We start from the raw sequence: 53,530 nt of genomic DNA, 5'->3' as shown, positions 1-53,530 counted from the left end.
CCAAAGCCGCCCCCTTCGTGCTCGGCCAGAAAGCTCAACCAGCCGGACACGTCGTGGCCATAGGCGGTGATCGTGTTTTCCGAGGCGGATTTGAGCGCGCGCTCGTGGTCAAGCCATTGCGCCAGCGTGTCGCGCATCCCCTCTGTGAGTTTGAGGCTCATCCCAACCAGCGACGCATCATTTTTTCGAACACGCCGGAGAAGAACTGGAGCAAATCCGTGCCCTGAGTCGGGCGGAACATATGCGGGTCTTCCGAGCCGAAGACCAGAAGGCCGGGCAGACGGCCGGGGCCGAAATCCAGCTGCATGAGGGCTTCGGAATGGATGAAGTTCTCCGTGTCGCCATAGATCACGTTGGTCTCGGGAGCGACCTGACGCAGGGTGATCGGACGCGCGGGAATATTGCGGCCTGCGGTGATATAGGTTTCGATGAACCCCGGCTCTGCGGTGATTAGCACATCGCCCAGCTTTTTGAGCGCGGGGTCTTCGTCCTCGACCTTGGTTTCCAGCAAGAGCCGGACCGCATCAAGGCGCAGGGTTTGCGCGATGTCGCCGGAGAGCGCGGTGAGAAATTCGGTGAATTCTGTCGGCTCCAGAAGCTGCAACACGGCGCGGTGAATCTGGTTGGTGCCTGCGAGGTTCTCATAGGCGGCAGCGATCACGCTGCGGTGCGTGTCTTCGAGTCGGTCCAGCCGGTCTTCGAGCCGTTCCATCGCCAGACCGCGCAGATCGACGACATTGGCGGCGGCAACGCCGGTGTTGCGTTCATTGGCGGCGATCAGCGCACGCATCACGTCCTGATCATCCAGAACCATACCCGGATCGGAGATGATCTTTTCACGCAGGTCTTCTGCCAAGGGCGAAATCGCCCGGGGGAGTTGGGTGCTCATGAGGCCTCATACTTTACTCGATCCGCCGGTTTTCCGGTCGTTGATCCCACTATGCCCGAAAACGGGCGACAGGTGCAAATATTTGTGAGGCTTTCCGCGCAGTATCGGCGAAATCACGGCCACGCATGAAAAATCCCCCGAACCTGAGGCGCGGGGGAGTTTCCGAAAGTTTGAAAAAACGTCGATCAGACGATTTTGATTCCGGCGTCTTCGGCGTCTTTCACGAATTGCGCCAGACCTTTGTCCGTCAGCACATGGTTGGCCATGGCTTTGATGACGGCAGGCGGCGCGGTGGCCACGTCTGCACCGATCTTGGCACATTCGGACATGTGGTTCGCGGTGCGGATGGAAGCGGCGAGGATTTCGGTTTCGAAACCGTAGTTGTCATAGATCGTGCGGATGTCTTCGATCAGTTCCAGCCCGTCGATGTTGATGTCATCAAGACGACCGATGAAGGGCGAGATATAGGTCGCACCGGCTTTGGCCGCCAAAAGCGCCTGATTGGCCGAGAAACACAGCGTGACGTTGATCTTGTGACCTTCGCCGGAAAGCGTTTTGCAGGCCTTGAGGCCATCAAGGGTCAGCGGCAGCTTGATCACGACATTGGAGGCGATCTTGGCCAGTTTGCGGCCCTCTGTAACCATGTTGTCATAGTCCAGAGCCACAACCTCGGCGGAAACCGGACCGCCGACGATGTCACAGATTTCCTTGGTCACTTCGAGAATATCACGGCCGGATTTCTTGATCAGCGACGGGTTGGTGGTGACCCCGTCAACAAACCCCAGATCGTTCAACTCACGGATTGCCTCGACATCAGCGGTATCGACAAAGAATTTCATGGGCGCTTCTCCTTTCGCCTGCGTTCCTGCGGACTCTTAATCCATGTGAGCGCCTATAGAAAGGGGGTCTGGTTTGCTTCGCGCAAAAGCCCTATCACAGCATCATGGACGAGGCAGAGTTTTACCCCGAAGGCAGATTGGTCGCCGTGCTGACCTGTGAGCCGCTCGACCGGACGCTGGATTACAAAGCGCCCGCAGGCGGGGTTGCGCGCGGGGCTTTTGTCGAAGTGCCGCTTGGCCCGCGCAAGGTGCTGGGCTGTGTCTGGGGCAACGGGATTGGCGGGTTTGATCTGTCGAAAGCGCGTGCAATTTCCACGGTGCTTGATCTTGTCCCTATGCGCGAGGAGATGCGGCTGTTTCTTGAGAAAGTGGCGGCTTATACGCTGACCCCCATGCCTGCCATGCTGCGGCTGGCAACCCGTGCGCCGGGGCTGATGAACCCGCCGGGGATGCGCAAGGTCTACCGGCGTGGCGAAGGTCGCCCGCCACGGGAAACCGAAGCGCGTCAAAAGGTGCTTGATGCCTTGGAGGAATATGGCGGGCTGTCGTTCACGCTCAAGGAACTGGCCGATCTTGCGGGTGTGACATCTTCGGTGGTGAAGGGGCTTTTGCCCTCCGGTGTCATTATCGAAGAGGACACGCCGCGCGATTTGCCCTATCGCCGTCTTGATGCGGATGCGCCGGGAAAGGCGCTGACCGAGGCGCAGACCAACGCGGCTAAAGCCCTGCGCGAGGCGGTGGCTTCCGAGCGCTATTCTACCACGCTTTTGAAAGGTGTGACCGGTTCGGGCAAGACGGAAGTCTATCTTGAAGCGGTGGCGGAATGTCTCAAACATGGGCGTCAGGCTTTGGTGCTTTTGCCGGAGATCGCGCTCACCGCCGAGTTTCTCACCCGTTTTGAAGAACGCTTTGGCGCACGCCCTGCCGAATGGCACTCCGGTGTCACGATGACCGAACGCCGCCGCGTCTGGAAGATGGGGGGCGAAGGCGGGGCGCAGGTGGTTATCGGAGCGCGATCTGCGCTTTTCCTGCCGTTTCGCAACCTTGGCCTGATCGTGGTCGATGAGGAACATGACACCTCCTACAAGCAAGAGGACGGGGTGCTGTATAATGCCCGCGACATGGCGGTGCTGCGTGCTTCCCTGTGTTCCGCCTCTGTGGTGCTGGCTTCGGCCACGCCGTCTCTGGAAAGCTGGGCGAATGTCGAGGCAGGCAAATACAAGCGCCTTGATCTTGAAAGCCGTTACGGCCCTGCGGTGATGCCCGATATGTATGCGCTTGATCTGCGTGGCGAGAAGATGCCCTCGACCCGGTTCATTTCGGACGCGCTTGCGGCGGCTGTGAAGAAACGGATGGGGCTGGGTGAACAGAGCCTGTTGTTCCTGAACCGGCGCGGCTTTGCGCCTGTCACAATCTGTCGGGCCTGCGGGTATCAGATCACCTGTGACCATTGCGATGCGCGGATGGTCGAACACCGCTTTCTCAAGCGTCTGATGTGCCACCAATGCGGCGAGACCAAACCGATGCCGGAAGCCTGTCCCTCCTGTGGGGTTGAGGGGCGTCTGGCCCCTGTCGGCCCCGGTGTGGAACGACTGGCCGAAGAGGTGACGGAGCGGTTTCCCGAGGCGAAATGTGCAGTCCTGTCCTCGGACCTGTTTGCCTCTGCGCGGGCCTTGAAAGAGCAGATCCGCCAGATCGCGGAGGGCGACACGGACATCATCATCGGCACGCAGCTTGTCGCCAAAGGGCACAATTTCCCGAACCTCACTCTGGTGGGGGTGATCGACGCCGATCTGGGGCTGCAAGGTTCCGATCTTCGTGCGGCGGAGCGGACCTTCCAGTTGATGCGTCAGGTGGCCGGTCGCGCGGGACGCGCGGCGAAAAAAGGCGTGGCTCTGCTGCAGACCTATCAGCCCGAGCATCCGGTGATCCGTGCCATTCTGGCGGGTGACGAGGAAGGGTTCTGGCGTGCCGAGGCAGCCGAGCGGAAAATGGCGGGGGTGCCGCCTTACGGGCGCATGGCGGGGATCATCCTGTCGGGGCCTGATCTCGCCGTGGTGACGGATGTCGCCAATCACCTTGCGCGGGTGGCGGGCCCCTTGCAGCGCGTCGGGGCGCAATTGTTCGGCCCTGCGCCTGCGCCGATTGCGCGGGTGCGCGGGCGGCATCGCATCCGGCTTCTGGTCAAGGCGGAGAAAGGCGCTCCGCTACAGGCGGCTTTGTCCGACTGGGTCGCGCAGGTGAAGCTGCCTAACGCGGTCCGGCTCCAGATCGACATTGATCCGCAGTCTTTTTGGTAGGGGCCTGCTGCTGCCGTCAACCGAAGGCTTTCGGATAGGTCAATGTGCGGGTTTTGCCTTTGGCCGGTCCTGCAATCAGCGTGTGATCCAGCGGGTAGGGAGAGGTGAAATCCTCTGTGACAGGGGCAAAGCCGCAGCGGGTGTAAAACGCCGGATCGCCCAGAACCACCACGGTCTGACCGGACATCTCCGCCCACTGGCTGATCATGCCCACCAGCCGCCGCCCGAAGCCCCGCGCTTGCAGGTCGGGACGGATAGCGACCGGCTCAAGGCAGAGCCAGCCTTTGGGCGAGACCATTGTGGACAGTGCGGCATAGCCGATCACTTCGCCCGCCATCGGCAGGACCATTTCCCCTGCAATGGCGCGGGATTTGCGCAGGGTCTCGACAAGCCGCGCCTCGTCCTTTTGCCCGAAGGCTGCATCAAGCAGGGCGGAGACGGCAGGCTCTTCGCCGCGTTTCATCTCGCGCATGAAGTCGGGGGTTTTGAGCGCATCTGTATTGAGCATGGGATCTCCAAAGAAAAGGGGCGCGAAATTCGCACCCCTTGAAAACATATCCTGAGCGGAAGGTCTTCAGACTTTCAGGTTCGGGATGATCTGTTTCTTGCGGGACATGACACCGGGCAGAACCACTTTGTCGCCTTCGACTGTGACGCCAAAGGATTTTTCGGCCACGGTTTTGCACAGATCGTTCGGGATGAAGAAAGTGGCTTCTTCGTTCAGAATGTCCACGACGAACAACAGCACCTGATCAACACCGTCTTCGGCTTCGACAGCTTTGAAGCTCTCCATAAGCGACGCCTGACGGTCGAGCACCAGTTTCGGCGCTGTGGTCTCAAGCACGGAAATGCGGAATTTGGTGCCGTCGATCTCGTATTCCTTGCTGTCCATGCGGATCAGCTCGGCGTCAGAGAATGCGGAAATGTCGGATTTGGCTTCGAACATCTCGGCGGCATATTGGCCAAGATCGAGGTTCAGCTCTGCGGCCAGTTTCTCGGCCAGTGCCTTGTCCACATCGGTGGTGGTCGGCGAGCGGAATTCCAGCGTGTCCGAGAGGATGCAGGACAGCATCGCGCCTTTGATATTGTCGGGCATCTTGTCGGCATCGTCACCCATCAGGTCATACATAATGGTGGCGGTGCAGGCCAGCGGGCGGATGGTGATGTCGATCGGGCCTTTGGTCTCCAGCCCGCCCACCAGTTTGTGGTGGTCAATGATCGCGGTCACATTGGCGGAGTTGATCGCCTCGGGCAGTTCCGCAGGGTTGTTGGTGTCGACGATGACGACATCCTGATCTTCGGCGACTTCGGAAATGATCTCGGGTTTCTCGAAACCCCATTTCTCGATCACGAAGGCGGCTTCGGTGTTCGGTTCGCCCAGAAGAACGGCTTTGGCGTCAACGCCTTTGACCTCGTTGAGATACCATGCCCAGATGAGCGGGGAGCCGGTGGAATCGGTGTCGGGGGATTTATGGCCGAAAACTAGCGTGGTCATATGGGATATGTCCTTCGAGAATGATCGTTTTGCGGGCCTTATAGGCAGTGCGGCATGGCTTGTCACGCCTTGCGAGCGCTCACGGCTTGCCTGTATCACAGGTGTTATGAAACCGATCCGCGAAACCGACCTCTATCTTCCCGTCAAAGCGCATTTCGAGGCCTTGGGTTTCGACGTGAAAGCGGAGGTGCGCGATGCCGATGTGGTGGCGGTGAAAGACGGGGTGCCGGTGATTGTGGAGTTGAAAACGGGGTTCACGCTTCAACTCTTGCAACAAGGTGTCACGCGTCAGGCCATGTCCGATCAGGTCTATCTCGCCGTGCCGCGTTGGAAGGGCAGGGCTGCGTGGCGGATGTTCAAAGGCAACCTCGGGCTTTGCAAGCGGTTGGGGCTGGGGGTGTTGTCGGTCAATGTGGCAGAGGGCACGGTGCAGGTGCATCACGAACCGCGCCCGTTTACTCCGCGTAAGAACAAGGCAAAGACCGAGAAGCTCTTGGCCGAATTCCACAGGCGCGAAGGGGATCCGAACCTTGGCGGCTCAAAGGCCGGAGGGCGGGTGACGGCCTACCGGCAGGATGCGGAAAAATGCCGCGCCTATCTGCGCGCGCATGGCCCGTCGAAAGGCGCGGTCGTGGCGCGGGAGACGGGCGTGGCAAATGCCACCCGCCTCATGCGCGACAACCATTACGGATGGTTCGAGAAGGTGGAAACCGGCATTTATGCCGCCCTGCCGGAGAGTTAGTCACCTGTCTGCATGATATTGGACAGTTTCGGCGACAGGGGGAACAGGTCGGCTTGCAGGGCGTGATAGATGTCAGGCTTGCCGATGAACTGGTGGTCTGTATGCGCACCGTTTGCGTCGATCTCCGGATACCAGCCGCCCGTCTTGCGGTCGATGAAGGAGGTCTCCGCAAATGACCAGAGGCGGCGATACCAGCCTTCGTCGGAGGCGCGGTGTTCGAGCTTGATCAGCGCGGCAAAGACCCCGATGGCTTCGGCCACGGGCCACCAGTAGCGCGCGGTCTCGCTGGGTTTGCCGTTGTAGTCGACGGTGTAGATGATCCCGCCGGAGGTACTTTCCCACCCGTCCGCCAGAGCGCGTTCCACCAAGCTGCGTGCCAGAGCCGGTGCGTCGTCATCCTTGCGGCCCGACAGGTCCCAGTATTGCAGAAGCAGTCGCGCCAGTTCAAAGGAATGCCCCGGTGTTGTGCCTGAAGGCCGGAACATCGGGTCGCCGGAATAGTTGTGATCCACCGCCCAGTCTTTCGTGTAATGCTCGGGAATACGGAAATCGTTTGCGGCGGCTTTCTGACGGACAAAGAAATCCAGAATTCGGCCCGCCATGTCCAGATAGAGCGTGTCTCCGGTCGCCTCGAAGGCGGTCAGAAGCGCTTCGGTGGCGTGCATATTGGCGTTGAAACCGCGATAGGTCGAGAAGGGCGTCCAGTCCCGATTGGCTTCATCCGCAAAGAGGCCTGCGTCGTCTTCCCAGAATCGCTCCAGCAGCACAGAGGTGATGTCGTCCAGCAGCGGTCGCGCGTCGGGATGTCCGGCTTGCATGGCGCTGGCAGCGGCCAGAAGGACAAAGGCATGACCATAGGCGAGCTTTTGATCGTTGCAGATTTCGCCATGGCGGAGCGACCACAAATAGCCTCCATGCACAGGATCGCGGTGGGCCTTTGTGATGAATTTCAGCCCGTGATCAATCATCTGTTCGCAATCGTCAAAGCCGAACAGGGCACCGAGCGCATAGGAATGCACCATGCGCGTGGTGGCGAAAAGCTCTTGCGGCAGGTCACGAAGCGGCGCGCCATCTGCGTCCAGTTGATAGAACCCGCCCTCGGGGCGAAAGCTCTTGCGGAAAAAGTCGAGCTGGCGTCCGGCATCCGCGCGCAGCCCGCTGCGGTGCTCCTGCGTGTCGATCCAGAATGCGGCAGGATCATCAGGGCCAATGACAGAGGCATCATGCGCAATGGTATCACTCATCTTGAGGTCCCTTTTCGATTTTCTGGACAAACTGAAGGTCTTCGGCTTTCGCCCCTTCGAGGCGTTGAATGAGATAGGCGGCCATCAATTCGCCTGCAGCGGCAATATCTTCGAAGACACTGGGGATTTTGGGTCGGACGAAATCAAAGGCGCCGGAGGTTTGCTTGGTCGTAATGAAAACGTCTTTGCCGGGTTTGAGGCCGATGTCGTCAAGCGCCGCCAGCGTTGCGAGCGCGGAGGTGTCTCCGGGCAGGATCAGCCCGTCGGGCGGGGCACTTTCGGTAAAGCGGGTCTTGATGGCGGTTGCGATGTCTTCCGGCGGGCTGTCGAGAGTGACCGAAGAGATGTTTTCATAGGACGCGCCGGTTTCACGCACAGCGGCCATAAAGCCCTGTTTGAGGTGGTGGTGAAAGGTCAGATGCTCTTGCGGCAGCAGGATCATCAGCTTGTCCGCCCCCGCCGCGACAAGCCTGTGAACGGATTGATAGGCGAAGCCGTAATTGTCGAAGTCAACAAACGGATGCGGGGTCGCAAGCTCCGTGCGGCCATGGGAGACAAACGGAAAGTCGTTTTCGATCAGATGCCTGATCCGGATGTCATTCGGTTCGGTCCGTGACAGCAGGATGCCATCGGCCAGACCGTTCTGAACGATCCGCCGCACAGTCGCATCCGCCGCCTCGGTGTCGAATGTGGGCATCACGACGAGGTGGTAGTGTGAATGACCAAGCGCGGTGAAAATACCACGGACAAGAGAGTTGCCAAAGCCAAGGATTTCTTCGTGGGCGGGCAGGACCAGACTGATGACATTCGTGCGCCCTGTGCGCAGCCTTTGGGCAGCCCGATCCGGCACATAACCCAAGGCATTGGCGGTGTCGGTCACGAGCTTGCGGGTTTCCAGTGCAATGAGAGGATCGCCGGAGAGGGCACGCGATACGGTTGCAACAGAAAGACCGAGTTTCTGCGCAATGCTGCGCTGTGTCGGGCGTCTGTTTTTGGGTTGCTTTAGCACGGGTTGCGTCCTCGTTTGGTCACGCGATTTGATACGTTATAAGCGCCATAATCAACTGTATTTTTCGGCCTACATTCTGATATGGAGTTATATTCAATTGAAATAAAATGATTTTCGCAAAAAATAAAGCTGAACATACTTCTTGACAGACTGGCGTAGTTAAACGTTATAAATTTTAAAGTGAATTTTGGGAGGATTCTATGAAACTTACGAAACTTATGGCGACAGCTGCCATTGGCGCTGTGCTTGCGGGCGCATCTTCGGCTGAAGATGTTGAGGTTCTGCATTGGTGGACCAGTGGCGGCGAAGCGGCTGCGCTTAACGTTCTGAAAGAGGATCTCGCGGCACAGGGTATCGGCTGGGTCGATATGCCAGTGGCTGGCGGCGGCGGTGAGGCGGCTATGACCACTCTACGTGCGCGTGTCACGGCAGGCGATGCGCCGACGGCTGTTCAGATGCTCGGTTTCGATATTAAGGACTGGGCCGCTGAGGGCGTGTTGGGCAACCTGAACGAGGTTGCCGAAGTTGAAGGCTGGGATGCGGTTGTACCGGAGGCGCTCCAGTTCTTTTCCAAATATGACGGCAACTGGATCGCGGCCCCTGTGAACGTGCATTCGACCAATTGGGTCTGGATGAACAAATCCGTTCTGGACGCGACAGGTCTGGGTGAGCCGACAAGCTGGGAAGAGTTCATCGCGGTGCTTGATGCGATGAAGGCCAACGGCGTGACGCCTTTGGCGCATGGTGGTCAGGCGTGGCAGGACGGAACCTTGTTCGATGCGGTTGTGCTCGGACTGGGCGATGACTTCTACAAATCCGCCTTGATCGATCTCGATCCGGATGCACTGGGCGGCGACAAGATGGTGGAAGCCTTCGAACGTATGGCGGTCCTGCGCAGCTATGTGGACGACAATTTCTCGGGCCGCGACTGGAACCTTGCCTCTGCAATGGTCATCAACGGTGAGGCTGGTGCGCAGATGATGGGCGACTGGGCCAAGGGCGAATTCCTGCGGGCCGATCAGGTGCCGGGCGAGGACTTCGTCTGTATCCGTTTCCCTGGCACGCAGGGAGCTGTCACATTCAACTCCGACCAGTTCGTGATGTTTGATGTGGGCGAGAACACCACGGCGCAATATGCGATGGCAAAAGCGGTCATGGACCCTGTGTTCCAGTCGGCTTTCAATGTCGTGAAGGGCTCTGTTCCGGCGCGGACGGATGTGCCGAACACAGACTTTGACGATTGCGGAAAAAAAGGCATGGCGGATCTGGCCGATGCATCGGCCAACGGGCGCCTCTTTGGCTCGATGGCGCATGGTCACTCTGTTCCGGCGGCTGTGAAAAACGCGATCTATGATGTCGTCACAGCGCATTTCAACGGTGAGTTTGATGCGCAAACAGCGGCTGAAGAACTGGTCAACGCTGTCGAATCTACCCTGTAACCTTCTGATGCGCGGGCGATCTGTCCGCGCATTTTTTCCGGCAGGCCGCTTTGTATTTGCCGGATGCCGCGGGGCGTTCACCTCTCATCCCATGCTCATGAACGGGGAATTTTCGAGTGACGGATCAGGATCTTAAAAGCCGGTTGCAGAACTGGATACCAAAGCTGGTGCTTTCGCCATCCCTCGCGCTGACCTTGGTGTTTGTTTACGGCTTCATTCTCTTCACCGTGTATCTGAGTTTCACCAACTCGCGGATGCTGCCCAACACCGATTTCGTGGGGTTTGCCAATTACGAGCGCCTTTGGGGGCTGCGGGCGTGGTGGGTTGCCATCAAGAATCTGGCTGTTTTCTCTTCGCTCTATATCGTGATTTGCATCGGCATTGGCCTGATGCTGGCGATTTTTCTGGATCAGAAAATCCGTGGCGAAGGGATGTTGCGTCCGATTTACCTTTATCCAATGGCGTTGTCGTTCATCGTGACGGGCACCGCATGGAAGTGGTTTCTCGACCCCGGTATCGGGCTGGAAAACACCATGCATATGTGGGGTTGGGAGAGCTTTGAATTCCGTTGGATCAAGGACCGGAACTATGCCATTTATACCGTTGTTCTTGCCGCTGTGTGGCAGACGAGCGGTTTTGTCATGGCGATGTTCCTTGCCGGATTGCGTGGCATCGACAATGAAATCCTCAAGGCCGCCCAGATCGACGGGGCGTCGAACTGGAACCTCTACCGGCGTATTGTGATCCCGCTTTTGCGACCGGCCTTTCTGTCCGCCTTCGTGATCCTGTCGCATCTTGCGGTCAAATCCTATGACCTTGTGATTGCATTGACAGGCGGCGGGCCGGGACGAGCGACGGAGCTTCCGGCGACGTTCATGTATTCCTACACATTCACGCGGAACCAGATGGGCACCGGTGCCGCCAGTGCGGTTATCATGCTGATGACGATTGCGGCGATCATGACGCCCTATCTCTATTCCGAACTGAAGGAGAAGCGCTGATGTCCGCCGCTGCTCAGGAGAATGCCGTTAAAACGGGGCGTGTCTACCGTGTGCTCATCTATCTGGTGTTGCTGCTCTTTGCGCTTTTCTATCTCTTGCCGCTGTTCGTGATGCTCACCAACTCGGTCAAGCCGCTCGACGAGATCACCGGCGGCAACATGTTGGCCCTGCCGCAGAAATGGACGATCGAGCCGTGGTTCAAGGCATGGTCCACCGCCCAGATCGGGGTCGAGCCGACGGGTTTACGCCCGTATTTCATCAACTCCCTTCTGATGGTTGTGCCTGCGGTGGCGATCACGACCGTTCTGGGGGCGCTCAATGGCTATGTGCTAACCAAATGGCGGTTTCGCGGGGATACGATCCTGTTCGGGCTGATGCTGTTTTCCTGCTTCATTCCGTTCCAGATCGTTCTGATCCCTATGGCGGCGGTTCTAGGCAAGCTGGGCCTCGCTGGTTCAATTCCCGGACTGATCTTGGTGCATGTGGTCTACGGGGTCGGGTTCTCGACGCTCTATTACCGGAACTACTATGCCGCCTTTCCGACCGAACTGGTGCGGGCCGCGATGATTGACGGGGCGGGGTTCTTCCGGATTTTCTGGCGCATCCTGCTGCCGGTTTCCGGTCCGATCACTGTGGTCTCGGTCATCTGGCTGTTCACCAACATCTGGAACGACTTCCTGTTCGGTTCCTCTTTCGGCGGCACATCGCAGCCGGTGACGGTGGCGCTCAACAACCTCGTTCAATCTTCGCAAGGCGTCAAAGAATATAACGTGCATTTCGCTGCCGCGATCTTTGCCGCTCTTCCAACGCTTCTCGTTTACATCGTCGCTGGCCGGTATTTCGTCCGCGGCTTGATGGCAGGCTCAGTCAAAGGTTAAGAAAATGGGTTTTCTCGACATCAAGAACGTCACGAAATCTTACGGCTCGGTCGAGGTTTTGCATAAGGTGGACATCAGTGCGGAGGAGGGAGAATTCCTCGTGCTGGTCGGGCCTTCGGGCTGTGGCAAGTCGACCTTGCTCAACATGATTGCGGGGCTTGAGGACATCACGAGCGGCGACATTTCGATCAATGGTCGCGTCGTCAACGGGGTGCATCCGTCCAAACGCAACATCGCGATGGTGTTCCAAAGCTATGCACTCTACCCGAATATGACGGTTGGTCAGAACATGACCTTCGGTCTTGAGATGCACGGTGTGCCCAAGCCGGAGCGCGAGCGGGCGTTGCGTGATGTGGCCAAGCTGTTGCAGATCGACAATCTTCTGGACCGCAAGCCGGGGCAATTGTCCGGTGGTCAGCGTCAGCGGGTCGCGATGGGCCGCGCGCTTGTCCGTGAGCCGGATGTCTTTTTGTTCGACGAGCCTCTGTCGAATCTGGATGCAAAGCTGCGGGTCGACATGCGCACGGAGATCAAGAAGCTCCATGCAAAGCTCAAGACCACCATCGTCTATGTGACCCACGACCAAATCGAGGCCCTGACGCTTTCCACCCGCATTGCGGTGATGAATGGCGGATATGTCCAGCAGCTTGGCACGCCGAAAGAGATTTACGACACGCCGGCCAATATCTTTGTAGCGACTTTCATGGGCAGCCCCGCGATGAACATTGTTCCGGCCAAAGTGGTGCTGCGCGACGGTCTGCCTTATGCCGAACTGACCAATGCGAAGGGCGAGAGCGTGTTCTTGAAATTCAGCCAGCCCAATCTGGCCGAATGGGAGGGCAGGGATATTCTTCTGGGACTGCGGCCCGAGGCCATCACGGACATGGATGGGGCGGACAGGACATCCGAGAATATCGAGGTGTTGCACAATATGGTCGAGGTGACGGAACCTGCGGGCTCGGACACTTTTGTGACCACGACGTTTGGCGGCAAGGACGTGATCGCACGGCTTCGGGCGGACACCGATGTGCATGCGGGGCAGCCTTTTGACTTTGCCATTAATATGGAAAAGGCAGTCGCCTTTGATCCGGCGACGGAAGCGCGTATCGCAGCGGGGTGATGCCTGTTATTTCGCGAAAGGGTAGGCAGGTTGGGCGATTGTCCGGCCTTGCTTCCTGTCTTTGATGCTCCGTCCCGAGTGGCCCGTGTCAGGCCGTTTTCAGCTGGCTTTCACCCCATTGCTTTGAAGTGCGGACTTTCTTCAGTCTCCCCCATTGACTCACATCAACCTCCTTCCTAACTATGCATCGTTGTCACTCGCTAGAGGTGAGTGCTAACGACTGATTTTACCGCCCTCCGCCATGCAATGTGGTGTGGGGCCCGAAACTGAAACTTTGAGCGAAGGAGCCTCGAAGATGGCATTCAAACCGCTGCACGACCGTGTTCTGGTCGAACGTGTTGAGAGCGACGAAAAGACCGCTGGCGGTCTCATCATCCCCGATAGCGCGAAAGAAAAGCCTGCCGAAGGCAAAATCGTCGCCGTTGGCGAAGGTGCCCGCAAAGACAGCGGCGAGCTGATCGCACCTTCCGTTAAAGAAGGCGACGTTGTTCTCTTTGGCAAATGGTCCGGCACGGAAGTGACCGTGGACGGCAAAGAGCTTCTCATCATGAAAGAGTCGGACATCCTCGGCATCATCTCCTGATCGCCTGAGACCGACCCCTCAATATTATTTTACGGAGTGAACAATGGCTAAAGAAGTCAAGTTTGACGTCGACGCACGCAATCGCATGCTCAAAGGCGTGAACATCCTCGCCGACGCAGTGAAGGTGACCCTCGGTCCGAAAGGCCGCAACGTGGTTCTCGACAAATCCTTCGGCGCACCGCGCATCACCAAAGACGGTGTGTCCGTGGCCAAAGAGATCGAGCTCGAAGACAAGTTCGAAAACATGGGCGCCCAAATGGTGAAGGAAGTTGCTTCCCGCACCAATGACGAAGCTGGCGACGGCACCACCACCGCCACCGTTCTGGCACAGTCCATCATCAAAGAAGGCCTCAAGCAGGTTGCTGCCGGTCTGAACCCGATGGATCTGAAGCGCGGGATCGATCTTGCGACTGCGAATGTCGTGGAAGCGATCAAAGCGGCATCCCGTCCGGTGAACGACTCTGCCGAAGTGGCTCAGGTCGGCACCATCTCTGCCAACGGCGAAGCTGAAATCGGTCGTCAGATCGCCGACGCGATGCAGAAAGTCGGCAACGACGGTGTGATCACTGTTGAAGAAAACAAAGGCATGGAAACCGAGACCACCGTGGTCGAAGGCATGCAGTTCGACCGTGGCTACCTGTCCCCGTATTTCGTGACCAACGCCGACAAGATGCTCGCAGAACTCGATGACTGCATCGTGCTTCTGCACGAGAAAAAGCTCTCCTCGCTTCAGCCGATGGTTCCGCTTCTTGAGCAAGTTATCCAGTCGCAAAAACCGCTTCTCATCATCGCTGAAGATGTTGAAGGCGAAGCGCTGGCAACTCTCGTGGTCAACAAACTGCGCGGCGGTCTGAAAATCGCAGCTGTCAAAGCACCGGGCTTCGGTGATCGTCGTAAAGCCATGCTGCAAGACATTGCGATCCTCACCGGCGGTCAGGTGATCTCCGAAGATCTCGGCATGAAGCTCGAAAATGTCACTATGGACATGCTCGGCTCCGCCAAGAAAATCACCATCTCCAAAGACGAAACCACCATCGTCGACGGTGCTGGCGAGAAAGCGGAAATCGAAGCTCGCGTGGCTCAGATCCGCACCCAGATCGAAGAAACCACCTCTGACTACGACCGTGAAAAACTGCAAGAACGCGTTGCGAAACTTGCTGGCGGTGTGGCTGTCATCCGCGTTGGCGGCATGACCGAAGTGGAAGTGAAAGAGCGCAAAGATCGTGTGGATGATGCTCTCAACGCAACCCGCGCTGCTGTTCAAGAAGGCATCGTTGTGGGTGGCGGTGTGGCCCTCGTTCAGGCTGGTAAAGGCCTCGAAGGTCTCAAAGGCGCCAATGCCGATCAGGACGCTGGTATTCACATCGTGAAGAAAGCCATCGAAGCTCCGCTGCGTCAGATTGCTGAAAACGCAGGCGTCGACGGCGCTGTTGTGGCTGGCAAAATCCGCGAGTCCGACGATCTGGCCTTTGGCTTCAACGCTCAAACCGAAGAATATGGCGACATGTTCGCTTTCGGTGTGATCGATCCGGCCAAAGTGACCCGCACGGCTCTGGAAGACGCTGCGTCCATCGCAGGTCTGCTGATCACGACCGAAGCTATGGTTGCTGACAAACCGTCCAAAGACGGCGCTGGCGCTGGTGGCGGCATGCCCGACATGGGCGGCATGGGCGGCATGGGCGGCATGATGTAAGCATCTCGCAAGAGATGTGATCAAGCCAACCGGCTCACATTTAAAGGGTCGCCTATGGGCGGCCCTTTTCCTTTGGGAGCGGCATGAGTTTCTTTAGGGCTGCAAAAGCGGCCTAACACGCTCAGGAATAGGACTAAAAATCTGTATTGCCTTTTTCCTCTCCGTTGGCAGCATTTCGCACTTGCGAAGAATTTATACTCCTGCAAGGTAAGTCGTAGCCACGTCGAAGAGTGAGACAATGCAATTAAGAGCCCTGACCCCCGATGACGACCTCGCCATTTCAGTCCTCTTGGACAGCACCTTCGGAAATTCGGAGATGTTCCGGCTGGCTAAATGCCTCCGAGACGAGGATGCGGTTGCGATGGAGCGTGTCGCCTGTGAAGACGGGACGATAGTCGGCTATATCTGCTGTGCGCGTATGGTGGAGCCGGAGGATTGGTGGACCTTGTCGATCCTTGCCGTCTCACCCAGCTACCACAAACGCGGCATGGGGCGGGAATTGGTCACACGCGGCATGAACCATGCCAAGCGAGAAGGGGCCAAGGCGGTCGTCGTTGTGGGCGATCCCAACTATTTCTCGCGTGTCGGATTTTCCCAGTTGGCCGCGTCCAATCTTGAAACAACGGTCATGCCGGAGCATACCTTGCTCTATCCCATTGCGCCGGGGACTGGGATGTCGTCGCACAAGCTGGTGTATCCCGACGCCTATGCGACATTCATCGAGGAACAATCCTCTTCGTGAGGAGCGTGTGAGGTGGTTGCGGCTTATGCCGCGCCCGTGATTTTGTTGACGTGCCCCATTTTGCGACCGGGTTTCACATCAGCTTTGCCATAGAGGTGGATGGCGACAGAGCCGTCCTTGGCGAACTCCGGTATCCGCTCCACATCGTCACCAATCAGGTTCAGCATTTCGACATTTGAATGCCGTTTGCCGTCCCCCAAGGGCCAGCCGACCACAGCGCGGATGTGCTGCTCGAACTGGTCGATCACACAGCCGTTTTGCGTCCAGTGGCCGGAATTGTGCACGCGGGGCGCGATTTCGTTGACCACCAAACCGGCTGATGTGACGAAAAGCTCGACCCCCATAACCCCGACATAATCCAGTGCGTTCAATATCTTGGCGGCCAGAAGAACGGCATCGGTGCGTTGCGCAGGGCTGAGGCGGGCTGGGACGGTGGTGGTGTGCAAAATGCCGGATTTGTGCACGTTTTCCCCCGGGTCGAAACAGGAGATGTCTCCTGCCTGACCGCGTGCGGCAATGACTGATACCTCGTGGCTGAAATCCACGAAGCCTTCGAGAATAGCGGGGGCGCCTGCCATGTCCGCGAGCGCCTGATCTGCGTCGTCCGGTGCCATGATGCGGGCCTGTCCCTTGCCATCATAGCCGAAGCGGCGGGTCTTGAGGATCGCCGGTGCGTTGATCTCTGTCAGCGCGGCGTCCAGTTCCGCTGCGGTCTCGACCGCCGCGAAGGGAGCGACCTGAAGGCCCAGATCTGCAAGAAACGTCTTTTCTGTCACGCGATCCTGCGACACAGCCAGCGCGCGCCGGTTCGGGCGGATCGGCACGATGGATTCGATGAGATCAAGCGCCGAGGTCGGCACGTTTTCGAATTCATAGGTCACCACATCAACGCTTTCGGCAAAGGCGCGCAATGCGGCCTCGTCCTCATAGGCGGCGGTGGTTACACGCTCGGCCACATGGCCTGCGGGCGGGTTGGCCCCCGGCTCGAAAATATGGGTCTTGAACCCGAGGCGGGAGGCCGCGACAGAGAGCATCCGGCCAAGCTGACCGCCACCCAGAATACCAATGGTCGCACCGGAAGGGAGAATATCAGTCATCTGTCGGCTCATCCGGAATAGAGGCAGAAAGGGCTTCGCGCCATGCGTCAAGCCGTTCGGCAAGGGCCGGATCTGAGGTGGCAAGGATGCCTGCGGCCATCAAGCCGGCATTGGCCGCGCCCGCTTCGCCAATCGCCATCGTGGCGACGGGAAAGCCTTTGGGCATTTGCACAATGGAATAAAGACTGTCGACGCCGGAAAGCGCGCGGGTCTGGACCGGAACGCCGATTACCGGCACACGGGTCTTCGAGGACATCATCCCCGGAAGATGCGCGGCACCACCTGCGCCTGCGATGATGACCTTGAGCCCGCGTCCTGCGGCCTCCTTGCCATAGCTCCACAGCCGGTCCGGTGTGCGATGGGCGGAGACGATTTTCGCCTCATAGGCCACGCCCAGTTCATCCAGAATTTCTGCTGCGCGTTTCATGGTGGGCCAGTCCGACTGGCTGCCCATGATGATGCCGACCTCGACGTTCATATGGCCTATCTCCCGGGAAAATGTCGCTTTGCCGACTTATAGCCGATGCCCGGGGTTTCGCAATGTTTAGGCGATAATATCAGGGGTGATCTGGTCTTCTATGACCGCAATCCGGTCTTTGATGGCCAGTTTTTGTTTTTTCATCCGCTGCAAGCGCAACGCATCAAGATGCCCGGTCTCCTGCATCGCGTCGATCGCAGCATCAAGATCGCTGTGCTCGCGTTTGAGCATCTCCAGTTTGACCTTGAGCACTTCCAGGTGATTCATCCGGTTGGACACGTTCATCGCGTTGTCTCTATATGTTGTTTCGGCGACAGCTTCCTTCAGTTTAGCCCCAAATGCGCAAAACTCAAAGCGTTCTGAGAGGCTCTTGAAGCTTCGCGTCAAACTTCCCATATTTTCTACAGAAGGGTTGCCGCATTCGGGACCCGCGAAACAGGCACAGTCGCTTCTGAGAAAGGACGTGGTGATGACGAAAGTGAGCTTTGGGGCCCATCCGTTTCTGCTGGGCTTTGACCAGTTGGAGCGTTTGGTAGAGCGCACGGCGAAATCAGACGCCGGCGGCTATCCCCCATATAATATCGAGCAATCTTCCGCGAACGAATACCGGATCACTCTGGCCGTGGCTGGGTTTTCCGAAGCCGATCTCGCGATCACGCTTGAAGACCGTCAACTGGTCGTGCGTGGACGTCTACCCGAGGACTCAGAGGAGCGCGTGTTCCTGCATCGCGGTATTGCCGGACGGCAATTCCAGCGCTCTTTTGTGCTGGCCGACGGGGTCGAAGTACATGGCGCGTCCATGGAGAACGGGTTGCTGCATATCGACCTGACACGGGCGGAGCCGGAAACCGTCGTGCAAACCATTCAAATCAGGAAGGGATAAGTCATGAATACGCGTTATCCGAAAGCGCCCTTTTCAGACGATGCTCAAACGGTCAGAATCGCTTATGTGCGTCCCATCGCCGTGTCCGATCTGCCGAAAGAAGTGCAAGCACAGGCTGAAGGGCTTGAGAAAATCTACTCGCTCAACGATGCAGAAGGCACGCAACTGGCACTTGTGGCGAACCGGCCCTTGGCCTTTGCGCTCGCGCGCGAACACGATTTCGCGCCGGTGAACGTCCACTAGTATTTGCTTTCACAGCAGGCTCGTAACGCCGAGCCGGTTTGATCTGAGTGTCAGATGAGATGAAAAAGCCCCGAATTATCGGGGCTTTTTGCGTTTCGTTTACTCTTGTGCGGCCAGCCAGTGTTCCGCATCCAGCGCCGCCATACAGCCCATGCCCGCAGAGGTGACCGCTTGGCGATATTTGTGGTCGGTCAAATCGCCCGCCGCGAAAATGCCGGGGATGGAGGTTTCTGTCGTGCCCGGTTTGACGGAGACATAGCCGCCGTTGTGCATCTCCAGCTTGTCCTTGACCAATTCGTTGGCAGGGGCATGGCCGATGGCGATGAAAACACCTTTGGCAGGAATGTCGGTGATCTCGCCGGTTTTGACGTTTTTCGCCTTAACGCCGTTGACCCCTTTCATCGGGGCTTCGTCGCCGTAAACCTCAACCAGTTCGTGATCCCATAGCGGATGGATCTTTTCGTTTTTCATCAACCGATCGATCAGGATTTTCTCCGCCCGCAATTCGTTGCGACGGTGGATGAGCGTCACTTTGGAGGCGAAATTGGTGAGGAAAAGCGCTTCTTCAACGGCGGTATTCCCTCCGCCCACGACGACGATTTCCTGACCGCGATAGAAGAACCCGTCGCAGGTCGCACAGGCGGAGACGCCAAAGCCTTTGAACGCTTCTTCCGTTTCCAACCCGAGCCATTTCGCCCGCGCACCGGTTGCGAGGATCACCGCATCCGCCGTGTAGATCGTGCCGCTGTCGCCTTTGGCCACGAAAGGGCGGCTGTCGGTATCAAGCTCGACGATCAGGTCGGAGACAATCTCCGTGCCCATCGCTTCGGCATGATCCTGCATCTTCACCATCAACTCGGGGCCTTGAACCTCGGTGAAGCCGGGGAAGTTTTCAACCTCTGTGGTGGTGGTCAACTGTCCGCCCGGTTCCATGCCTTGCACGAGAATCGGGGATAGCATCGCGCGTGCTGCATAAATCCCCGCTGTGTAACCGGCCGGGCCAGAGCCGATGATGAGAACTTTCGTGTGTTTCGTGTCCGCCATGTCGGGACCTCATTCTTTACATGTTGTCTTTGCTGTTGACTTGGATATAGACAGCCGGCCCACGCATATCAAACCCTGACTGGCGCACAGCAGAGGTGAAAAAATGGGCAGGTATGCGCGGGCTGCGTAGAGAGTGCGCGGAATGCTCTTGAAACTTTCTTGCCAAAATGAGAAAGAATGTTGCGCGCAAGAGCCTATTTGCGCAGTTACATGGAATTTTACCGCTAACGGCTTCGGGAAAACAGATGCCTTCTCACAGACTTGATGAAATTGACCGCAAGATTCTCGCTGAATTGCAGGCGGACGGTCGGATGACCAATGTGGAACTGGCCAAGCGCGTGGGAATTTCCGCGCCGCCATGTTTGCGTCGTGTGCGGACTTTGGAAGAAAGCGGTTATATCAAGGGCTATCACGCTGTGGTTGATGCACGTGCGCTCGACTTCGAAGTGCAGGTCTTTGCCATGGTCGGATTGCAAAGTCAGGCCGAAACCGATCTGTCGAAATTCGAGGCGAAATGTCAGGAATGGCCACTTGTGCGCGAGTGTCACATGCTCAATGGCGAGGTGGATTTCATCCTCAAATGTGTGGCGCCAGACCTGTCGACCTTCCAGAGCTTTCTGACGGGGCAACTGCTCTCCACCGAGAATGTCGCGAGCGTTAAGACATCATTGGTCATTCGCGGCGCAAAGGATGAGCCGGGTGTGCCTTTTGATGTGCTTGAAGATCGTCTGACGCAGAGCGCCTGAGCCACTTCCATTATGCGAGAAACTGAAAACGGCCCGCCTTCTGGCGAGCCGTTTGTGTTTGGCCGGTGGAGGGACGTGTCGGCCGAGATGCGGTTTTAGCGGCGTGTGAGTTCGAGAACATCCGTGGGCGACAGGCGAAGTTGCGCCAGCGCCCCGAAATCCCCCAGCGTTTCGAGATGCGGGAACAGCGCCATAAAGCGCCCGCGCAAATCGCCATAGAGCTGTCCGGCGGCGGTGATGCCCGGATGGTAGCTTTCCAGTTCCACGCCGTTGACCCGCAACAGACTGTGGCGTGCAAGACCGATATGATAGCTGCGCACCGAGGAAGTCGGGGTGACTTCGATCACGGAATTTCCGTCCACAAGGCCGGAGACAGGGGCCAGAGCCTGTGACGTGCCATAGGTGGCTTTGAGTGCGTCGGAGCGCAACAGGTACCGCGCGCCTGTGCCGAGCATCAGGTCCGGCGCAGGGCGTCCCAGACCGAAACTGTCCGCCATGATCCGGTAGAGGCGCTCGGGCTTGGCATTTGCGGCGCGTGTGCCTTTCGGGTCCAGTGTCATGGAGCCGATCCATTCGACGCGCTGCACACCGTTGTCGATGGTTTCCACCTCGTCACCGGGCAAGAGGTCTTCAATCGCGACAGGGCCTTGGGGCGTAGGGAGCAAAGCGCCGCGCGCGAAAGCGTTGAACGCGGATTCAAACTGGGGCAGGGCGGGGGCGCTTATGGCGCTGTCACAAATGTCGCCGTTCTTCGCCAGCCAGAGCACATCATAGCGGCGCTGCGCATAGTTGGGCCGCTCGGCAAAACGGTTGCGGCGGACGGTCCATGCGGTTTGAGAGGGTTTCTCTTGCAGAACGCCCCTGTGCATCGGCTGTTTCAAACCGTTGGTGCGGGGCTGCGAACCGGAAAGGGGCTGCGACATAAATGGCCTCGTTACTGTGTCGGCCCCCACCGAATACAGTGGGTAAACGATCACAGAAAATGAGGTGAATTGTCAAAGCCTATATTGAATTATGGGTGGTTCTGGAACCAGTCCGCCATCTGATGTGTGCTTTGTTTCTCTACTGAGATGAAATCTGCCGCTCGGAAGGCGCTGTCCCTATGGCGCGCCCTGCCATCGCGGCAGGGGCGAATCGTCAGGCGACGGTGCGCAGTTGGACTGCGCCGGATTTCTTCGCGATGAACGCCGCGCGGCGGGCACCACGGGTCCACGGCATGTCCGTCTCGGTCTTCTTGGCTTCGGCGATCATGGATTTCATCCAGCGACGGTTTTTCATGGCGGTCCCCCTCGGACACTTGTTTCGATCTTGAGACCACTATGCCTTCCGGCTTCGGCGAAAGTGAGGCGTTCAGTGTGTGGGAATGGGGAGATTTCCGCGCCTCGCGGGATGAAATTTGTCCTTGTGGTCAAAATCGGTCAATGGCCAGAAAATTAAGGTTAATTCTAACTGTATCGCAATATCGCGCCGTGGCTTTGGAGAGATTTTCTGGCGAGATTGGGGCAGGTGCCCGCCCCAATGCTGCCTGAAATCAAATCTCCGGCCTGACGGGCTTACAGCCGGATCATAGAGATGAGTCGCCCGTAATCGGCCTCTTTGCGATGAACGGAGCGGCGGTAGGAATAGAAACGCGCGGGGTCCGAATAGGTGCAATGCCGTGTCCACTCGGCATGTCCGACGCCCGCTTGGCGCAAACGGTGCAGACCGAAAGCCGGAAGGTCGAACTGATAGCGGTCGCCCTCGCCATTGGCAAAGAAGCGGGCATTGTCGGGGCTGTCTGCCAGAAAATCGTCAAGGAATTCCGGCCCCACCTCATACGCGCGTTGCGAAATCGAGGGGCCGATGATCGCGGTGATATTCTCGCGGCTTGCGCCAAGGGCTTCCATCTCGTCGAGTGTGGCTTCCAGAATGCCGCCGATTGCGCCTTTCCATCCGGCATGTGCTGCACCGATCACACGGGCTTTTGCATCGGCAAAGAGCACCGGCTGGCAGTCGGCGGTCAGGATGACCAGAGCAAGATCGGGCTGATCCGTCACCAGAGCGTCGCATGTGGGCGGCGTGCTGTCTTGCGGACCGGTGACGCGCACAACATCGGCGGAATGGATTTGATGGGCGGAGCAGAGGTCTTTTGCCGAGAGGCCAAGCGCTTGCGCGGCGCGGGCGCGGTTGATTTTGACCACGTCGGCCTGATCGGACGATCCCAACCCGCAATTCAGCCCGTCAAATACGCCGGAGGAGGCGCCGCCTTTGCGGGTGAAAAAACCGTGTTGCACATCTTTCAGCGCGTCCGAAGTGATGATCTCTAGGCTCATGTGTTTGTTCCCGCGCTGAATTCTGGGTCAAATCCTGAAGGTATCAAGTGGGTGCTGGGGGCAATGGCCAGCGCTTTGAAAAGGGTTCCCATTTCTTCGGGCGAGGTCAACCGCTCAAATGCGCGGGCGTGGGTTTCAAGAGCCTTTCCGCTCAACTTTTTGGCGAGCGCCTCAGCGCGTTGGCTGATCCCGAGCCGCGCCAGAAGCATTCCCTGCGGGATCATCCGTGAGGCGGCGGCGTTTGCAGCGCGTGCCGCGTCGGCCAGTGCTTTGAAATCTACATGCGCGGTGAGGTCGGCCTGACCGGGGCGGGCCAGAGGATCAACCATCTGATGCGCTTCCAGCGCCTGAAACGTATCTCCCAGAGAGTGCCAGTCGCCATAGTCGATGAGAATGGCCGTCCCGCCATGGGCCGTAATGCGCTGCGACATCTCCGCGATGATCGGCGCGGCGGCGGGGCAGGTCTCGACCACGTCCCCCTCTTTGGTATCCGTCAGGCGTGAGGAGAGGTTTGAGAGCGGAGTGGGCGCGGACAGTCCGAGTGTGAGCTTGCCGTTTTTGAGCCCCACCTGCGTTTCTGCCCAGCCGTTTCCCTTGCGGGTGAATTGCCGGATCGGCAGCGCGTCGAAAAATTCGTTGGCGATCAGCCACAAAGGCGCGTCGGGCAGATCGGAGATGCTGTCACACCATGTTACCTCATAGTCTGAGAGCCTGTCATTTTGTTGTTTGCGCAACGTCGGAGAGGCCTCGATCAGATGCACCTGCATGGCGCGATGCAGTCCGGGGACGGCTTTGGTTGCACGCAGGATGTCGGCCATCAACGTCCCGCGTCCGGGGCCGAGTTCCGCCAGAACAAAGGGGGCAGGCGCACCTTGGTCCAGCCAGCTTTGCGCGAGGCAGAGGCCCAGAAGCTCTCCGAACATCTGGCTGATTTCCGGCGCGGTGGTGAAATCTCCCGCAGCCCCCAGAGGATCGCGCGTGGTGTAATAGCCGTGTTCGGGATGCAGCAGGCATTCGGCCATGTAATCGGCCAGCGAGATCGGGCCCGTCTGCGCAATCCGTCTGGCGAGAATATCCGCAAGTGCCGTCATCTGCGTTTGGCTCGCAGCATGAAAAACAGCCCGATCAGGATCATCGGCAGGGACAGGAGCTGCCCCATTTGCAGCCCGAGAATGACCGCGCCGCTCGGGTTGGCCTCGGTGATGAATTGCGCATCGGCCTGACGGAAGATTTCGACGACAAAGCGCGACACGCCGTAACCCGCAAAGAACAGCCCCATGATGAAACCGGGACGTTTGAGTGCACCGCCGAACCAGACCAGCGCGAGGATCAGGCTGCCGAGAAGCAGCCCCTCCATTCCCGCCTCATAGAGTTGGGAGGGATGACGCGCACACAAAGGTCCGACATTCTGGCAGGCTTGTGCCTCGATGCCGGGAAAGATCACCGCCCAAGGTCCGTCCCAAGGTTTGCCCCAAAGCTCGGCATTGACGAAGTTCGCAATCCGTCCGAGCAGTAGCCCCGTTGGTGTGGCCATCGCCAGCAGGTCGCCCAAAGACAAAAGCGGCTTGTGGTGTTTGCGCCCCCAGAGAAGGGCCGCGATTACGACGCCGAGAAACCCGCCGTGAAAGGCCATGCCGCCTTGCCAGACCATCGGAATTTCAATGGGGTGAGCGAGGTAATATGCAGGTTTGTAAAACAACACATAGCCGAGTCGCCCGCCGAAGATCACGCCGAGGATCAACCATGTGAGCAGGTCTTCGAACTCGGCTTTGTCCAGCGGTGGTGTGTTTTCACGCCAGAGACGTGTGGCCTTGAGCGCGCGCAGGATCAGGAACCATCCGATGAGGAAGCCGCCGATATAGGCCAGTGCATACCAGTGCAGGGCAAAGTGGATCGGCCCGAGGTTGATCTCGAAGATCACGGGCGAGAGGTCGGGGAAATTCAATACGGCAGGCATCTGTGTCAACATGGGCGCAACTGTCGTCAGAGAAGCAGGGAAGTCAACCTTGCGATTTGTCGCCGCGCGCCCCATATAGACCACAGATATTCACGAATGCGCCGCCGGAGGCAGACATGCAAACCCGCAACAAGATCCTTGACGACATTTCGCAGCTTATGACCAACGCCATGGGAGTGGCTCAAGGCGCCAAGGACGAGGCGGAAACTGCGGTGAAAAGCCTTATGGACCGCTGGCTGGCGGATCGGGACTTTGTCACACGCGAGGAATTCGATGCGGTGCGCGCTATGGCGCAAAAGGCACGCGAAGAGAACGAAGAGTTGAAAAAGCGTCTTGATCTTCTGGAGCGCAAGAAAAAGGCCTGATCTTCCGGATCATGCCCGACATGCTCAAAAGCTCCCCGCGGGGAGCTTTTTTATTGTCCACAGGGGGCTTTCAAGGCGGGGGAAAAGCCCGCAAACCTGTGGATCAAAGTCGATTAATGGGGATAACACGAATATTTCGCTTTACAGATTCAACGGTTTCGTCACACCATATCTAGTAAGGGAAGGCGAGATACACGCCGATCCTTGAGCAGGCACCAAGTTTTAGTGGCCGCCACCGTGACGTCACGCAGAGGATGTTGCAGGCACCACGAGACGCACAACAGATGAGGCCCGTGTATGTCGCTTATTGAGCAGAGCTTTTCTACCGAGATTCACCCGATTGATCTGTGTGAGCACCTGTGTGAACACAATGACTGGGAGTTCGACCGCGTTGCTGACGACCAGATCGCCATGGCGGTCGAGGGGCAATGGCGCACTTATTCGATCACTCTGGCGTGGTCCGACTATGACGAGACCCTGCGCCTGATCTGCACGTTCGAAATGGAGCCGCCGCAAGACAAGCTGCCGCAGATCTATGAGGTGCTCAACCGCGCCAATGACCAGATCTGGACCGGTGCCTTTACCTTCTGGCCGGAGCAACAGCTGATGGTTTATCGCTACGGCCTTGTTCTCTCCGGCGGGCAGGTGGCCGGTGCCGAGCAGGTGGACCATTTGATCGGGGCCGCAGTCGGTGCTGCAGAGCGTTTTTATCCTGCCTTCCAGCTGACCGCATGGTCCGATCAAAGCCCCGAAGAGGCGATGGATGTGGCGATTCGCGAGGCTTACGGTCGCGCCTGAGTGCTTTGCAGAAATGCAGGCGCTCCCTGCATTGCACCTGCACATATGATTGGTAAAGTGCCCTCTGACGCCCGCAGAGGGCATTTCCATTTCTATGAAAGGTGCAGATCATGGACGATCTCAAAACACGCGGGCTGGTGCTCTTGGGCTGTGGCAAAATGGGCTCTGCAATGCTCAAAGGCTGGCTCGATGGCGGCCTGCCGCCTGCGTCGGTCACTGTGCTCGATCCGCACCCTTCCGACTGGCTGAAATCAACAGGCGTGCACCTGAATGCCGATTTGCCGGAAAATCCGGCGATTGTGCTGCTCGCCGTGAAACCGCAGATGATGGGGGACGCATTGCCCGCGCTGCAAAAGCTTGGCAACGGGTCGACCGTGTTCCTCACCGTGGCTGCGGGAATAACCATTGCGACTTATGAAGAGATTCTGGGCGCAGAAACCCCGATTGTGCGCGCCATGCCCAACACACCAGCCGCCGTCGGGCGCGGGATCACGGGGATTGTGGGCAATGCCAAAGCCTCGAAGGTCGATGTCGACCTGGCCGAAAGCTTGTTGCAAGCCGTGGGGCTGGTGGTGCGCCTTGAGACGGAAGCGCAAATCCGTCCGCTCATGGCGATTTCCGGTTGTGGTCCGGCCTATGTGTTCCACCTGATCGAGGTAATGGCCGCCGCCGGTGAGAAAGCGGGTCTTCCTGCCGATATGGCTCTGCAACTTGCCAAGGCGACCGTGGCTGGCGCAGGGCATTTGGCGGAGGTTTCGGATGAAAGTCCGGCACAACTGCGCATCAATGTGACCTCGCCCGGTGGGGTGACCGCCGAGGCATTGCGTGTGTTGATGGATGAGGAAAACGGCTTTCCGGTTCTGATGGAACGCGCTGTTGAAGCCGCGATTGAACGTGACGAGGAATTGGCGAATGGCTGACGAGATCAGTTTTGACGACTTTCTGAAGGTTGATATTCGCGTGGGCACGATTGTCCGCGCGGAGCCTTATCCGGAAGCGCGGAAGCCTGCGATCAAACTCTGGATCGATTTCGGGGCGGAGATTGGCGAAAAGAAATCTTCCGCGCAAATCACCGTGCATTATACGCCGGAAACCTTGGTCGGGCAGCAGGTCATGGCCGTGGTGAATTTCCCGCCGCGTCAGATCGGGCGGTTTATGTCGGAGGTTCTGGTTCTGGGCTTTCCGGATCAGGACGGGGCTGTGGTTCTGGCGCAGCCGGGGCTGCCGGTGCCGGATGGCGGGCGGCTGCACTAACGCCTTTACAAAGAGCATGAGGCGCGGGCATTTCGTGCAACGCTTTCACGGATTGCGCGGTGCTGCGTCTGCGGCACGTCTTTCCAGATCGTCGCGCGCCCGCGCTTTCATTTTGCGTTAACCTTAAACTGATTAACCTTAATGCGATGTGAAAATGCGACGTGAAGAGGGGCGAGGTCCCGCCCGTCAGCATTGGCGTGATGCGGCCTATTCGCCCATCGCCTCACGCCAGTGTTTACGGCAGAGCGACACATAGCGCTCATTGCCGCCAATCGCGACCTGTGCGCCTTCGGTCAGAACCTCGCCTGTATCCGACATACGCACCACCATCGTCGCCTTTTTCCCGCAATGGCAAATCGTGCGCACTTCGCGCATCTCGTCGGCCAGCGCCAGAAGCGCCGCAGAGCCGGGGAAAAGATTGCCCTGAAAATCCACGCGCAGACCATAGGCCATCACCGGCACTTTCAGATCATCCACCACGCGGGCCAGTTGCCAGACCTGATCGCGGGTCAGAAACTGGGCCTCATCAATAAAGACACACGCCACCGGCCCCTGAGCGAGGCGGGCCTCGATTTTGGCAAACATATCCTCTTGCTCGTCAAAGGTATCAGCCTCGTCGCCAATGCCGATCCGGCTGGCGATCCTGCCCTCTCCCGCGCGATCATCCAGATTCGCGGTGATGAGATAGGTCTCCATCCCGCGTTCGCGGTAGTTGTATGAGGCCTGAAGCAACAGGGTGGATTTCCCCGCGTTCATGGTCGAGTATTGAAAATAGAGTTTTGCCATAAACCGCTCTGTGCCAGATTGTGCAGGTCGGGATCAAGCCGAGTTTGCCTCTGTCCTCACAGAGTTTTGAACTCAGGCCATATGACGTGGTGCATGCGGAAAACCGAATAGGGAAACTGACGGGTGGGAGGTTGAGAAAGAACTCGTAAACACGTCCGGCGTTTGCCGAAAGGCAAAGGGGATGAGGGTGCCGGGACAGACCTCAGAACCTGACTTCTCGTAAAAACTCTCCCACCCGATCCGGTGCTTTACAGCATCGAATACTCTCTAATGCCCGCAACAGCAGGTATATACTTGTATGTCATGCAAAAATCGGGAAATTAATGGGAAATGACGCTGGGAATTCCCCATGTGGGGAGCGTTGTAAGGGGTAAGGACACGCATCATGAATGCTGCAGGAAACTATTTGAAGAAACACACCGAGGCTTTGGTGAAGGATGTGGGGCTTGAGGCCGCCTGTGCTTTGACCGGAAAGTCCAAGGCGACTCTGGGCCGCTATTATTCCACCGCCGAAGAGCATTCCGACCGCTTTATGCCGGTTGATGCCGTGGCGCAGTTGGAGGCGGCTGCGGGCTATCCGCATGTGACATCCGCATTGGCCGAGCTGAAGGGAATTGCGCTGTCCTATGATGCGGCGCGCAATACGACTCCGAAACAAGGCGGCGTGAACACGGATGTTGTGGCCCTGTCCCAGCGTTTTGCCATGTTGATGGCGGAATATTCCGATGCGATTGAAGATGGTATCATCACGTTTAACGAAGCCAAACGCCTGCTGCGTGAGACTTTGGAGCTTCAGCAAGTCTTGATGAGCATGAAGCTGCATCTCGAACACGAAGCCACCTGACGCGTCTATACCTTTCTTGCAGATGTAGAAAAGGCGGCCTTGGGAGCCGCCTTTTTTGGTTTTATCCGCGCCGCTTTTGACGCTGCTGGTGCCCGCCAGCTTTGGGCGCTCCGGCACGACCGCCTTGTTTGGCGCCGCGCGGTTTGTTGCCTGAATTGGCACCACGCGGACCGCCGCCCCCGCCACCACCGCGGCGACGTCCGCCTTGGGGCTTGGGTTTCGGCTCGGCTTTCATCCCGTCAGCGGCCCACGAAGCAGGCGTTGCAATCGGAATGCGGATTTTCATCACTTTTTCAATCGCGCGGAAATCGTCCAGCTCGGTGGGCGAACAGAAGGCGATGGCTTTGCCATCCCGACCGGCACGCGCCGTCCGACCGATCCGGTGCACGAAATTCTCCGGCACATTCGGCAATTCGTAGTTATAAACGTGACGCACCGCCGGAATGTCGATCCCGCGCGCGGCCACATCAGTGGCGACCAGCACAGTGATCTTGCCCGATTTGGCTTCTTTCAAGGTGCGCTCGCGCTGGCCTTGGGATTTGTTGCCGTGGATGGACCCCGCTGCAAAACCTGCGGCTTGCAGCTGTTTCGACATCCGTTCGGCCCCGTGCTTGGTCCGCGAGAACACAAGCGCCAGCTCGTCTTTATGCGTGGCCAGCAACTCTTTGAGTTTGTCCAGTTTATCGGGTTGCGGGATGAAATGGACCTCTTGGTCAATCTTGTCCGCAGCTTTGCCCGGAGGGGAAACTTCGATCCGCACAGGCGAGGTCAGATAGCTTTGGGCAATCTCGCTCATCTGCTTCGACATGGTGGCCGAGAACAGCATGGTCTGACGTTCTTGCGCCAGCATCGGCACCAGTTTGCGCAGCGCATGGATAAAGCCCATGTCGAGCATCTGATCGGCCTCGTCGAGCACCAGAAAGGAGGTCTCGTTCAGGCGCACAGCCTTACGGTCGATCAGATCCATGAGGCGGCCCGGAGTGGCGACAAGAATATCCGTGCCACGGTCCAGACGGTTGATCTGTGCATTGATCGACACGCCGCCGACCACACGGTTGAGCTTGAGGTGCGACCCCTTGATGAAGGGGAACAGACCGTCGGCGATCTGGTTTACCAGTTCGCGTGTCGGTGCGAGAATCAGCGCCCGTACGGTCTTTGGCGACGGTTTCGTGCCATCGGTCAGTGCCATGTGCATGAGCGGAAGGCCGAATGCCAGCGTCTTGCCGGTGCCGGTCTGGGCCAGCCCCATCACGTCGCGACCGTTCATCACTTCGGGAATGGCGCGGGCCTGAATGGGGGTCGGGGTCTCGATGCCAATTTCTTTGAGCACGTCGAGAAGCTTCGGCTTGAGGCCGAGCATGGAAAAATCAGTCATATATGTCCTTTGGTGGGAAACCCACACGCTAGACGCGCCCTTGAAGGGCGCTTGGTTGGTCGCGGAAAAGGTCACCGGAGCGCGCCATATGCTTGCCCCGTCTTTCCGCCGGACCCCTTGCGTGATGTTGGGAACCTTTGGGCAATGCGCCCGATCATCGCCACCCGAAGCGTCATAACGCGGCTGCTCACGCGGCAGCATGGGGGTGAAGATATGTGTTAACTGGGGGAGGGCGGGGCAGAAGTCAAGAATTATCGCTGCATTGCAAAAGAAAACGCCCCGCGAATGGCGGGGCGTTCTGTTGGATTTCGGTAGATGAAGGGCTTTACACGTCTTGCAAGCTCAACACTTCGATCTCGCCTTCAAGCCGTGCCTTGATCGCCATAGCGGCGGCGTGGGAGGCGGCGGCGGTGGTGAAGTAGGGGATCTTGTCGTAGAGCGCGACAGAGCGGATTTCACGCGAGTCTTCAACGGCTTGGTTGCCCTCGGTCGTGTTCAGGACCAGCGCGATTTCACCGTTTTTCATCATGTCGACAATGTTCGGGCGGCCTTCGTAAACCTTGTTCACGATCTGGCTTTCGATGCCGTTTTCCTTGAGGAATTTGGCGGTGCCACGGGTCGCGACGATTTCAAAGCCAAGATCGACAAGCGTTTGCATCGCTTCGACCATTTTCGGTTTCTTGTCATAGTTTTTCACCGACAGGAACACCTTGCCCTCGGTCGGCAGGTCGGTGCCCGCGCCCATTTGTGCCTTCAGGAACGCCCGTGCAAAGGTCTTGTCGGAGCCCATGACCTCACCGGTCGAGCGCATTTCCGGCCCGAGGATCGTGTCTACACCGGGGAAGCGTGCGAAGGGCAGCACGGCTTCTTTCACCGCAAACCGGCCTGTGCCCTCAGGCGCGACCAGATCGAAGGCACCGAGTTTCTCACCGGCCATGACCCGCGCGGCGATGGAGGCGATCGGGCTGTTGACCGCTTTTGCAACGAAAGGAACGGTCCGCGAGGCGCGCGGGTTCACTTCGATGAGATAGATCACATCGTCTTTCACCGCGAATTGCACGTTCATCAGGCCGACGACGTTCAATTCGAGCGCCAGCGCGATGGTCTGACGTTTCAACTCTTCGATGATCTCGGGCTTGAGCGAGTAGGGCGGCAGGGAACAGGCGGAGTCGCCGGAGTGCACACCCGCTTCCTCGATGTGCTGCATGATGCCTGCGACATGGACGGTTTCGCCATCACAAAGCGCATCCACGTCGATCTCGGTTGCGCCGGAGAGGTAGTGGTCCAGCAAAACCGGACTGTCGCCGGAAACGACCACAGCCGAGGAGATGTAGCGTTTGAGCTGCTCCATATCGCGGACGATTTCCATTGCGCGACCGCCCAGAACATAGGACGGACGAATGACCAGCGGGAAGCCGATCCCCGCCGCGATCTCAATGGCTTCCGCATCGGTGGAGGCCAAGCCGTTGGTCGGTTGTTTCAAATCGAGCCGGTTGACGAGGTCTTGGAAACGCTCGCGGTCTTCGGCCAGATCAATCGCGTCGGGCGAGGTGCCAAGGATCGGAATGCCTTCGGCTTCCAGCGCATTGGCGAGTTTGAGCGGGGTCTGTCCGCCGAACTGGACGATCACACCGTGCAATGTGCCGTTGTCCTGTTCGACGCGCAGGATTTCCATGACGTGCTCAAAGGTCAGCGGCTCGAAATACAACCGGTCCGAGGTGTCGTAATCGGTGGATACGGTCTCGGGGTTGCAGTTGATCATGATGGTTTCGTAGCCCTGTTCGGTCAGGGAGAAACAGGCATGACAGCAGCAATAGTCGAACTCGATCCCTTGGCCGATCCGGTTGGGACCACCGCCCAGAATGACGACTTTCTTGCGATCCGAGGGCCGCGCTTCGCATTCCACCTCGCCCATCATCGGGGCTTCGTAGGTGGAATACATATAGGGAGTTTGCGCCTCGAACTCGGCGGCGCAGGTGTCGATGCGTTTGAACACGGCATTGACGCCAAGGTTGCGACGCGCGCGGCGCACGTTGGCTTCGTCGCGGCCTGTGAGCTTCGCCAGACGCGCATCGGTGAAGCCCATCATCTTGAGCTTGCGCAGACCTTCTTCGGTGACCGGAAGACCGTCGCGTTTGACTTCGGCCTCGGCCACAAGAATTTCGCGCACGCGGGCGAGGAACCACGGGTCAAAACTGTTGATGTCCTGAATTTCTTCATCGGTGAAGCCGAACCGCATGGCCTGTGCGATGACCCGCAGGCGGTCGGGCGTGGCCTTCGCCAGTTCGCGGGTGACGCTCTTGTCGATCTTTTGTTGTGCGGCCTCATCGGCCCCCAGAAGGATGCGGGGCAGGGTGGTGTCATTGCCATCCGCCTCGACGATCTCGGAGGCTTTCGGCATGTCCGGCAGGTCGATCTCGTCAAAGCCTGTGAGGCCCGATTCCATCGAAGCCAGTGCCTTTTGCATCGATTCGTGGAAGGTCCGGCCAATCGCCATGACCTCGCCCACGGATTTCATTGCGGTGGTCAGGTTCGGTTCGGAGCCGGGGAATTTCTCGAAAGCGAATTTCGGGATCTTGGTGACGACATAATCGATGGTCGGCTCAAACGAAGCGGGCGTCACCTTGGTGATGTCGTTGTCCAACTCGTCGAGCGTATAGCCCACGGCCAGTTTCGCGGCGATTTTCGCAATCGGGAAACCGGTGGCTTTGGACGCCAGCGCAGAGGAGCGCGACACGCGCGGGTTCATCTCGATCACAACCATACGGCCATCAGCGGGGTTCACCGCCCATTGCACGTTGGAGCCGCCCGTTTCCACGCCGATCTCGCGCAGCACGTTGATCGAGTGGGTCCGCATCAACTGGTATTCTTTGTCGGTGAGCGTGAGCGCCGGTGCCACAGTAACCGAGTCGCCGGTGTGCACGCCCATCGGATCGACGTTTTCGATAGAGCAGACGATGATGGCGTTGTCGGCAGTGTCGCGCACCACTTCCATCTCGTATTCTTTCCAGCCGAGAAGCGACTCATCCACGAGAATCTGCGCCATCGGGGAGGCTTCGAGACCGGAGCGACAGATTTTCTCGTAGTCATCACGGTTATAGGCCACGCCGCCGCCGGTGCCGCCCAAGGTGAACGCGGGGCGGATGATCGCGGGAAGGCCGATATGTTCAAGCGCCTCCATAGCGATTTTCATACCGGCAGAGATGTCGTAGCGACCATCTTCCTTTTTCGGAGCGGCGACGATGTCGGCCTTGGGGTTTTCGATGCCCAGACGGTCCATCGCCTCGCGGAAGAGCTTGCGATCTTCTGCCATTTCAATGGCTTCGCGCTTGGCGCCGATCAGTTCGACGTTGAATTTATCAAGCACGCCCATGTCGGCCAGAGCCAGCGAAGTGTTCAGACCCGTCTGGCCACCCATAGTCGGCAAAAGCGCGTCAGGGCGCTCTTTTTCGATGATCTTGGCAACAACCTCTGGTGTGATCGGTTCGATATAGGTCGCATCCGCCATGCCCGGATCGGTCATGATCGTCGCCGGATTGGAGTTCACCAGAATAACCCGGTATCCTTCCTCTTTCAGCGCTTTACAGGCCTGCGCCCCGGAGTAATCGAATTCACAGGCTTGCCCGATGATAATCGGCCCCGCACCAATGATCATGATGGAGGAAATATCGGTTCTCTTCGGCATGGCAGACCCCGGCAATGTTTGAGCAGCTTCGGCGCATCTCTAGCAAGGTGCGCGCAAATTGTCGTGGGTTATAGTCATGACTCGCGCAGGTGCAAGGGTGGAAATGGCAAAGACCTGCCGGAAATTGCCGCGTCCGATCTGTGGGCCGTTGCCGTCGGGATGGCCGCAGGATCAAGGCCGCGTCAAAGAGGGCGTCGCATGAGCCGGATATTCTGTGATATTGCCCGCAATTGCCTGCGCAATGCCCTGTCGGGGCCTGTCGTGGGGCTTACGGCCCTTGACTTTCCGCTCTGGGCCTAGTGTATCAGCCCGAGCGATATATAAGTCCGCCCACATCTCCAAAGGGACCCGATCATGCATGTCTACCGCAGCCATACCTGCGCCGAACTGAACCAATCCAATGTTGGCGACACTGTTCGCCTTTCCGGCTGGGTGCACCGCATCCGCGACCACGGCGGCATTCTTTTCGTCGATCTGCGCGATCACTATGGCATGACCCAAGTGCTGTGCGATCCGGATAGCCCTGTGTTTTCCGAGATGGAAAAGGTGCGCGCCGAGTGGTGTATCCGTATTGACGGGACCGTAAAGGCACGGGATCCGGAACTGGTGAACCCGAAACTGCCCACGGGCGAGATCGAAGTCTTTGTGCGTGATCTCGAAGTACTTGGGGCGGCTGCCGAATTGCCGCTCATGGTTTTTGGCGATCAGGAATATCCGGAAGAAACCCGTCTGAAATACCGTTACCTCGATCTGCGTCGCGATCAGATGCAGAAGAACATGGTGATGCGTTCCCAGGTCGTGCAGGACTTGCGCCAGCGCATGTGGGACCGTGGCTTCAACGAATTCCAGACGCCGATCATCACCGCATCCAGCCCTGAAGGCGCGCGCGACTTTCTGGTGCCCTCGCGTTTGCATCCGGGCAAGTTCTACGCCCTGCCGCAAGCGCCGCAGCAGTTCAAACAGCTGTTGATGGTTTCGGGCTTTGATAAATATTTTCAGGTTGCGCCCTGTTTCCGCGACGAAGACCCGCGTGCCGACCGTAGTCCGACGGATTTTTACCAGCTCGACATGGAAATGTCCTTTGTCACCCAGCAGGACATCTTTGATGTGATGGAGCCGGTGATTGCGGATATGTTCGACAGGTTCGGCAAGGGTCGCAAGTCCAACCGCGACTGGCCGCAAATCTCCTATAAGGATGCTGCGCTCTGGTATGGCACCGACAAGCCGGACCTCAGAAACCCGATCAAGATGCAGGACGTGTCCGAGCATTTCCGCGGGTCGGGCTTTGCGATCTTTGCCAAGCTTCTAGAGCAAGAGGGCAACGAAATCCGTGCCATTCCTGCGCCCAAAGGCGGTTCGCGCAAATTCTGTGACCGGATGAACAAGTTCGCCCAACAAGAGGGTCTGCCGGGGATGGGTTACATCTTCTGGCGCGATCAGGGCAACGGCATGGAAGCCGCCGGACCTCTGGCCAAGAACATCGGGCCGGAGCGCACGGAAGCGATCCGTCAGCAGCTCGGTCTGGAGGTCGGTGATGCGGCCTTCTTCCTTGGTGGCAAGCCGAAGTCCTTCGAACGTGTGGCTGGCAAGGCCCGCACCGTGATCTGGGAAGAAACCCCGAAAGCGCCGGAAGATGAGAACTGGCGCGACAAGTTCATGTTCGCATGGATCGTGGATTTCCCGATCTACGAACAGGACGAAGAGACCGGCGAGATCGACTTTGAGCACAACCCGTTCTCCATGCCGCAAGGCGGGATGGACGCGCTGGAAGGCGATCCGCTCAAGGTGCTTGGCTGGCAGTATGATCTGGCCTGTAACGGTTACGAGCTTGTCTCCGGCGCGATCCGGAACCACCAGCCGGAGATCATGTTCAAAGCCTTTGAACTGGCGGGCTATGGCAAGGACGAGGTCGAGAAACGCTTTGGCGGTATGGTCAACGCGTTCCAATACGGTGCCCCGCCGCACGGTGGTTGCGCCTTGGGGATCGACCGCGCGGTGATGATCCTCGCCGATCAGGACAACATCCGCGAAGTGATGCTCTTCCCGATGAACCAGCGTGCCGAAGACCTGATGATGGGTGCGCCTTCGGAACCGACCAACGAGCAGCTTCGGGAATTGAACCTGCGGGTTATTCCTCAGGAAGACTAAGGCCTTTCATCACAGCTTTCCAAAAGGCGCGGGGGAGACCCTGCGCCTTTTTGTATGCTCGGACGTTGACCGGAGCGCGCATGTCAGACGACTTTGTGTGGCTCGATCCGTGCCTGCACCAGCCCCGCAATATGGGCGACATTGGCTTCATAGGGGAGACCTTGTTGTCGATGGTCTGCCAGATCGTTGGCCGCGGTTTCCATTTCGGAATCTCCCGCCGTGCGGGCCACACCGGCGAGAAACTGCGCGATATAATCGAGAATACCGTCGCCGCGCTCGGTGCTCAGTAGGTCGGCAATATGAACGAAATCATCCTGCAGCGCGATGGGGTCGGGGTTGACCATATCGTCATTGACCACACGCAGCCCTTGTGGGCAGGCTCCGTCGGGCAGGCAGGACATGACGCGATGCTGGAACGCGGCCAAAGAGGAAATCGGTTTCTCGATAAACCCGTCTGCGCCTGCGGCGATGGAGAGCTCTTCCGCCCCGCTGTCGCCGGACATGCCCAGAACCACCTCGACACGAGGTCGCGCCGCCGCGAGTTCGCCAATCAACTCCGAACCTGACCCGTCAGGTAGCCCCAGATCGACGATCACCACATTGGGCCGATAGACCCGCAGGTGCTTTCGGGCCGCGTGGAGACTGTCAGCACGGCGGATGCGTGCGCCGGAGCGCAAACAGAGCAGGCGCATGGCTTCGGAGGCAAAACGGCTATCCTCAACCACCAGAACAGTCAGACCAAGCAACGGGCGTTCCGGCGTCGGGGATTTAGGTGTCAAAAGGGCTTCGAGACTATCGGTCATTCGTAAACTCCATCCAGTGCGATTCACAGTAAAGCGCATAAGTGGTGAAGGACTCGTTAACCCGGCGTGCCTTGCTTCCGTGTGAGCGTTAACTTGTCCCAGCTCTCTTGCGAGCCTTCGCGTCTCGGGCGATAAGCAGGGAGATTTTCATGGAGGAAGAGAATTATGATCGGTCGCCTGAACCATGTCGCCATTGCAGTGCCGGACCTCGAAGCCGCCAGCGCGCAATATGCCAATACGCTGGGCGCGAAAGTGAACCCGCCGCAGGACGAGCCGGATCATGGCGTGACGGTGGTGTTCATTGAACTGCCGAACACCAAGATCGAGCTTCTCTATCCGCTGGGAGAGAATTCCCCGATTCAGGGCTTTCTCGACAAAAATCCGGCAGGCGGCATTCATCACCTCTGCTACGAGGTGGACGACATTCTGGCTGCACGCGACAAGCTCAAGGCTGAAGGCGCACGGGTGCTTGGCACGGGAGAGCCCAAAATCGGCGCTCACGGCAAGCCGGTGCTGTTCCTGCATCCGAAGGATTTCAACGGTTGTCTGATCGAGCTGGAACAGGTCTGAGATGGCCATCACCTCAGCCATCGTGCTCTATGCGGTGACATGGTTCATGACCATGTTCATCGCCCTGCCTATCGGGTTAAAAACCCAAGGCGATATGGGCGAAAAAGTCGAGGGCACCCATGACGGGGCGCCCGCGAATTATAACCCGAGGCGCAAGGCGCTCTATGTCACCGTGGCCGCAACTGTGATCTGGGGCATTCTGGTGGCGATCATTTCCTCGGGCTGGATCACATGGCACGATCTCGACTGGACGGCGAAGTTGCCCTCTGTGGCGGACAGCTAACGCGCCGCCGATAAGGGGTCATAGCGCGGGCTGGCGAAGTTTGTCGCCTTCCAGCCGCATAAACATATGGGTGAATGTGGCCGCGCCCAGCACGGGGATCAACAGGTTCACCACGGGGATGGTGAGCGGAATAGCCATAAGTGCTCCCGCCAGCCAGATTTCCGGCATGTGACGTTTGCGGGCGGCTTTTGCCTCCTCGCGGCCAAGGCGACGCATGGCGACCATCTGGAAATATTCGCGGCCCAGAAGAAAGCCGTTCAAGGCCCAGAAAATCAGCGGCGCGGCGACGTTGAGCACCAGATACAGCACCAGAGCGATCACGTTGGCGACGATGATCACGCCGAGAAAACTCAGCGAGTCCACCACTATATCAACGATGCTCTGGCGCGGGACTTCGGGCAGGCCGGGGTAATGGCGGTCTTCGACAGCTTCGGACACCTCTTCGAGGAAAATCCCCGTAAAGGCGGAGGCGACCGGCACCATCAGGAAGACCGACAACCCGATCATCAGGAAGAAAGAGCCGATGGAAAGCGCGTTATCGATCCATGTGACCTGACCGATAAACGGCAGAGAGAAGGTGTCGGGGACAAAGGCCCCGATGATCCAGACAAAGGCGAGATAGATTGCGACCAAAAGCGCGATGGTCAGGCCGAGGCCTTTGAGAAGGACGGATTGGAACCGCTTGTCACTCAGTTGCACCAGCGCCTTGGAAAAATCTCCGAACATTATTCGGACACCCATTCGACGATCTGCTCAAGGTTGGGGCGCGGGCGCTCCGGCGGGGCGACGGTTTCTGTGCCGATATGGATGAAACCCGCGATGCTCTCATGGGGGGCAAGGCCTAGCCCGTCTTCACAGAAGGACCGGTCGTGGGAGGCCCAGCCGGAAAGCCAGTTTGCCCCCCAGCCCGCCGCCAAGGCCGCATTGAGAAGCGAGAGACAGACCGCACCGGCAGAATAAAGCTGTTCTCTATGGGGCACTTTTTCGCTGTCTTTCGGAGAGAACACCACCGCGACGGCCAGATCGGCATCCGCATATTGGCGATAGGCTTTCTCGACCTTGTCGGCGTCGATCCCGAGCTTGTCCGCCAAAGGTCTGATCCGTTCGGACAACCGCGTCAGCGCCGCTTTCTCCAGCACGATGAACCGCCACGGCTCCAGCTTGCCATGATCGGGCGTGCGCGCGGCTGCCGTGAGCAAAGTTGTCAGTTCCTGACGATCCGGCACAGGTGCGGCGAGCGTCTTGGCGGGGCGGGAGCGGCGGGTGAGGAGAAATTCGAGCGCGGCAGGGTTGGGAACAGGCATGTGCGACCTTTCATCTTCGGTTCCTGTTTCATGTCGTCATTTTTGCCGGTGAATTCAACCGTTCACATGGTAAAGAGAGGCATGGACAAGACGGAATTGAAAGCTGCGCTGGAACAGGCGCTGGACGGGGGGCATCTCGCGGTGCGGGTGACGCCCAAGGCCTCGCGCAATGTCGTGGTGGTGGAAGACGGGCAGGTGCGGGTCTATGTGACCACCGTGCCCGAAAGCGGCAAGGCCACGAAAGATGTGATTAAACTTCTGGCCAAGGCTATGGGGCGTCCGAAATCTGCGCTCACGCTGGTGCGCGGGACGACATCGCGGGACAAGGTGTTTCGCTTGGACGCGGATTGATCGCGGCAGGACGGCCCTTGGCGTAGATGGCTAGTCGTCGGGCGCAGTGAGCCGGTAGGCCCCCTCCGGCAAGTCCAGAGCGGCCCCGAGATCGCGCAACTGTTGTAGCGAGAAGGTGATCTTGTGGGTGCGGTCGGTGCGCGTGTCGTGTTGCTCGACCGTGACGCATTCCGCGAAGGCCGAGATGATGACATCGTCCTGAAGAGGTGCTTCGCCCTCATCCACGATGGTGACGACGGTCGCGTCGAATTCGTGTTCTATGGTAAACATAGAGAGATGCTACGCGCAGTTTCGACAAAAGCAAAGCCGGTAAAACGGGCGCGGATGCTTTCTGGCGAGGGAGAGGGCGACCGTGCAGGATGGTGGACGGAGGTTGATTCGAAAAGGTGGATAACACCGATATGTTGTGCGGTGGATTTGCCGAAAATCTGTGCTTTAGCCCTCCAATCACGGAATTTCGGGCGCTGGAGAGGGAAAGTTTACGCGATGTCATGCGGCCTGTGCGGGCTGTTTTTGGTGGCTCCACGATGCAGACAAAACTCTGCCTTTATTTTGACACATTTAGGTTGAAAACCGCGAGATAACCGGTGGTTAACCTTAATTTGTAGATCGATTAGCGTAGGAAGGGTGTCCGATGGCTGTAGAAATCACCGAAAACATGTACGCAATATCTGGGGATATGATTGGCACCTATACGAGTGCCTCTCTGCAGGGCAATGGAGAGGATGCGGTTTTGACCGTCTCCGGAGTGGAGGCGCTGGGCACCTCTGAGAATATTTACTATCTTGAAGTTTATCAGAACGCTTCGGACACCTTTACCAATGGACAATTCTGGCGGCTCATTAATTCTGATGGGAACGTGGTTGCCGACTATATGAACCCTGCGCATGATGCATATCAAGATCTGGGTGCCGGTGATGAGCATGTACTGTTTCAGAACGGGTATATCCTTGATCTTGGCGGGCTTTTGGATAGTACCATGGTATATACCGTTGATGATGAGGTTGCGACACAGAATACAGGGAACAATGACGGGCTGTTGCAAGTTTCTGACGTTGCGGACGCCGTTGACGAGGAAGCCGTATGCTTTGCCGCTGGCACTATGATGCGCACGGCGTCTGGGCTACAGGCCGTTGAGGACTTGAGCCCCGGCGATCTGGTCTGGACCGCTGATCACGGGATGCAGCCCGTGCGTTGGGTCGGGAAAAGCCGCGTTGATCTGACCCGCGCCCCTGATCTTGCTCCGATCGAAATCCAGAAAGGTGCTCTGGGGGCGGATGCTCCGAGCCAGCCCGTCTGTGTCTCTCCGCAGCATCGTGTGCTCGTGACGGGCCATTCTGTCGAGCTTTACGCCGGTCTCGAAGAGGCGCTGGTCCCTGCGCACCGGTTGGTCAATGGCGGGAACATTCGCCAGAAGACCGAGATGACCGAAGTGACCTATGTGCATGTGATGTTCAACCGGCACGAGTTGCTCGACAGCTGTGGCTTGGTGTCCGAAAGCTTCTATCCGGGCGCGACCGCAGTCTCCATGCTTGAGCAGGCCACCCGCGACGAGCTTTTCCGCATTTTCCCGCATTTGCGACTGTTCGGTGATGAGGCGCGGCCCCGTCTGGCGCGGGCGGAGATTCGAGGCAGGGAAGCTGCCCTTTTCAGCAACGCGGCCTGACAGATTTAGAAAAAACTGCACAAACTGCCAAGAAATTGCGCGGGGGCGGGGGCTGAAGGGTCCGAAAACCGCCCCCGTTGGCGTATTTGATCAGGATCAAAGAGGCGCCCGCTGCGGCCATGATCTGCTTTTTGCAGGACATGGGAATGCAGATCGGAGCCTGTCATGATGAAGTTCGGAACCTATGAAGCCCACGCCCGCCTCGTTGAGCGTATGGCGGATGCTTTGGGTGTGGATTTGACGGAACGCGCACAACGCGGCGAAGACCCGTCGGAGACGGAGGTCCGCAACCGCGTTCACCGCTGTCAGGGCTGCACAGCGCCTGAAGCCTGTGTCACCTTTCTCGACCGCTTGGCGCAGGCGGGTGACAAGGCCCCGAGCGCTCCCGATTTTTGCCGCAACAGAAACGAGCTTGCCCGCCTTGCGGCGGAGTGAGACCTGACAGGGCCGCCCTCGGGCCGGCTCTCTCGCAACAAGGAGGACGATACGATGACAGACACCCTTCCTCGCCCCGGCACAGCGTGCCTGATGCATGGCATGGCGGAACGGCTCGGTGCCGATGTGGTTCGTGCCGCCACCTCCGGTGAAATCTCGCCGCAGGAACTGGCAGATATGGAGACCCGTTGCGGCGAATGCACAAAGCATGACGCCTGTATCCTCTGGATGCTCGACCATCAGGGACCTCAGGAACAGACGCCCGACTATTGCCTGAATACGCAAGAACTCAACTATGTGCGGGCGGTGCAAAACCAGTTGGTGGCGGAGTGACGCCGCGACAGGCATAGCTGTGAAAGCGGCGTGCGAGAGATGAGCCGCGCCAGCCCTGTCTTGATGCCTGAGTTTTCGATTTTTCCGCGCCCTGCTTTGGGTCTATACACGGCCCATGCAGATTTATGACGGCATCATATCCGACCGCGGTTCGAAATATGCGGTCTCCGGCGGGCCTTGTGGCTCGGAGGCGGAGGCGAAAGCCTTTCTCAAAGAGCTTTGCCGCAAGAAGAAATTCGCCAAAGCCACCCACAACACATGGGGCGTTCTTCTGCCTGACGGGATGCCGCTCAAGAATGATGATGGCGAAAGCGGCGCGGGGATGGTGATCTTGCGCATGCTGGAGCGCGCCTCTGTGACCGGCCAGATCGTCGTGGTGACACGCTGGTATGGGGGCAAACACTTGGGCGGCGACCGCTTCCGCCATGTGCAGGACGCGGTGCGCTATTATCTGGAGCGTTGCTAAGCGCTGACGCCTCGGGCCTGCCGTCGTTTGTGCCAGCGATAGATGAGCGGCGCCAGTACGCGGTCATAGGCAAGCTCCGACAAAGGCCGCACCAGAGGCCATCCCGTCACACGCGCCAACAAACGATAGCGCGGCATCTCGGTCCAAAGCGCCCGAAACGCCGGCATGCCCGACAAAAGTTGTCCATCCTTTTCGACATAAAGCCTTTGCGCGGCCACATCCGCATCCATTCCCCAGTGCGCCGCTTCCGTGTTCAGATCGTCAAACCGGATCGGCAAATCGCAGCGTTCTGAATAGCCTTTGTAATGGGTGATCTCGTAGGAACACACCGGACATTGGTCGTTGTAGAGAACTTTGGTGTTTGGTTCGGGGTTTGCGTCATTCATGACACAGAGTTAGTGCGATTCTACCTCTTCGACAGGGCCGCCGTGCATTTTCCACGCGGTAAACCCGCCCGCCACATGGGCCACTGATTCAAAGCCCATCTGCACACAGGTCTGGGTCGCCAGAGCCGACCGCCACGCCGAGGCGCAATAGAACACGAATTTCTTGTCTTCGCCGAACACGGGCTTGTAATACGGGCTTTCCGGATCAATCCAGAACTCCAGCATCCCGCGCGGACAGTGGAACGCACCGGGAATCCGCCCCTCCCGCTCCAACTCGCGCCGGTCCCTGAGATCGACAAAGCGGACGCTGTCGTCTTGGAGCAGGGCAATGGCGTTCTCTGTCGGGATCGTCTCGATCACCTCATGGGCCGCGGCGAGCAGGTCTTTGTAATTTTTGAGCATGGCTTCACACTTGTTCACCTCTTGGTTAAGTCTACTTTAAACTTTCCATGGTAATTTTCATATCACTTATGCAGCAGTCGGTAAGCTCTGCTGATTTGAAACGTGTGGACAAAATGTCCAGAGCTGTGTCAAATGAATGCGAACAGGAGAACACACATGTCTATTGCTACCAAACAGGCTTCGCACAAGATTCGTGCCTCCCATCATTCGTGGAGGCGGAGTTCTGCGTTTAAGCCGATGTTCCATGCCGTTGTCACAGTTGACCCGCTTGAAGTTGAAAATGTGTGGGAGCGATTGAGTATCGATACGCGCGCCATAGAGTTTCAGGAGATTCCATTTCGTTTGCATCGTGCGTTAGTAAAGATGTTGCCTAGCTCCGCAGATAGGATGGATGACGTTGAATGACGATGCATCAGAGGGCCAAGAGGGAGAAGTTCTCCCTCCTCTTAATGAGGCTCTTGAAGACCCTTCTCTAAGGCAAACGTTTTTGGCACTGGTCAGTAATTATACTGACCGGCCTGATTTGCTCATTGCTGAAATTGAAAAGCATGATCCTGGTTTCGTGAAGCGTATGAACGAAGCGTCCGAAGAGCATGCAAAAGAAGAGCGAGAGTCTCGCTTTAAATTCGGTAGGTTTCAGGCATATGCTGGCGTGGGCTTGTCTGTTGTTGCCGCCATCGCAGTGTTGGGCATACTTGGCCTAGCGGTTTTCAAGGGAACAGGATTTTGGGTTATTGTCGGTTTGGCTCTGTTTTATGCAGTCACACAAGGCGGAAGTGTTGGCTTCTCACGCCTAATTGACGCAGTCAGCCATTTGGTTTCTCGCAAACAAAATGGCGAGAAACCGGAGGCGGATAAATAGCTGGCTAGCATGTTTGTTTCTGGTGTTGGCTCCTGGAAGTAATCTGTAGAATTAGGCTTTCGTCAAGCCTCCCCACAAATCATACTCCCCAGCCTCATCCACTTCTACCGTCACCAAATCCCCAACGGACAGCCCTTCAGTCCCCTCGTCGATAAACAGGTTCCCGTCAATCTCCGGCGCGTCGGCCTTGGTGCGACACGTCGCAATCCCGTCTTCGTCGATGTCGTCCACGATCACCTGCTGAATCGTGCCGACCTTGGCTTCCAGTTTGGCTTCGGAAATCGCCTGTGCTTTCTCCATGAACCGGTCCCAGCGCTCTTGTTTCAGTTCAGCGGGGACGTGATCGGGCAGGGCGTTCGAGCGCGCGCCGGCCACGTTTTCGTATTGGAAGCAGCCGACGCGATCCAGTTGCGCTTCGTCCATCCAGTCGAGAAGATACTGGAATTCCTCTTCCGTTTCACCGGGGTAGCCGACAATGAAGGTCGAGCGCAGCGTGATGTCGGGGCAGATGTCGCGCCATGCTTTGATTTCGTCGAGCACCTTGGCCGAGGCCGCCGGACGCGCCATGCGTTTGAGCGTGGCGGGGTGGGCGTGCTGGAACGGGATGTCAAGATAGGGCAGCACCGCGTTTGATGTGTCGGCCATGAGCGGGATGAGGTCGCGCACATGGGGGTAGGGGTAGACGTAGTGCAGCCGCACCCAGAGATCATCAGCGGGGGCCAGCCGGCCCAGTTCGCGCGACAGATCGGTGATATGGCTGCGGATCTCCTCGCCCTTCCAGTCGTGGGTGGAGTAGCGCCGGTCCAGCCCGTAGGCGGAGGTGTCCTGCGAGATCACCAGCAACTCCTTGACGCCGGCTTGCACGAGTTTCTCGGCCTCGCGCAGCACCGCATGGGCGGGGCGGCTTGCCAGTTTTCCGCGCATGTCGGGGATGATGCAGAATTTGCAGGCGTGGTTGCAGCCCTCGGAAATCTTGAGGTAGCTGAAATGGCGCGGCGTGAGTTTGACACCGGAGGCGGGTAGGAGGTCGACGAAAGGATCGGGCGCAGGCGGCACGGCCCCGTGCACGGCGTCGAGCACTTGTTCATATTGATGCGGTCCGGTGACGGCCAGAACCTTGGGGTGGACGCCGGTGATGTAATCCGGCTCCGCGCCCAGACATCCGGTGACGATCACCTTGCCGTTTTCCTGCAAGGCTTCGCCAATGGCCTCAAGGCTTTCGGCCTTGGCTGAGTCCAGAAAGCCGCAGGTGTTCACCACCACCGCATCCGCGCCCGCGTAATCGGCGCTGATCTGGTAGCCCTCGGCGCGTAGGCGCGTCAGGATGCGTTCACTATCCACCAAGGCTTTTGGGCATCCGAGCGACACCATGCCGATGGTCGGCTGGTCGCTGCGGGGATTGGCGTTGAAAACCGGCTGGGGCGCGAGGTCGGGGCGGAGGTTTGGCGGGTTCTGGCTCATTGGCGCGATATACTCCGAAAGACGGGTTCGGAAAAGACGCTTTCGTGTGGCTGCACAGTCTCTGTGCGTGGCTTTGCGATACGGAATGCGTGAAATTCGGGTAAGCTACAGAAGATTATTGCACAAATCAGGTTGCCCCATGCTCAACAACACAGCCACCCGCTATGGCGCCGTCGCGCGCTTTTTCCACTGGTCCGTCGCGGTTTTGATTCTCTTTAACATCGCATTGGGGCTGGTCGGGGAAAACACCGCTCGCACCGCCGACACGGCGGGGTGGTTGCAAACGCTATATTCCGTTCACAAAACCATCGGCGTCACTGTGTTCGCGCTTGCGGTGCTGCGGGTGGTTTGGGCGGTGAGCCAGCCGAAGCCGGAGCCGGTTCATCCGGAGCGCAAGGCGGAGACCTTTCTGGCCGAGATGATCCACTGGATGCTCTACGGCGCGATTCTCGTCATGCCCCTGTCGGGCTGGGTGATGCATGCGGCGGAAAGCGGGTTCGCGCCGATCCTCTGGCCGTTCGGGCAGGGGCTGCCCTTTGTACCGAAGTCGGAGGGCGTGGCGTATATGGCCGGAGCAGTGCATGGCCTTGCGGCTCGGGTGATTTATGTCGCGGTTGCGCTGCATGTGGCGGGGGCGCTGAAGCACGCGGTGATCGAAAAGGATGGTGTGCTGGCGCGGATGCTCAAAGGCGTAGAAGCGGGCAGTCCGGACGCGGGACATGTCGCCTTGTGGCCTGCTTTGGCCGGATTGATGATCTGGGCCGCTGTCGTGGCGGTGCCTTTTGTTGCCCCTGTCCCCGAGAGGGCTGAGGGGGCCGCAGCGCCAGTTGAACAGGCGCAGCTTGCCTCTGATCTGCCTGTCTGGCGTGTGGAGGATGGCAGTCTGACGATTTCCGTGCAGCAGATGGGCGCGGCGGTTGAAGGGCGTTTTGACAACTGGTCAGCGGCCATCGCCTATGATGAGGAGAGCGGGACTGGCGAGGTGACGGTGACGATCGACACAACTTCCTTGACGCTGGGCGCTGTAACGGATCAGGCCAAGGGGCCGGAGTTCTTCGACACGGAGAATTTCAGCACGGCGCAGTTCGAGGGCGAGATTTCGCGCGTTGATGACGCTGCGCATGAGGCGGTGGGGATGCTTACGCTGGTGGGACAAGAGGTGCCGGTGACCCTCGCCTTTGATCTGGAGATAGAGGGGGAGGCCGCACGGATGACGGGCACGACTGTTCTGGACCGTCGGGATTTCGGCATGGGCGCAGGGTATGAGGATGAAAGCACCGTAGGCTTTGCGGTGAAGGTTGAAACCAACCTGACTGCGATCCGCCAGTAATATCGCAAATTGTCAAAAATAAAGGCCACCGGCGATAATCCGGCGGCCCTTTTGTTTGATTTGTGCAGGTCTTATTCGGCCACGGTGGCCTCGATGGAGATCTCGATTTCGACTTCATCGGAGACATAAGGTGCGAATTGCCCCATGTCGAAGTCGGAGCGCAACACCGACAATTCGCCGTCAAAGCCCACCCAAGGCTTATTCATCATCGGATGGTCGCCCTTCTGGGTCAGTTCGGCTTCGATCACGACGGGTTTGGTGATGCCGTTGATGGTCAGATCGCCAGTGATTTCGCCTTCGTCATCATCGGTCACTTTGATGCCGGTGGATTTGAACGAGATTGTCGGGTTTTCTTCCGCGCCAAAGAAATCCTCGCTAAGGAAATGCGCGGTACGCTCGGCCCAGCCTGTGTAGAGGCTGTCGGTCGGGAAGGAGACCTCGACAGACGAGTTCTCCGGGGCGGCCTCGTCGAACATGATTGTGCCGTCAAAACCGGAGAACATGCCGGTGGTGGTTGAATAGCCGAGGTGCTCATAGTTGAACACGATCTGGCTGTGGGACGGGTCCAGCACATATTTGACGGGCTCGGCACTTGCAGCGGTTGCCCCCAGAACGAGAGCAGTGGAGAGCAGAAGATGTTTCATGATGTCAAAGCCTTCTTTGGCATGGATGTTGAAGATGGGGTGAGGCTAGCGACTGCTGGCAGGTGGGCATAGTCTACAAGGTTAAACAGATTCTGTGCGTGGGCAAACAGGGCCTTGCGGAAATCCGCCGGAACTGTGCGCTAACCTGTCCGTGCTGCGCTTGCCTATGCCTGTGTCCTTTTGGGACAGAAAAAGCCGCCCGTCAGTTTGTGAGGGGCGGCGTTTGTCAATGCTGTGATGCGGTTGTCGCGCCTTAGCGGCGGCGGTCGCGGCGGGACGACATCGGCTGAAAGGCGACGCCGACATGGGCCTCGCAATAGGGTTTGCCCGGTTGTGAGGGCAGACCGCAGAACCAGAAGTCATCGGTCGCAGGGTCCCCGACAGGCCATTTGCAGGTCTTCTCGGTGAGTTCCATCACGGACAGTTTCTTCGCCTTTTTCTCGACTTCGCTCACCTTCGCCAGTGCTTCGGCGGGGATTTCATTGAGCGACGGCTGTGGCGGCAGCGGCTGACCGGCCGGAATGATTGCGCGACGCGCAGGGCTCATCGGGCGGGGAGCCGTCGGGACCGAGGCCTCGGCGGGCTTCGGAGCAGGCTGGGCTGCGGGTTTGGGCTTGGCCTCGACCTTGGGTTTCGGCGCCGGTTTGGCCTTCGGCTGTGCAGCCGGTTTGGCGGCTCCGCCGGACCCCGCACGGTTCGACAGGCCCAGACGGTGGACCTTGCCGATCACCGCATTGCGCGTCACGCCGCCAAGTTCTTTGGCGATTTGCGAGGCGGATTGACCTTCGCCCCACATTTTCTTCAACAGTTCGACGCGCTCATCGGTCCAGGACATCGTGTTTCCTTCGGTTGTCTGCAGATCCGGGCTGGCCCCGGACCATGATCACCCTCGCACAGGCCGTTTGCGGCCTGTTTTGCCAAGGCATACTTGAGAATTTCCTCTAGCCCCTATTTTAAGCACTACGCTTGCGGTTACAAGCGGTGGTGCGGGAAAACAGAGAAGTTCTCCCACAAGAAGCAGAAGCCTTTATAGCAAGGCGAAGAGGGGATGAAAATGGCTCAATACGAAAACCGGCCCGGAGTGCGGCGCTTCGGTCGCGTCAACTGGCTCGGGCTATACACTCTCGTGATGCGTGAAATCTACCGGTTCCTGACCGTGTGGACCCAGACTCTTCTGGCGCCTCTGGTGACGGCGGGTCTGTTCCTGACGATTTTCACGCTGGCCATCGGCCCCTCGCGCGGTGACATCATGGGGGTGCCTTTTGTGCATTTTCTGGCACCGGGCATCCTGACCATGACGGTGATCCAGAACGCTTTTGCCAATACATCTTCGTCGATCATGATCTCGAAAGTGCAGGGCAATATCGTCGATACGCTGATGCCGCCCTTGTCGCCCGCAGAGCTTGTGATCGGCTATCTTGCAGGCGGTGTCGCGCGCGGGATGGTTGTGGCTGTGGCGATTTGGACCGTGATGGCGGTGTTCGTCGGCTTGCCGCTGCATCACCCGCTTTTCGCGATTGCCTTTGTGCTTCTGGGCGCGCTTTTCATCGGTGGTCTTGGGGTTCTGGCCGGTATCGTCAGCCAGAAATTCGACCATATGGCCGCGATTACGAATTTCATCATCACGCCGTTGTCCTTTCTGTCGGGGACATTCTATTCCGTCGAGACCCTGCCGCAGTGGTTCAAGGTGCTGACGCATATGAACCCCGTGTTCTACCTGATCGACGGTGTGCGCTACGGGGTTATCGGAACCTCGGACAGTTCGCCCTGGTTGGGCCTTGTGGTGATGGGGGCTGTAACGTCGGCCGTGGTTTTCGTCGACTGGGTGTTCTTCAAACGCGGCACGAAGCTGAAGACCTGAGGCGCAGGCCGGCCAAATTTTTGCCTGATTTCATCGATATAACCGGAGTGATTGTCATTGCTCCGGTTTTTCCATGCGCGCTTTCCTGTCTTTGATCTTTACTGTTATGTTCTGCGTTTTGCCGGTGCAGGCTCATGCCGCCGACAGCCTGCCGTCCGAACTGGACAGCGCGGATCGTCGCGCCGAGTTGATCGGGTGGGAGGGTGTCGGGCGTCTGGATATGGCGGGCAAGGGGACCTGCACCGGTGCGCTTATTGCCTCCGATCTGGTGTTGACTGCGGCACATTGTGTTCTGGATGACAACAACACGCCGGTTGCGCCGGAGAATATCCTGTTTCGGGCCGGTTTGCGGCATGGTGACTATGTCGCGGCCTCGCGGGGCATCGCTGTGGCGGTCACGCCGGGGTATGACATGACGGCAAAACGCGGGCCTGCGCAGATCCGTCGCGATGTGGCGCTGATCAAGCTGGCCTCGCCGATTGCCCGCGCCCAAGCCGCGCCCTTTGCCGTGCATCGAAGTTCGAAACCCAATGGCGAGTTGATGGTGGCCTCTTACGGGAGAGGGCGGAACTCGGTTCTATCGATTCAGCGCAGCTGTCATGTTCTGGACTTTGCCCAAGACATCTACACATTTGATTGTGACATCACCTATGGCTCCTCCGGCGCGCCGGTGTTTGCCTATGACGGGGTGCGCCCAGCAATCGTGTCTGTGGTGTCTTCGATTGGACAGCGTGAGGGGAAAACTCTGGGCTTCGGCATGGCTCTGACGGATCGCATTGACGCGCTCAAACGGCAAATCGCGCTCGGTGCGCCTCAGACGGTTGCAAAACCGGCGGTGGTCAAGCGGATTACCGTTGGAACATCGCGCGGCACTTCGGCGGGAAATTCCAAGTTTTTGCGTCCCTAGCCGCACATCCCATGTCTTCGGCTTTGCCCCGCGCGGCCAAGTTGGTATGGGAAGGCTCCGATAGTAAGTGAGCCGCCATGTTTGAATTTGATACTGCTGATCTTCCCCCCTTTGTGCAAACGCTTCTGGATTATGCCGAACAGGGCAAAGACCTCGCGCTCGGCTGGTTGCTTAGTCCCGCCGCTTGGTCGCAATTCGCGCTTCTGGTGGCGGCCTATCTGGCCGCACGTTTTGTTGCCAAACGCTTTGTGCCAAAGCTGGAGGGGCTTTTGCTGCCGCCGAAAGAGGCTGGCGGGATCATTGCCGAGGCGCGGCGCTTTGTAACCATCTTCTTCCCGCTCTCTCTGGCTCTTCTGGCCTATCTCTTCACCGGTATTGGCGAAAGCGTGACGCGCTCGCTCTTTGGCTCCGGTGCTGTGATTGCTTTGGGCAAGCGGGTGTTCTTGTTGTTGGCGGCGCAGGCCTTGGTGAAAACCATCATCAAGGACAGCTTCCTCAAGCTGCTGGGCAAATATGTGCTTTTGCCTGCTATGGTCCTCTATGTGCTCGGTCTTTTGGGGCCGGTCGAGGCGAAGCTTGCGGCGACGGAGATCGGCGCGGGGAATATCCGCTTTTCGCTGATGTCGCTGGTGCGTGGTCTGATTGCGGGGGCTGTGCTGTTCTGGCTCGGGCGATGGTCCACGGGACAGTCGCGCCAGTATATCGGCAAGCAGGAAGAGTTGCGCCCCGCCACTCGTGAACTGGCGATGAAGGCCGCCGAGATATTTATCTTCGGCGCGAGTTTTCTGCTGCTGATGAATATCATGGGGATCAACCTGTCCACCCTTGCGGTGCTCGGAGGGGCCATTGGCGTCGGGCTTGGCTTTGGTCTGCAAAAAATCGCCTCGAATTTTATCTCCGGTGTCATTCTTTTGCTCGAAGGTCAGGCCACCGTGGGCGATTATGTCGAGCTTGACGGAGGCGAGGCGGGGACCATCGTCAAGATGACGGCGCGTGCGGCCATTCTGGAAACCTATGACGGCAAATGGATCGTGGTGCCCAATGAGGATTTCATCACCACCCGCGTGGTGAACTATTCCGACAGTGGGTCTGCCAACCGCTACGAGGCCCCGTTCTCGGTGTCCTATGACACGGACATCAACAAGGTGCCCGAGATTATCGAAGAGGCCGTGGGCAAGCTCGACTTCGTGCTTACCGAGCCGGACGGGCCGGATTGCGAGCTGCGCGGGTTTGGCGACAGCGGCGTGGATTTCTGTGTCGAGTTCTGGGTGAACGGCATTGATGACGGTAAGAACAAATTCACACCTTATGTGCTCTTTGCGATCTGGAATGCGCTCAAGGCCCATGACATCGAAATCCCCTATCCGCACCGGGTTGTTGAAATCAAAGGGCAGGGGCGTTTGGAAAACCTTTGACATTGCGGGCCGTTTGCCCGTAAAGCGCGGGTATGAACATGACCCGCGCATATGTCCCCGAGTCCCGACGTCTCCGATAAACCGGTTTCGACGTCCGTTCGTCTGTGCCCAAGGCGTGTTGCCTGCGGCACAAAATGCGCCAAACCGGCGCAACCTTTAGAAAAATACCCCCCTAACCGTTGACAGGCCCACTGGCTTTCGCCACCCATGAGGCCTCTCATTTCCTGAGGAACCAAACCGATGATCTCTTCCGTTCTGCCGACCTATAACCGGGCTCCACTGTCCTTCGTCAAAGGCGAAGGCTCCTGGCTGATCGAGGCGGGAGGTCGACGCTATCTCGATTTGGGCGCGGGCATCGCGGTGAACACGCTCGGACATGCCAATCCCGAATTGGCCGAGGCGCTGAAGGCGCAGGCCGACACACTCTGGCATGTGTCCAATCTTTACAAGATTCCGGCCCAAGAGGCGCTCGCGGACAAGCTGACCGAGCTGACCTTTGCGGACACCTGTTTCTTCGCCAATTCCGGCACAGAGGCCGCGGAACTGGCGATCAAGATGGCGCGTAAATACTGGTATGACAAAGGTCTGCCGGAGAAATACGAGATCATCACTTTCGAGGGCTGTTTCCACGGTCGCTCCACCGCAGCGATTGCGGCATCGGGCGCCGAGAAGATGGTCAAGGGGTTTGGCCCCGCGCTCGAAGGTTTTGTGCATTTGCCCTTTGGCGAATGGGAGGAACTGGCTGCGCATGTGACCGAAAACACAGCCGCGATCATGATCGAGCCGGTGCAAGGCGAGGGCGGTATCCGCGTTGTGCCTGACGAGGTGCTCAAATCCATGCGCCAGATCGCGGATGAAAAGGGCTGCCTGCTGATTTTTGACGAGGTGCAATGTGGCGTTGCACGCACGGGCAAGCTGTTTGCCCATGAATATGCGGGTGTGACGCCGGACATTATGATGATCGCCAAAGGGATTGGCGGGGGCTTCCCTCTCGGGGGCGTTCTGGCCACGGAAGAGGCCGCCAGCGGTATGACTGCCGGCACCCACGGCTCCACCTATGGCGGCAACCCTCTGGGCTGTGCGATTGGTTTGAAGGTGCTGGAAATCGTTTCCGACCCTGCCTTCCTCGCCGAGGTGAACCGCAAGGCGGGACTGTTGCGTCAAAAGCTCGAAGGACTTATGGCCGATCATCCCGACCTGTTCGAAGGGGTGCGCGGCGAAGGGCTGATGCTTGGGCTGAAGTGCAAGACATCCGCTGCCGATCTCGTGGCCAATGGCTATGAGCAAGGCGTGCTCACCGTGCCAGCCCATGACAACGTGGTGCGGCTTTTGCCCGCGCTGAACATTTCTGACGAAGATATCACCGAAGCGGTTGCACGGATTGACGCCGCCGCAACTGCCCTTGAAAGCTAAGAGCCAGACATATGAAGCATTTTCTCGACATCCATACCACCGACGCCAGAGACCTGCACAGGATCATTGAAACCGCGAAGCTGACCAAGAACGCGCGCCATGACAAGCCGAAGGCCGCGCTGGATGCGGAATTGCCTTTGAAGGACAAGATGGTCGCGCTGATTTTTGAAAAACCGTCGACGCGCACCCGCGTGTCCTTTGATGTCGGCGTGCGCCAGATGGGGGGGCAGACCATGGTGCTTTCGGGCGCGGATATGCAGCTCGGACATGGCGAGACCATTGCCGACACGGCCCGCGTGCTGTCGCGCTATGTCGATATGATCATGATCCGGACCTTCGAGGAGCAAACGCTTCTGGAGATGGCGGACTATGCTTCTGTGCCGGTGATCAACGGGCTGACCAACCGCACCCACCCCTGTCAGATCATGGCCGACATTCTCACTTTCGAGGAACACCGCGGCTCGATCAAAGGCAAAAAGGTGGTGTGGCTTGGGGATGGCAACAATGTTTGCGCCTCGTTCATCCATGCCGCTGGCCAGTTCGGTTTTGACCTGACCTTTGCAGGGCCTGAACCTTTGGACCCCGAGATGGAGTTTGTGGAAGAGGCGCGCGCGAAGGGCTCGAATATCGAGATCACGCGCGATGCAGA

General features: G+C 58.4%; 61 protein-coding genes (2 of these 61 running past the window's edge). 33 read left to right on the top strand and 28 right to left on the bottom strand.

All coding sequences use genetic code 11. The features are described from left to right. The 3 genes from BM152_RS06910 to fsa all read right to left on the bottom strand — a co-directional run. Positions 1-161 carry the beginning of a tyrosine recombinase XerC gene (locus BM152_RS06910; RefSeq protein WP_066599662.1) on the bottom strand. Its footprint begins 766 nt before the window's first position, so 161 of the gene's 927 nt are visible here — the first part of the coding sequence; its start codon is at positions 159-161; the stop codon falls past the left edge of the window. Next, entirely contained in the window at positions 158-889 is a 732-nt protein-coding gene (locus tag BM152_RS06905; protein ID WP_066599660.1) for a DUF484 family protein, read from the bottom strand. Before BM152_RS06905 ends, BM152_RS06910 begins: the two co-directional genes overlap by 4 nt. A 185-nt stretch (positions 890-1,074) precedes the next feature. Then, entirely contained in the window at positions 1,075-1,728 is a 654-nt protein-coding gene (fsa, locus tag BM152_RS06900; RefSeq protein ID WP_066599659.1) for a fructose-6-phosphate aldolase, read from the bottom strand. A gap of 104 nt (positions 1,729-1,832) precedes the next feature. Between fsa and BM152_RS06895 the strand changes: the two genes are divergently transcribed. Further along, positions 1,833-4,028, top strand: coding sequence for a primosomal protein N' (locus BM152_RS06895; RefSeq protein WP_066599656.1), 2,196 nt, complete (start codon positions 1,833-1,835; stop codon positions 4,026-4,028). Positions 4,029-4,044: 16 nt separating this feature from the next. Here BM152_RS06895 and BM152_RS06890 read toward each other — a convergent pair whose 3' ends face one another. Then, positions 4,045-4,536, bottom strand: coding sequence for a GNAT family N-acetyltransferase (locus BM152_RS06890; RefSeq protein ID WP_066599744.1), 492 nt, complete (start codon positions 4,534-4,536; stop codon positions 4,045-4,047). A gap of 66 nt (positions 4,537-4,602) precedes the next feature. Beyond that, positions 4,603-5,523 (bottom strand): manganese-dependent inorganic pyrophosphatase, encoded by a 921-nt coding sequence (locus BM152_RS06885; RefSeq protein WP_066599654.1) that lies wholly within the window; start codon positions 5,521-5,523, stop codon positions 4,603-4,605. Positions 5,524-5,530: 7 nt separating this feature from the next. Between BM152_RS06885 and BM152_RS06880 the strand changes: the two genes are divergently transcribed. Beyond that, positions 5,531-6,265 carry a DUF2161 domain-containing phosphodiesterase gene (locus BM152_RS06880; RefSeq protein ID WP_231730467.1) on the top strand — a complete coding sequence of 245 codons (735 nt, stop codon included), beginning with the start codon at positions 5,531-5,533 and terminating at the stop codon, positions 6,263-6,265. Here BM152_RS06880 and BM152_RS06875 read toward each other — a convergent pair. Together BM152_RS06875 and BM152_RS06870 are read right to left on the bottom strand one after the other, a co-directional pair. Then, the gene (locus BM152_RS06875; protein ID WP_066599651.1) at positions 6,262-7,509 is read right to left on the bottom strand and encodes an AGE family epimerase/isomerase; all 1,248 of its coding nucleotides are present in this window, start codon (positions 7,507-7,509) and stop codon (positions 6,262-6,264) included. The genes BM152_RS06880 and BM152_RS06875 overlap by 4 nt on opposite strands. Next, positions 7,502-8,518: a LacI family transcriptional regulator gene (locus BM152_RS06870; protein WP_111481350.1), complete on the bottom strand. Its 1,017-nt coding sequence runs from the start codon at positions 8,516-8,518 to the stop codon at positions 7,502-7,504. Before BM152_RS06870 ends, BM152_RS06875 begins: the two co-directional genes overlap by 8 nt. A 200-nt stretch (positions 8,519-8,718) precedes the next feature. Between BM152_RS06870 and BM152_RS06865 the strand changes: the two genes are divergently transcribed. The 7 genes from BM152_RS06865 to BM152_RS06835 all read left to right on the top strand — a co-directional run bounded on the left by BM152_RS06865 (position 8,719) and on the right by BM152_RS06835 (position 15,974). Further along, positions 8,719-9,957 carry an ABC transporter substrate-binding protein gene (locus tag BM152_RS06865; protein WP_066599647.1) on the top strand — a complete coding sequence of 413 codons (1,239 nt, stop codon included), beginning with the start codon at positions 8,719-8,721 and terminating at the stop codon, positions 9,955-9,957. A gap of 116 nt (positions 9,958-10,073) precedes the next feature. Further along, the gene (locus tag BM152_RS06860) at positions 10,074-10,958 is read left to right on the top strand and encodes a carbohydrate ABC transporter permease (protein WP_066599644.1); all 885 of its coding nucleotides are present in this window, start codon (positions 10,074-10,076) and stop codon (positions 10,956-10,958) included. Then, entirely contained in the window at positions 10,958-11,836 is an 879-nt protein-coding gene (locus BM152_RS06855; RefSeq protein ID WP_066599642.1) for a carbohydrate ABC transporter permease, read from the top strand. The genes BM152_RS06860 and BM152_RS06855 overlap by 1 nt, the downstream gene beginning before the upstream one ends. Before the next feature lie 4 nt (positions 11,837-11,840). Next, positions 11,841-12,956, top strand: a complete 1,116-nt coding sequence (locus tag BM152_RS06850; protein WP_066599641.1) for an ABC transporter ATP-binding protein — start codon at positions 11,841-11,843, stop codon at positions 12,954-12,956. 295 nt (positions 12,957-13,251) lie between these two features. Next, positions 13,252-13,539, top strand: coding sequence for a co-chaperone GroES (gene groES, locus BM152_RS06845; RefSeq protein ID WP_066599636.1), 288 nt, complete (start codon positions 13,252-13,254; stop codon positions 13,537-13,539). Between the two features lie 43 nt (positions 13,540-13,582). Continuing rightward, entirely contained in the window at positions 13,583-15,232 is a 1,650-nt protein-coding gene (gene groL / locus BM152_RS06840) for a chaperonin GroEL (protein ID WP_066599634.1), read from the top strand. A gap of 238 nt (positions 15,233-15,470) precedes the next feature. Then, complete coding sequence (locus tag BM152_RS06835) at positions 15,471-15,974, top strand: GNAT family N-acetyltransferase (protein ID WP_066599630.1); 504 nt, start codon at positions 15,471-15,473, stop codon at positions 15,972-15,974. A gap of 23 nt (positions 15,975-15,997) precedes the next feature. Here the strand turns inward: BM152_RS06835 and BM152_RS06830 are convergent, their stop codons facing one another. The 3 genes from BM152_RS06830 to BM152_RS06820 form a co-directional block, all read right to left on the bottom strand. Beyond that, positions 15,998-17,071: a 5-(carboxyamino)imidazole ribonucleotide synthase gene (locus tag BM152_RS06830; RefSeq protein ID WP_066599628.1), complete on the bottom strand. Its 1,074-nt coding sequence runs from the start codon at positions 17,069-17,071 to the stop codon at positions 15,998-16,000. Continuing rightward, complete coding sequence (gene purE / locus BM152_RS06825; RefSeq protein ID WP_066599627.1) at positions 17,064-17,549, bottom strand: 5-(carboxyamino)imidazole ribonucleotide mutase; 486 nt, start codon at positions 17,547-17,549, stop codon at positions 17,064-17,066. The genes BM152_RS06830 and purE overlap by 8 nt, the downstream gene beginning before the upstream one ends. A gap of 66 nt (positions 17,550-17,615) precedes the next feature. Next, on the bottom strand, positions 17,616-17,834 hold the full coding sequence (locus tag BM152_RS06820; RefSeq protein WP_066599624.1) for a YdcH family protein: 219 nt from the start codon (positions 17,832-17,834) through the stop codon (positions 17,616-17,618). A gap of 184 nt (positions 17,835-18,018) precedes the next feature. Here BM152_RS06820 and BM152_RS06815 point away from each other — a divergent pair, with 184 nt between their 5' ends. Next, positions 18,019-18,432 (top strand): Hsp20 family protein, encoded by a 414-nt coding sequence (locus BM152_RS06815; RefSeq protein ID WP_066599622.1) that lies wholly within the window; start codon positions 18,019-18,021, stop codon positions 18,430-18,432. 3 nt (positions 18,433-18,435) lie between these two features. Next, positions 18,436-18,675, top strand: coding sequence for a DUF1150 family protein (locus tag BM152_RS06810; RefSeq protein ID WP_066599620.1), 240 nt, complete (start codon positions 18,436-18,438; stop codon positions 18,673-18,675). 99 nt (positions 18,676-18,774) lie between these two features. Here the strand turns inward: BM152_RS06810 and trxB are convergent, their stop codons facing one another. Continuing rightward, positions 18,775-19,719: a thioredoxin-disulfide reductase gene (gene trxB, locus BM152_RS06805; protein ID WP_066599615.1), complete on the bottom strand. Its 945-nt coding sequence runs from the start codon at positions 19,717-19,719 to the stop codon at positions 18,775-18,777. A gap of 245 nt (positions 19,720-19,964) precedes the next feature. Between trxB and BM152_RS06800 the strand changes: the two genes are divergently transcribed. Beyond that, entirely contained in the window at positions 19,965-20,465 is a 501-nt protein-coding gene (locus tag BM152_RS06800) for an Lrp/AsnC family transcriptional regulator (protein ID WP_066599612.1), read from the top strand. Positions 20,466-20,560: 95 nt separating this feature from the next. Here BM152_RS06800 and BM152_RS06795 read toward each other — a convergent pair whose 3' ends face one another. From BM152_RS06795 to lgt, 5 genes are all read right to left on the bottom strand, one after another. Next, a complete protein-coding gene (locus BM152_RS06795; RefSeq protein ID WP_066599606.1) occupies positions 20,561-21,388 on the bottom strand; it encodes a Hint domain-containing protein in 828 nt (275 codons plus the stop codon). A gap of 214 nt (positions 21,389-21,602) precedes the next feature. After that, a complete protein-coding gene (locus tag BM152_RS19240; protein ID WP_170125650.1) occupies positions 21,603-21,743 on the bottom strand; it encodes a hypothetical protein in 141 nt (46 codons plus the stop codon). Between the two features lie 275 nt (positions 21,744-22,018). Continuing rightward, the gene (gene pgeF, locus BM152_RS06790; protein WP_066599602.1) at positions 22,019-22,777 is read right to left on the bottom strand and encodes a peptidoglycan editing factor PgeF; all 759 of its coding nucleotides are present in this window, start codon (positions 22,775-22,777) and stop codon (positions 22,019-22,021) included. Continuing rightward, positions 22,774-23,868, bottom strand: a complete 1,095-nt coding sequence (locus BM152_RS06785) for a class I SAM-dependent methyltransferase (RefSeq protein WP_066599600.1) — start codon at positions 23,866-23,868, stop codon at positions 22,774-22,776. Before BM152_RS06785 ends, pgeF begins: the two co-directional genes overlap by 4 nt. Beyond that, positions 23,865-24,734, bottom strand: coding sequence for a prolipoprotein diacylglyceryl transferase (gene lgt, locus BM152_RS06780; protein WP_066599741.1), 870 nt, complete (start codon positions 24,732-24,734; stop codon positions 23,865-23,867). Before lgt ends, BM152_RS06785 begins: the two co-directional genes overlap by 4 nt. 116 nt (positions 24,735-24,850) lie before the next feature. On the opposite strand from lgt, the gene BM152_RS06775 reads away from it, so the two are divergent. From BM152_RS06775 to BM152_RS06760, 4 genes are all read left to right on the top strand, one after another. Next, positions 24,851-25,099: an accessory factor UbiK family protein gene (locus tag BM152_RS06775; RefSeq protein WP_066599597.1), complete on the top strand. Its 249-nt coding sequence runs from the start codon at positions 24,851-24,853 to the stop codon at positions 25,097-25,099. A gap of 297 nt (positions 25,100-25,396) precedes the next feature. Further along, on the top strand, positions 25,397-25,897 hold the full coding sequence (locus tag BM152_RS06770) for a type III secretion system chaperone family protein (RefSeq protein ID WP_066599594.1): 501 nt from the start codon (positions 25,397-25,399) through the stop codon (positions 25,895-25,897). A gap of 110 nt (positions 25,898-26,007) precedes the next feature. Beyond that, complete coding sequence (proC, locus tag BM152_RS06765) at positions 26,008-26,817, top strand: pyrroline-5-carboxylate reductase (protein WP_066599592.1); 810 nt, start codon at positions 26,008-26,010, stop codon at positions 26,815-26,817. Continuing rightward, positions 26,810-27,151, top strand: a complete 342-nt coding sequence (locus BM152_RS06760) for a tRNA-binding protein (RefSeq protein ID WP_066599588.1) — start codon at positions 26,810-26,812, stop codon at positions 27,149-27,151. Before proC ends, BM152_RS06760 begins: the two co-directional genes overlap by 8 nt. Before the next feature lie 207 nt (positions 27,152-27,358). Here the strand turns inward: BM152_RS06760 and BM152_RS06755 are convergent, their stop codons facing one another. Next, a complete protein-coding gene (locus BM152_RS06755) occupies positions 27,359-27,937 on the bottom strand; it encodes a thymidine kinase (RefSeq protein WP_066599585.1) in 579 nt (192 codons plus the stop codon). Positions 27,938-28,322: 385 nt separating this feature from the next. Here BM152_RS06755 and BM152_RS06750 point away from each other — a divergent pair, with 385 nt between their 5' ends. Continuing rightward, positions 28,323-28,781, top strand: a complete 459-nt coding sequence (locus tag BM152_RS06750) for a hypothetical protein (RefSeq protein ID WP_066599582.1) — start codon at positions 28,323-28,325, stop codon at positions 28,779-28,781. Positions 28,782-28,842: 61 nt separating this feature from the next. Here BM152_RS06750 and BM152_RS06745 read toward each other — a convergent pair whose 3' ends face one another. Continuing rightward, positions 28,843-30,156: a DEAD/DEAH box helicase gene (locus BM152_RS06745; RefSeq protein ID WP_066599580.1), complete on the bottom strand. Its 1,314-nt coding sequence runs from the start codon at positions 30,154-30,156 to the stop codon at positions 28,843-28,845. A gap of 325 nt (positions 30,157-30,481) precedes the next feature. Beyond that, positions 30,482-33,841, bottom strand: a complete 3,360-nt coding sequence (carB, locus tag BM152_RS06740; protein WP_066599577.1) for a carbamoyl-phosphate synthase large subunit — start codon at positions 33,839-33,841, stop codon at positions 30,482-30,484. Positions 33,842-34,195: 354 nt separating this feature from the next. Here carB and aspS point away from each other — a divergent pair, with 354 nt between their 5' ends. Then, positions 34,196-35,989, top strand: coding sequence for an aspartate--tRNA ligase (aspS, locus tag BM152_RS06735; protein WP_066599571.1), 1,794 nt, complete (start codon positions 34,196-34,198; stop codon positions 35,987-35,989). A gap of 83 nt (positions 35,990-36,072) precedes the next feature. On the opposite strand, the gene BM152_RS06730 is transcribed toward aspS, so the two are convergent. Further along, positions 36,073-36,792 (bottom strand): response regulator, encoded by a 720-nt coding sequence (locus BM152_RS06730; RefSeq protein ID WP_066599569.1) that lies wholly within the window; start codon positions 36,790-36,792, stop codon positions 36,073-36,075. 165 nt (positions 36,793-36,957) lie between these two features. On the opposite strand from BM152_RS06730, the gene mce reads away from it, so the two are divergent. Next, positions 36,958-37,362 (top strand): methylmalonyl-CoA epimerase, encoded by a 405-nt coding sequence (mce, locus tag BM152_RS06725; RefSeq protein ID WP_066599566.1) that lies wholly within the window; start codon positions 36,958-36,960, stop codon positions 37,360-37,362. A 1-nt stretch (position 37,363) separates the two neighbouring features. After that, a complete protein-coding gene (locus BM152_RS06720; protein WP_066599563.1) occupies positions 37,364-37,645 on the top strand; it encodes a DUF1467 family protein in 282 nt (93 codons plus the stop codon). 18 nt (positions 37,646-37,663) lie between these two features. Here BM152_RS06720 and BM152_RS06715 read toward each other — a convergent pair whose 3' ends face one another. Both BM152_RS06715 and BM152_RS06710 read right to left on the bottom strand, forming a co-directional pair. Further along, positions 37,664-38,386 (bottom strand): EI24 domain-containing protein, encoded by a 723-nt coding sequence (locus BM152_RS06715; RefSeq protein WP_231730466.1) that lies wholly within the window; start codon positions 38,384-38,386, stop codon positions 37,664-37,666. Continuing rightward, the gene (locus BM152_RS06710; protein WP_066599560.1) at positions 38,371-38,949 is read right to left on the bottom strand and encodes a nitroreductase family protein; all 579 of its coding nucleotides are present in this window, start codon (positions 38,947-38,949) and stop codon (positions 38,371-38,373) included. The genes BM152_RS06715 and BM152_RS06710 overlap by 16 nt, the downstream gene beginning before the upstream one ends. 81 nt (positions 38,950-39,030) lie before the next feature. Between BM152_RS06710 and BM152_RS06705 the strand changes: the two genes are divergently transcribed. Then, on the top strand, positions 39,031-39,300 hold the full coding sequence (locus BM152_RS06705; protein WP_066599556.1) for a DUF167 domain-containing protein: 270 nt from the start codon (positions 39,031-39,033) through the stop codon (positions 39,298-39,300). Between the two features lie 30 nt (positions 39,301-39,330). Here BM152_RS06705 and BM152_RS06700 read toward each other — a convergent pair whose 3' ends face one another. Beyond that, on the bottom strand, positions 39,331-39,570 hold the full coding sequence (locus tag BM152_RS06700) for a hypothetical protein (protein WP_066599554.1): 240 nt from the start codon (positions 39,568-39,570) through the stop codon (positions 39,331-39,333). A gap of 364 nt (positions 39,571-39,934) precedes the next feature. Here BM152_RS06700 and BM152_RS06695 point away from each other — a divergent pair, with 364 nt between their 5' ends. The 4 genes from BM152_RS06695 to BM152_RS06680 all read left to right on the top strand — a co-directional run bounded on the left by BM152_RS06695 (position 39,935) and on the right by BM152_RS06680 (position 42,200). After that, positions 39,935-40,966, top strand: a complete 1,032-nt coding sequence (locus BM152_RS06695) for a Hint domain-containing protein (protein ID WP_066599551.1) — start codon at positions 39,935-39,937, stop codon at positions 40,964-40,966. A 165-nt stretch (positions 40,967-41,131) separates the two neighbouring features. Further along, positions 41,132-41,401 carry a DUF6455 family protein gene (locus BM152_RS06690; RefSeq protein ID WP_066599548.1) on the top strand — a complete coding sequence of 90 codons (270 nt, stop codon included), beginning with the start codon at positions 41,132-41,134 and terminating at the stop codon, positions 41,399-41,401. 54 nt (positions 41,402-41,455) lie between these two features. Continuing rightward, a complete protein-coding gene (locus BM152_RS06685; protein ID WP_066599542.1) occupies positions 41,456-41,734 on the top strand; it encodes a DUF6455 family protein in 279 nt (92 codons plus the stop codon). A gap of 115 nt (positions 41,735-41,849) precedes the next feature. Then, entirely contained in the window at positions 41,850-42,200 is a 351-nt protein-coding gene (locus BM152_RS06680; protein ID WP_066599539.1) for a YigZ family protein, read from the top strand. Here the strand turns inward: BM152_RS06680 and BM152_RS06675 are convergent. Together BM152_RS06675 and BM152_RS06670 are read right to left on the bottom strand one after the other, a co-directional pair. Next, positions 42,197-42,586, bottom strand: coding sequence for a thiol-disulfide oxidoreductase DCC family protein (locus tag BM152_RS06675; RefSeq protein WP_066599537.1), 390 nt, complete (start codon positions 42,584-42,586; stop codon positions 42,197-42,199). The two genes, BM152_RS06680 and BM152_RS06675, sit on opposite strands and share 4 nt — an antisense overlap. Before the next feature lie 9 nt (positions 42,587-42,595). Next, positions 42,596-42,988: a rhodanese-like domain-containing protein gene (locus BM152_RS06670; RefSeq protein WP_066599535.1), complete on the bottom strand. Its 393-nt coding sequence runs from the start codon at positions 42,986-42,988 to the stop codon at positions 42,596-42,598. 156 nt (positions 42,989-43,144) lie between these two features. On the opposite strand from BM152_RS06670, the gene BM152_RS06665 reads away from it, so the two are divergent. Both BM152_RS06665 and BM152_RS06660 read left to right on the top strand, forming a co-directional pair. Continuing rightward, the gene (locus BM152_RS06665) at positions 43,145-43,393 is read left to right on the top strand and encodes a hypothetical protein (RefSeq protein WP_066599530.1); all 249 of its coding nucleotides are present in this window, start codon (positions 43,145-43,147) and stop codon (positions 43,391-43,393) included. Then, the gene (locus BM152_RS06660) at positions 43,386-43,850 is read left to right on the top strand and encodes a hypothetical protein (RefSeq protein WP_139222478.1); all 465 of its coding nucleotides are present in this window, start codon (positions 43,386-43,388) and stop codon (positions 43,848-43,850) included. The genes BM152_RS06665 and BM152_RS06660 overlap by 8 nt, the downstream gene beginning before the upstream one ends. A 51-nt stretch (positions 43,851-43,901) precedes the next feature. Here the strand turns inward: BM152_RS06660 and rimO are convergent, their stop codons facing one another. After that, on the bottom strand, positions 43,902-45,311 hold the full coding sequence (rimO, locus tag BM152_RS06655; protein ID WP_066599524.1) for a 30S ribosomal protein S12 methylthiotransferase RimO: 1,410 nt from the start codon (positions 45,309-45,311) through the stop codon (positions 43,902-43,904). 139 nt (positions 45,312-45,450) lie between these two features. Here rimO and BM152_RS06650 point away from each other — a divergent pair, with 139 nt between their 5' ends. Then, complete coding sequence (locus BM152_RS06650) at positions 45,451-46,641, top strand: cytochrome b/b6 domain-containing protein (RefSeq protein WP_066599519.1); 1,191 nt, start codon at positions 45,451-45,453, stop codon at positions 46,639-46,641. Positions 46,642-46,712: 71 nt separating this feature from the next. On the opposite strand, the gene BM152_RS06645 is transcribed toward BM152_RS06650, so the two are convergent. Together BM152_RS06645 and BM152_RS06640 are read right to left on the bottom strand one after the other, a co-directional pair. After that, complete coding sequence (locus BM152_RS06645) at positions 46,713-47,285, bottom strand: YceI family protein (protein WP_066599517.1); 573 nt, start codon at positions 47,283-47,285, stop codon at positions 46,713-46,715. A 253-nt stretch (positions 47,286-47,538) separates the two neighbouring features. Further along, on the bottom strand, positions 47,539-48,120 hold the full coding sequence (locus BM152_RS06640) for a GcrA family cell cycle regulator (RefSeq protein WP_066599511.1): 582 nt from the start codon (positions 48,118-48,120) through the stop codon (positions 47,539-47,541). Positions 48,121-48,339: 219 nt separating this feature from the next. Here BM152_RS06640 and BM152_RS06635 point away from each other — a divergent pair, with 219 nt between their 5' ends. From BM152_RS06635 to argF, 5 genes are all read left to right on the top strand, one after another. Continuing rightward, on the top strand, positions 48,340-49,146 hold the full coding sequence (locus BM152_RS06635) for an ABC transporter permease (protein WP_066599739.1): 807 nt from the start codon (positions 48,340-48,342) through the stop codon (positions 49,144-49,146). 73 nt (positions 49,147-49,219) lie between these two features. Beyond that, the gene (locus BM152_RS06630; protein WP_066599509.1) at positions 49,220-50,053 is read left to right on the top strand and encodes a trypsin-like serine peptidase; all 834 of its coding nucleotides are present in this window, start codon (positions 49,220-49,222) and stop codon (positions 50,051-50,053) included. Between the two features lie 77 nt (positions 50,054-50,130). Next, on the top strand, positions 50,131-51,468 hold the full coding sequence (locus tag BM152_RS06625) for a mechanosensitive ion channel family protein (protein WP_066599507.1): 1,338 nt from the start codon (positions 50,131-50,133) through the stop codon (positions 51,466-51,468). A 240-nt stretch (positions 51,469-51,708) separates the two neighbouring features. Then, positions 51,709-52,881 carry an aspartate aminotransferase family protein gene (locus BM152_RS06620; RefSeq protein WP_066599505.1) on the top strand — a complete coding sequence of 391 codons (1,173 nt, stop codon included), beginning with the start codon at positions 51,709-51,711 and terminating at the stop codon, positions 52,879-52,881. Positions 52,882-52,892: 11 nt separating this feature from the next. Beyond that, positions 52,893-53,530, top strand: the 5' portion of a protein-coding gene (gene argF, locus BM152_RS06615; RefSeq protein WP_066599498.1) for an ornithine carbamoyltransferase. 286 nt of this gene lie beyond the right edge of the window; only the first 638 of its 924 coding nucleotides appear in the window; it begins with the start codon at positions 52,893-52,895; its stop codon lies beyond the right edge, outside the window.

It is taken from the genome of Celeribacter halophilus (assembly GCF_900114135.1).
Classification (GTDB): domain Bacteria; phylum Pseudomonadota; class Alphaproteobacteria; order Rhodobacterales; family Rhodobacteraceae; genus Celeribacter; species Celeribacter halophilus.
The sequence above is the reverse complement of the archived record's forward strand: the minus strand, read 5'-3'. Positions and strand labels throughout refer to the sequence as shown.

What these genes read in the sequence shown, in the direction of transcription:
- BM152_RS06905 (WP_066599660.1), bottom strand. Translation starts at nt 889, where the DNA reads ATGAGCACCCAACTCCCCCGGGCGATTTCGCCCTTGGCAGAAGACCTG.
- fsa (WP_066599659.1), bottom strand. Translation starts at nt 1,728, where the DNA reads ATGAAATTCTTTGTCGATACCGCTGATGTCGAGGCAATCCGTGAGTTG.
- BM152_RS06895 (WP_066599656.1), top strand. Translation starts at nt 1,833, where the DNA reads ATGGACGAGGCAGAGTTTTACCCCGAAGGCAGATTGGTCGCCGTGCTG.
- BM152_RS06890 (WP_066599744.1), bottom strand. Translation starts at nt 4,536, where the DNA reads ATGCTCAATACAGATGCGCTCAAAACCCCCGACTTCATGCGCGAGATG.
- BM152_RS06885 (WP_066599654.1), bottom strand. Translation starts at nt 5,523, where the DNA reads ATGACCACGCTAGTTTTCGGCCATAAATCCCCCGACACCGATTCCACC.
- BM152_RS06880 (WP_231730467.1), top strand. Translation starts at nt 5,531, where the DNA reads ATGTCCTTCGAGAATGATCGTTTTGCGGGCCTTATAGGCAGTGCGGCA.
- BM152_RS06875 (WP_066599651.1), bottom strand. Translation starts at nt 7,509, where the DNA reads ATGAGTGATACCATTGCGCATGATGCCTCTGTCATTGGCCCTGATGAT.
- BM152_RS06865 (WP_066599647.1), top strand. Translation starts at nt 8,719, where the DNA reads ATGAAACTTACGAAACTTATGGCGACAGCTGCCATTGGCGCTGTGCTT.
- BM152_RS06855 (WP_066599642.1), top strand. Translation starts at nt 10,958, where the DNA reads ATGTCCGCCGCTGCTCAGGAGAATGCCGTTAAAACGGGGCGTGTCTAC.
- BM152_RS06850 (WP_066599641.1), top strand. Translation starts at nt 11,841, where the DNA reads ATGGGTTTTCTCGACATCAAGAACGTCACGAAATCTTACGGCTCGGTC.
- groES (WP_066599636.1), top strand. Translation starts at nt 13,252, where the DNA reads ATGGCATTCAAACCGCTGCACGACCGTGTTCTGGTCGAACGTGTTGAG.
- groL (WP_066599634.1), top strand. Translation starts at nt 13,583, where the DNA reads ATGGCTAAAGAAGTCAAGTTTGACGTCGACGCACGCAATCGCATGCTC.
- BM152_RS06835 (WP_066599630.1), top strand. Translation starts at nt 15,471, where the DNA reads ATGCAATTAAGAGCCCTGACCCCCGATGACGACCTCGCCATTTCAGTC.
- BM152_RS06830 (WP_066599628.1), bottom strand. Translation starts at nt 17,071, where the DNA reads ATGACTGATATTCTCCCTTCCGGTGCGACCATTGGTATTCTGGGTGGC.
- purE (WP_066599627.1), bottom strand. Translation starts at nt 17,549, where the DNA reads ATGAACGTCGAGGTCGGCATCATCATGGGCAGCCAGTCGGACTGGCCC.
- BM152_RS06820 (WP_066599624.1), bottom strand. Translation starts at nt 17,834, where the DNA reads ATGAACGTGTCCAACCGGATGAATCACCTGGAAGTGCTCAAGGTCAAA.
- BM152_RS06815 (WP_066599622.1), top strand. Translation starts at nt 18,019, where the DNA reads ATGACGAAAGTGAGCTTTGGGGCCCATCCGTTTCTGCTGGGCTTTGAC.
- BM152_RS06810 (WP_066599620.1), top strand. Translation starts at nt 18,436, where the DNA reads ATGAATACGCGTTATCCGAAAGCGCCCTTTTCAGACGATGCTCAAACG.
- trxB (WP_066599615.1), bottom strand. Translation starts at nt 19,719, where the DNA reads ATGGCGGACACGAAACACACGAAAGTTCTCATCATCGGCTCTGGCCCG.
- BM152_RS06800 (WP_066599612.1), top strand. Translation starts at nt 19,965, where the DNA reads ATGCCTTCTCACAGACTTGATGAAATTGACCGCAAGATTCTCGCTGAA.
- BM152_RS06795 (WP_066599606.1), bottom strand. Translation starts at nt 21,388, where the DNA reads ATGTCGCAGCCCCTTTCCGGTTCGCAGCCCCGCACCAACGGTTTGAAA.
- BM152_RS19240 (WP_170125650.1), bottom strand. Translation starts at nt 21,743, where the DNA reads ATGAAAAACCGTCGCTGGATGAAATCCATGATCGCCGAAGCCAAGAAG.
- pgeF (WP_066599602.1), bottom strand. Translation starts at nt 22,777, where the DNA reads ATGAGCCTAGAGATCATCACTTCGGACGCGCTGAAAGATGTGCAACAC.
- BM152_RS06785 (WP_066599600.1), bottom strand. Translation starts at nt 23,868, where the DNA reads ATGACGGCACTTGCGGATATTCTCGCCAGACGGATTGCGCAGACGGGC.
- lgt (WP_066599741.1), bottom strand. Translation starts at nt 24,734, where the DNA reads ATGCCTGCCGTATTGAATTTCCCCGACCTCTCGCCCGTGATCTTCGAG.
- BM152_RS06775 (WP_066599597.1), top strand. Translation starts at nt 24,851, where the DNA reads ATGCAAACCCGCAACAAGATCCTTGACGACATTTCGCAGCTTATGACC.
- BM152_RS06770 (WP_066599594.1), top strand. Translation starts at nt 25,397, where the DNA reads ATGTCGCTTATTGAGCAGAGCTTTTCTACCGAGATTCACCCGATTGAT.
- proC (WP_066599592.1), top strand. Translation starts at nt 26,008, where the DNA reads ATGGACGATCTCAAAACACGCGGGCTGGTGCTCTTGGGCTGTGGCAAA.
- BM152_RS06760 (WP_066599588.1), top strand. Translation starts at nt 26,810, where the DNA reads ATGGCTGACGAGATCAGTTTTGACGACTTTCTGAAGGTTGATATTCGC.
- BM152_RS06755 (WP_066599585.1), bottom strand. Translation starts at nt 27,937, where the DNA reads ATGGCAAAACTCTATTTTCAATACTCGACCATGAACGCGGGGAAATCC.
- BM152_RS06750 (WP_066599582.1), top strand. Translation starts at nt 28,323, where the DNA reads ATGAATGCTGCAGGAAACTATTTGAAGAAACACACCGAGGCTTTGGTG.
- BM152_RS06745 (WP_066599580.1), bottom strand. Translation starts at nt 30,156, where the DNA reads ATGACTGATTTTTCCATGCTCGGCCTCAAGCCGAAGCTTCTCGACGTG.
- carB (WP_066599577.1), bottom strand. Translation starts at nt 33,841, where the DNA reads ATGCCGAAGAGAACCGATATTTCCTCCATCATGATCATTGGTGCGGGG.
- aspS (WP_066599571.1), top strand. Translation starts at nt 34,196, where the DNA reads ATGCATGTCTACCGCAGCCATACCTGCGCCGAACTGAACCAATCCAAT.
- BM152_RS06730 (WP_066599569.1), bottom strand. Translation starts at nt 36,792, where the DNA reads ATGACCGATAGTCTCGAAGCCCTTTTGACACCTAAATCCCCGACGCCG.
- mce (WP_066599566.1), top strand. Translation starts at nt 36,958, where the DNA reads ATGATCGGTCGCCTGAACCATGTCGCCATTGCAGTGCCGGACCTCGAA.
- BM152_RS06720 (WP_066599563.1), top strand. Translation starts at nt 37,364, where the DNA reads ATGGCCATCACCTCAGCCATCGTGCTCTATGCGGTGACATGGTTCATG.
- BM152_RS06715 (WP_231730466.1), bottom strand. Translation starts at nt 38,386, where the DNA reads ATGGGTGTCCGAATAATGTTCGGAGATTTTTCCAAGGCGCTGGTGCAA.
- BM152_RS06710 (WP_066599560.1), bottom strand. Translation starts at nt 38,949, where the DNA reads ATGCCTGTTCCCAACCCTGCCGCGCTCGAATTTCTCCTCACCCGCCGC.
- BM152_RS06705 (WP_066599556.1), top strand. Translation starts at nt 39,031, where the DNA reads ATGGACAAGACGGAATTGAAAGCTGCGCTGGAACAGGCGCTGGACGGG.
- BM152_RS06700 (WP_066599554.1), bottom strand. Translation starts at nt 39,570, where the DNA reads ATGTTTACCATAGAACACGAATTCGACGCGACCGTCGTCACCATCGTG.
- BM152_RS06695 (WP_066599551.1), top strand. Translation starts at nt 39,935, where the DNA reads ATGGCTGTAGAAATCACCGAAAACATGTACGCAATATCTGGGGATATG.
- BM152_RS06690 (WP_066599548.1), top strand. Translation starts at nt 41,132, where the DNA reads ATGATGAAGTTCGGAACCTATGAAGCCCACGCCCGCCTCGTTGAGCGT.
- BM152_RS06685 (WP_066599542.1), top strand. Translation starts at nt 41,456, where the DNA reads ATGACAGACACCCTTCCTCGCCCCGGCACAGCGTGCCTGATGCATGGC.
- BM152_RS06680 (WP_066599539.1), top strand. Translation starts at nt 41,850, where the DNA reads ATGCAGATTTATGACGGCATCATATCCGACCGCGGTTCGAAATATGCG.
- BM152_RS06675 (WP_066599537.1), bottom strand. Translation starts at nt 42,586, where the DNA reads ATGAATGACGCAAACCCCGAACCAAACACCAAAGTTCTCTACAACGAC.
- BM152_RS06670 (WP_066599535.1), bottom strand. Translation starts at nt 42,988, where the DNA reads ATGCTCAAAAATTACAAAGACCTGCTCGCCGCGGCCCATGAGGTGATC.
- BM152_RS06665 (WP_066599530.1), top strand. Translation starts at nt 43,145, where the DNA reads ATGTCTATTGCTACCAAACAGGCTTCGCACAAGATTCGTGCCTCCCAT.
- rimO (WP_066599524.1), bottom strand. Translation starts at nt 45,311, where the DNA reads ATGAGCCAGAACCCGCCAAACCTCCGCCCCGACCTCGCGCCCCAGCCG.
- BM152_RS06650 (WP_066599519.1), top strand. Translation starts at nt 45,451, where the DNA reads ATGCTCAACAACACAGCCACCCGCTATGGCGCCGTCGCGCGCTTTTTC.
- BM152_RS06645 (WP_066599517.1), bottom strand. Translation starts at nt 47,285, where the DNA reads ATGAAACATCTTCTGCTCTCCACTGCTCTCGTTCTGGGGGCAACCGCT.
- BM152_RS06640 (WP_066599511.1), bottom strand. Translation starts at nt 48,120, where the DNA reads ATGTCCTGGACCGATGAGCGCGTCGAACTGTTGAAGAAAATGTGGGGC.
- BM152_RS06635 (WP_066599739.1), top strand. Translation starts at nt 48,340, where the DNA reads ATGGCTCAATACGAAAACCGGCCCGGAGTGCGGCGCTTCGGTCGCGTC.
- BM152_RS06630 (WP_066599509.1), top strand. Translation starts at nt 49,220, where the DNA reads ATGCGCGCTTTCCTGTCTTTGATCTTTACTGTTATGTTCTGCGTTTTG.
- BM152_RS06625 (WP_066599507.1), top strand. Translation starts at nt 50,131, where the DNA reads ATGTTTGAATTTGATACTGCTGATCTTCCCCCCTTTGTGCAAACGCTT.
- BM152_RS06620 (WP_066599505.1), top strand. Translation starts at nt 51,709, where the DNA reads ATGATCTCTTCCGTTCTGCCGACCTATAACCGGGCTCCACTGTCCTTC.